Source organism: Saccharopolyspora sp. NPDC002578 (assembly GCF_053592695.1).
In genome coordinates, this window is record NZ_JBSFWJ010000034.1 from 1 (window position 1) to 57,289 (window position 57,289).

The window sequence follows — 57,289 nt, forward strand, 5'->3', positions numbered from 1 at the left end:
AGCGTTCTTCTCGCGAGGACAGCTTTTTCCCTCGTGGCGGAGCCACTCGGGAAAAAGATCCCGCAGCGAGAAGAACGCTGAGGTTCCGCCACCCGCCCCACTACGCAAGCCAAGGCCAAGACAGGGCTGTCAGCCCAGGTGGGAGATGTCGTTGACCAGGCGGACGGAGGCGTTGCCGTCCGGGTAGAACTCGACGATCGACAGCGACGCCAGGTCCAGGTGCAGCCGGTAGTACAGCGACGGTCCCACGTCGAGGCCGAGCCGCAGCAGCGCCTTGATCGGCGTGACGTGGCTGACGACGATCACGGTGCGTCCCTCGTACCGCGCCAGGATCTCGTCGCGGACGGACGTGACCCGGTCGAACACGGCCTCCAGGCTCTCGCCGCCGGGCGGTTCGACGGTGGAGTCGCCGAGCCACGACCCGTGCAGCTCGGGGTACTGCTCCGCCGCCTCCAGGAAGGTGAGGCCCTCCCAGGAGCCGAAGTCCGTCTCCAGCAGGCCGTCGTGGAACGTGAGCTCACCGCCGGTGGCGGCGGCGACGGCCTCGGCGGTCTGCCGGGTGCGCCCCAGCGGGGAGGCGAGCACCGGGGCCGCGCCGTCGGCGGTGACGACGCCGTCCATCTCCGCGAGCCGCGCCGCCGCCGCCCGCGCCTGGCGCTCGCCCAGGTCGGTCAGCGGGACGTCGCCGCGACCGGAGTAGCGGCGGTCCACCGACATCGCGGTCTGCCCGTGCCGCACCAGCAGCAACTTCGTCGGGGCGCCGAGGGCACCGTTCCAGCCGGTGGGGCGCACCCGGTCCGCCGTCGTCGCGGGGGCGGCCGTCGAACCGGCCTGCCCGGTGCGCTCGGCGTCCTCGCGGGTGTCCATCGCCTCGTTCGCCAACCGGTCCGCGTGCGCGTTGCTCGCCCGCGGGATCCACTCGAAGGTCACCGCCGAAAACCCGGCGACGAGTTCCTTCGCCTGCGCCGCGAGGGATCGCAGCGCCTCGTGCTTGATCTTCCACCGGCCGGAGAGCTGCTCGACGACGAGCTTGGAGTCCATCCGCGCGTCGACCTCGGTGGCACCGAGCTCCGCCGCCGCGCGCAGCCCGCACAGCAGGCCCTCGTACTCGGCGACGTTGTTCGTCGCGACGCCGAGCCAGCGCGAGCGCTCCGCGAGCACCGCGCCGTCCGCGCCCCGCACCACCGCGCCGCACCCGGCCGGTCCCGGGTTGCCGCGGGAACCGCCATCGGCTTCGACGACGACGCGCATCAGGAATCCTTGGTGCGAACCAGGATCGCGCCGCACTCCTCGCAGCGGACCACGTCGTCGGCGGCGGTGTCGCGCAGCTCGGCGAGCTTCGAGCGGTCCAGCTCGATGCGGCAGGCGCCGCAGCGGTTGCCCTGCAGCGGCCCCACGCCGACGCCCTTGGAGGCGCGGATCCGGTCGTAGAGCGCCAGCAGCGGCTCCGGCAGCGTGCCCGCCACCGACTCGCGCTCCACCGTGCGCTTGGCCTCGGCGCTGTCCAGGTCGGCCATCGCCTCGTCCCGGCTGTGCTGCACGTCGGCGAGCCGCTGCTCCGCCTCGGTGACCCCGGCGCGGGCGCGTTCGACGTCGGACTCCAGCGCCTCCCGCTGCTCCATGACCTCCAGCAGCTCGTCCTCCAGGTTGCCCTGGCGGCGGGCGAGGGTCTGCAGCTCGTGCTGCAGGTCCTCCAGCTGCTTGGCGGAACCGCCGGACTCCATCAGCTTGCGGTCGCGGTCCTCGCGCTTGCGGACCTGGTCGACCTCCGCTTCGAGCCGCTTCGCGTCCCGGTCGATGTCGCCGAACGAGGTCTGCGCGGCCACCAGCGAGTCCCGCTGTGCCTGCAGCTCACGCTCGCGGTGGCCGATCTCCTCCAGTTCGGGCAGCGTCCGGCGGCGGTGGTTGACGCGGTTGAGTTCGGCGTCCACCTCCGCCAGATCGAGCAACCGGCGCTGCACGGCGGGGTCGGCTTTCACGCGGGAGTCCTCCCAGAGTCGGGGGCCGCACCGGCGGCGTGAGCGGTCCACGGGTCGGTGCGGCGTGTGGAGACGAGAACTTCGACAGTATCCGGTAGCGCCGCGCCGACGACGTCGGCAGCCTGCTGGCACCACGGCCACTCGCTCGCCCAGTGCGCCACGTCCACCAGTGCGGGCACCTGCGCACCGCGAGCGAGGTGCTCCCCCGCCGGGTGATGCCGCAGGTCGGCGGTCACGTAGGCGTCGACGCCGGCGGCCTGCGCGGCGCTCAGCTGGGAGTCGCCCGCGCCGCCGCACACCGCCACGGTGCTGATCTCCCGGTCGAGATCGCCCGCGCCGCGCACGCCCCAGGCGGTGGTGGGCAGGTTCTCCGCGACCCGCTGCACGAACCGGCCGAACGGTTCGGGCGCCGGCAGCGAACCGATGCGCCCCAGCCCGGTGGCGGAGCCCGCGGAGTGCGGGGCGAGCGGCCGGGTGACGGTGAGCCCGATCGCCTCGGCCAACGCGTCGGACACGCCGACCGCGGCGGTGTCGGCGTTGGTGTGCGCGCAGTACAGACCGATGCCGGAACGGATCAGCCGGTGGATCAGCCGCCCCTTCGGGTCGTCGGCGGGCACCCCGTGCACGCCGCGCAGCAGCAGCGGGTGGTGCGAGACCAGCAGCTGGGCGCCGAAGCCCACCGCTTCGTCCACAGTGGCCTCGACGGGATCCACGCAGAACAGCACCCGCTGCACGGCGGCCTGCGGGTCCCCGCAGACGAGGCCGACCGCGTCCCAGCTCTCGGCCAGCTCCGGCGGGTAGGCCGCCTCCAGGGACTCCACGACGTCCTGAATCCGCACGGTCATCCGAATCGCACCCCTTGGTTCGGTCTTCGCACTATCCGAGAAGCTCGCGCAACGCCCGGAGCAGGGCCGCGTTGCGCGCCGCGTCCCGCACCGCCACCCGCAGGTGGTCCGGCCCGAGACCGGGGAAGGTGTCGCCGCGGCGGACCGCGATGCCGCGTTCCCGCAAGGCGTGGCGCACCTTCTCGCCATTGTGGACTTCGAGCAGCAGGAAGGAGGCGCGGGCGGGCCCGGCCACGGAGATCCCTGGTATGGCGGCCAGTTCCGCGGCGAACCGGTCCCGCTCCGCGGAGATCTCGACGGCGGCCCGTTCGGCCTCCGCGACGGCCTGCGGGGCGCAGCAGGCGGTGATCGCCGCCAGCGCGAGGGTGCCCAGCGGCCAGTGCGGGCGGGGCGCGCTCAACCGGCGCAGCAGGCCGGGTTCGCCGAGCGCGTACCCGGCGCGCAGCCCCGGCAACGCCCAGGTCTTGGTGAGGCTGCGCACGACCAGCACGCCCGGAATCCGTTGCGCCGCAAGCGATTCCGGTTCCCCGGGCACGGTGTCGGCGAACGCCTCGTCCACCACGACGACCCGGCCGGGCCGGACCAGGGCGCGGATCGCCTCGGCCGGGTGCAGCACCGAACTCGGGTTCGTCGGATTGCCCAGCACCACGAGGTCCGCGTCGTCCGGGACGAGCGCCGGATCCAGCCGGTGGTCGTCGAGCAGCACGCGGGTCACGGGCACGTCCGCGGCGCGCAGCGCGAACTCCGGTTCGGTGAACGAGGGGTGCACCACCGCGGCCAGCCGCGGGCGCAGCGCCGGCAGCAGCGAGAAGCACTCCGCGGCGCCCGCCAGCAGCAGCACGTCGTCGGAATCCCGGCCGTGCCGCTCGGCGACGGCGATGCGGGCCGCGAGGTCGTCCGCGGCGGACGGGTAGCGGCCCAGATCGTCCAGCGCGGCGGCGAGGTGATCGCGCAACCACCGCGGCGGGCGCTCCAACCGGACGTTCACGGCGAAGTCGAGCAGACCCGGCGCGGCGTCCACGTCGCCGTGGTGGCGCAGCAGCTCGTGCTCGTTTCCGCTCGTCATCCCGGGCAGTGTAACCACCGGAAGACGATCTTCGGCGGGCCCGGAGCGCCCCCGCCGGATCGCACCTCAGCGGCCCGTACCGTCGACACCCGACCGCCGCCCGAGAGACCTGGCGCCGGGGAGTCCACCACCGGCCCCGAGCAAGCGAAGGAACACAGCCACCATGCACGTTTCGTTCATCTGCACCGGGAACATCTGCCGCTCCCCGATGGCGGCGGTGGTGTTCCGGGAGCACGTCCGCCGCGCGGGGCTCGAGGACCAGGTGGAGGTCAGCAGCGCGGGCACCGGCCCGTGGCACATCGGCGAAGGCGCCGACCCCCGGACGCTGAAGGTGCTCGCCGATCACGGCTACCCCACCGAGCACGTGGCCGCGCAGCTCGGCGACGAGCACTTGGACGCCGACCTGCTGCTGGCGATGGACGCCGGGCACCTGCGCGTGGTGCGCGACGCGCTCGGCGAGCCGGAGCGGGTCCGGTTGCTGCGCTCGTTCGACCCGGTCGCCGCCGACGGGGCCGAGGTGCCCGACCCGTACTTCGGCGGGGACCGCGGCTTCGAGGACGTGCTGGCGATGATCGAGGCCGCGGTGCCCGGCCTGCTGGAGTGGACCCGCGAACGGCTCTGACCTGCCACGGCGGCGTCGCGCGGCGGCCGAGCGGCGGCGCATCGGAGACACTCGGCCGCGAACGCTCGGCGATCGGAGGGCGCGCGATGGGCGAGATCGAGGACGTGGTGCTGCGGTGCACCGGCTCGGAAGCAGTGCGGGTCCGGGAGCTCGGCGGCGGTGACGCGGGAACGTCCCGATCGGTGCTGCTGGCCGATGGCAGGCAGGTGTTCGTGAAGGCGAATCCGCCCGGCATGCCCGGTGCCGTCGCCGCCGAGGCGGCCTCGCTGAAGTGGCTCGCGGAACCCGGCGCGCTGCCGGTGCCCGAGGTGCTCGGCGACGACGACCGGCACCTCGTGACCGAACACCTCGACTCCGGTTCGCCGAGCCCGGTGGCAGCCGAGGAGTTCGGGCGCGGCCTGGCCCGGTTGCACGCCGCGGGCGCGCCCGCGCACGGGAGCCCGCCGCCGGGCGGGCCCGCCGACGCGTGGATCGGGCTGGCGCCGATGCGCAACGAACCCGCACCGGACTGGCCGGCCTTCTACCCGGAGCACCGGGTGCGGCCCTACCTGCGCCGTGCCGTGGACACCGGGTTGCTCGGCGCCGAGGACTCCGCGCTCGTCGAGCGGGTCTGCGACCGGCTGCCCTCGCTGACCGGCTCCGACGAGCCCGCCGCCCGGCTGCACGGCGACCTGTGGACCGGCAACGTGCACTGGAGCGGCGGGGCCGCGTGGCTGATCGACCCGGCCGGGCACGGCGGGCACCGGGAGACGGACCTGGCGATGCTCGCGCTGTTCGGCTGCCCCCACCTGGACCGGGTGCTGGCCGCCTACGACGAGGTGCACCCGCTCGCCGACGGCTGGCGGGACCGCGTCGGCGTGCACCAGCTGTTCCCGCTGCTCGTGCACACCGTGCTGTTCGGCGGCGGCTACGCCCGCCAAGCCGTCGCCGCCGCCCGCACCGCACCCGCCTGACCCCGGCCGCGCGCCTTCGGACGGTCCGGGCGTGTGCTGGGCCGCAGTGCGCCGGGGGCGGGCGGGACCGCCGCCGCGCGGCCGCCTACCGTGGAGGCGTGCGCCTGAAGTTCCTGCTCCGACCTGGGTGGATCGGTCTGATCCTGCTGGTCGTGCTGTTCGCCACGATGTGCTTCACGCTGCTCGCGCCGTGGCAGTTCGGCCGCGACGACGAGACGCAGGCGCGCAACGACGCCATCTCGCAGTCCTTCACGGCGGAACCGAAACCCCTCGGCGAGGTGCTGCCCGCGAACCGGGCGCCCGACTCCACCACCGAGTGGACCAAGATCGCGGTCACCGGCGAGTACCTGCCGGAGCACGAGACGCTGGCCTGGCTGCGCTCCGTGCAGGGCGAACCGGCGATCGAGGTGCTCACCCCGTTCCGCGCCACCACCGGCGAGACGCTGCTGGTCGACCGGGGCTTCGTGCGGCCGGTGGGCACCGACGCACCCGAGTTCGCCGCCGCCCCCGGCGGGCAGGTCACGATCACCGCGCGGGTGCGGATGGACGAGAAGGACCAGGAGCACCGCCCCGTGTTCGAGCGCCAGGGGCACCGCTGGACGTACTCGGTGGATTCGCGGGTGATCACCGACGGCACCGGCGTCGCGCTGCGGCCCGGCTACTTCGCGCTGGTCGACGGCCAGCCGGGCGGTCTCGCCGCGCTGCCGCTGCCGCAGCTGTCCTCCGGGCCGTACTTCTCGTACGCGCTGCAGTGGATCGCGTTCGGCGTGATGGCGATCGCGGCGATCGGATACCTGATCTACGCGGAGCTGCGGCCCCCGGAGCAGACCGCCGGCGCAGTGCGGAAGCCGCGCAAGATGTCCGTCGCGGAGGCCGTCGCCGAGGACGAGCGCCGGGAACGCGAGGAAGCAGCGTCCTCCGGCCGCGAGTGAGCCGTGCCCGCGCGGCGGGCGACCCGGTGGCGGAGTCAGTACCGCCACGCTCGCCGCGGATCCGCCACGGGAGCGGAGTCGGACGCACCCGCCTCAGCGGTGCTTGCCGCCGGGTGGCTGGCGGTACGCGAACGTGATCACGCCGACGACGGCGATGATGGCGAGCGGCAGCAGCAGTCCCGGCAGCGCGGTGGCCAGATCGCTCATGCGACCTCCTTCGGTCCTCTCCACCACTACCGGAGCGAATCCCAGATCACCTGCTCAGGAGCCTCGAACCCCACGATCGGTGGACACACCGGCCACGCCCCGTCAGCACGGCACCGGCCCGGCGCGGCGAGCCGGCGAAGCCATGCGCACGAACGGGCGAGTCACCGGCGGCGAGCGCCCCGGGCCACGACCGCTGCGGCGGCGAGCACGCCGGTGACCGAACCGATGACCCGCGACAGCTCCACGCCGCGCGTCACGTCGCCGGCGTCGGCGGTGCGGCCCTCCCCCATGATCGGCCGCTGCTCGGTGGTGTGGCCGTAGACGGTGCGACCGCCGAGGCGGATCTGCAGCGCCCCGGCGAACGCGGCCTCGATCTGCCCCGCGTTCGGGCTCGGGTGGGCTGCGGCGTCGCGCCGCCAGGTCCGCCAGGCGCCGCTCGCGGAGCCGCCGACGACCGGCGCGCACGCGGCGGTGAGCATCGCCGACAACCGGGCCGGGGCCAGGTTCAGCGCGTCGTCGAGCCGGGCCGCCGCCCAGCCGAACCGCAGGTAGTGCGGGCTGCGGTGCCCGACCATCGCGTCCAGGGTGTTCGCCGCCCGGTAGCCGAGCAGGCCCGGTACGCCCGCGATCGCGCCCCACACCAGCGGGGCGACCACGGCGTCGGAGGTGTTCTCCGCGATGGATTCGACGGTGGCCCGCGCGAGGCCCTGCTCGTCGAGGTGCGCGGCTTCCCGGCCGCACAGGTGGGCGAGCCTGCCGCGGGCCCCGTCGAGGTCCCCCGCGTCGAGCAGCCGGCCCATCGCGGTGCCCTCGTCGGCCAGCGACGCGCCGCCGAGCACGACCCAGGTGGTCAGCGCGGTGGTGACGGCGTCGAGGACGGGACTGCGGCGGGCGACGCGTTCGGCGACCACGCCCAGCGCCGCGGTGCCGCCGACGAGCAGCCCGGTGTAGAGCACCCCGGCGCTCCGGCTGTCGCGGTGCAGCACCCGCTCGGCGGTCTGCGCGACGCGCCCGAAGGCGGCGACGGGATGCCCCCGACGTGGGTCACCCAGTGCGGCATCGGCCGCCACTCCGAGTACCAATCCGACCGCTCGTCCCGCTCTCACCGGCGATTCTCCCCCTTCATCCACCCGACCAGGCAGCACAGAACGCTACCGCCGCCACAACCCCACCCCACGAGCACCCACCAAGATCCCGCAAAGATTTTTCCCCGCAGCCCCACCGACAACGACCACCGAGCACCAACCAACTCGACCACGCCGACCACCCCGCGAGTTCCCACCGACACCCGCACGAGGACAGCGATGCCGCCGCGCAATCGCGCAAACGATGAACCCCCGACCACCTGTTCTTGATCTCGTGCCCCTGCTCGTCGTCCTGTCAGCGGCGAAGCCGCTGAGCAGCGACCAGCCAGAACAAAACGACCACCGGCGGGTTCTCAGCCGCTTCCTCGCGAGGACAGCGATTTCGTGGTGTACGGACGTGCACCAGAGATCAATCCCGCAGCGAGAAAGCCACCGACCGCCGGTCTTGACCTCGCCCGTCCAGGTGAAAGGTGCCCCTGCTCGTCGTCCTGTCAGCGGCGAAGCCGCTGAGCAGCGACCAGCTTGAGCAAAACGACCACCGGCGGGTTCTCAGCGGTTTCCTCGCGAGGACGGCTTTTTCCCTCGTGGCGGAGCCACTCGGGTAAAAGATCCCGCAGCGAGGAAACCGCTGAGGTTCCGCCACCCGACCCGCTACGCAGGTCACCCAAGAGAAATCCTTAGCTGGGCTCTTGACGGGGAGTGGTGGTGGGTGGGGTTATCGTGGCCGACCGTGACGGCCCCGGATCACGAAGCTGATGTGCTGCGCGCGGGGGTGGCGGGCACCGAAGCCGAGTCCGCCTCCTCCGCGCAGGCACTTGATGACGTTCGGGCGGACCAGCAGCGGTTGCGGCTGTTCGCCTACTTGAGCGCGCGCGAGCACCGCACCTATTTGGCGATCATGCGGTTGTTCACGTCGACGCTGCTCGCGGACCTGTCGATCGGCGAGGTGACCGCGGCGCTGGCCGCCGCCGAGCGGGAAGGCCGCATCGATCCCGGCGAGTCGGAGCTGGACACCGTGGTGGAGCGGCTCAAGCAGCTGCGGCTCTGGGGGAACCTGGTGCTGGGCCGCCGCGAGACGATCGCCGCCAGCATCGCCGAGTTCCAGCACGGCAGCGTGCGCTACCAGGTCAGCAAGCTCGCCGTCCGGGTGCAGCGCGACGTGGACGCGCTGCTGCGGGTCCCGGAGGGCGCCCGCGAGGTGTCCCGCGAGCTGCTGCCCGCGATCGAGCGCGGGCTCGGCGAGATCGGCTCGGCGTTGTCGGCGGCGGTGGCCGCGGAGAGCGCGGAACCGGGTTCGAAGCGGGCCCGGCGCACCCGGGAGCGGTTGGCCGAGCACGTCACGACGGTGTTCCTGCAGCACGCCGAGCTCGCCGCGACGGTGCGGGACTTCTACGCCTACCTGGGCGAGGTCGTCACGCGGCACCACTTGGCGCCGGACGAGATCTCCGGGTTCCGGAACCTGCTGGTCGAGTACATCCAGATGGTCGTGGAGGACGTGCTGCGGCACACCGAGACGATCGCGGGTTCGCTGGCAGGCCTGGCCGGGGTGCGCGGCGAGCTGATCCGGCTGCTGGGGCCCGCGGATCAGCTGGGCACCGAGGTGGAGCGGGCGCGCGGGCGGACCGCCGCGGACTGGCAGGAGCTCACCGATTGGTTCGTGGACGCGCCGGGGCGCCCGAGCCAGGTGGCGGCGCTGCGGGAGGCGACCGCGCGGGCCATCGGTTCGCTGCTGGCGAGCGTGAAGCGCGCGACGTCCGGCGGCGGTCTGCTGCCGGGCCGCCGGGGCGAGCTGTTGAAGCTGGCGCGCTGGTTCGACGAGGCGGAGCCACCGGAGGCGCACCGGATCTACGCCGCCGCTTTCGGGTTGTACTCGGCGCGGCACCTGCTGCCCGCGCCGGATTACGACAGCGACAACCACGACGTGCCGTGGCGCGACGGCCCGGTGCAGGACGTGACGGTGAGCGTGCGCAGCCGCGGTGATCGCGGGGCGCGCGGGCGCACGTCGCGGGTGCTCGACGACCCGATGACGGAGGAGTCGCTGCTGGCCGAGGCGCGTGAGGAGGACGCCCGGCGCGGCGCGGCGGTGGCGGAGCTCGCCTCGGCGGGTGACCGGCTGGCCGACACCCGGCTGTCCGGGGAGGCGCTGAGCGTGCTGTGCGAGCTGCTGACGCTGGCGATGGCGCAGCGCGACAGCTCCGACGATCCGGGTTCGGCGTTGGACCCGGTGCACCGGCTGCGGGTGACGATCCGCCCGGAGGCGGGCACGCACACCCGGATCAGCAGCAGCGCGGGCACTCTCACGCTGACCGACGCGGTGCTCGACGTGCACGGCGACGGCGCGATCCCCGCGGAGGCGACCCGATGAGCGCGACGAAGGCCTTCGACGAGCTGTCCTCGATCGACGCTTCGAACGTGGTGCGGTGCGCGCGGGCGCTGCTGCGCCGCCCGCTGCTGCGGGAGGGTGCGCCGGACGGGGACCTGCTGCCGATGATCTACCGGCAGCGGGCGGCGCTGCACGAGGTGTTCTCCTCGCTGCTGGGCTACCGGCTGGTGGTGGAACGCCGGTTCGCCCGGCTCTACAAGGCCGGTCCGGGTGCGGACGCCACGCGCGGCGAGCCCGGCCTGACGCCGCGCGGCTACGCGTACTTGGCGTTGACGCTGGCGACGTTGACCGGCATCGGCAGGCAGGTGCTGCTGTCGCGGCTGGTGATCGACGTCCGCGCCGCGGCCGTGGAGGCGGGCGTGCCGGTGGTGGACGATCCGGCGGATCGGCGCGCGCTGACCGCCGCGCTGCGGCATCTGGTCGCGCTCGGGGTGATCAGCGAGACCGAGGGCACCGTGACGGCGACGGATTCCACCGCGGAAGCGCTGATCACCATCGACACCGACCTGCTGGGCCAGTTGCCCGCCGGGCCGATCGGCACTTCGGCCGGGCCCGCCGAACTGGTGGAGTCAGCGGCGCAGGCCGGGCCGCGCAGCGTGGAGCACGTGGTGCGGCGGCGGCTGGTGGAGGACCCGGTGGTGCTCTACGCGGACCTGCCCGCCGAGCAGCGGGAGTGGCTGCTGAAGAACTTCGGGGTGGAGTCCCGCTTGCTGGAGCGGTTCTTCGGCCTGGTGACCGAGGTCCGCTCCGAGGGGGTCGTGGTCAGCGATCCGGAGGACTACCTGACGGACACGTTGTTCCCCGGCACCGGCACGGTCGCGCGCGTCGCGCTGCTGGCGCTGCCGCGGCTGCTGGAATGCGGCGAACCCCGCGAGTCCGACGGCAGGCACCCGGTGACCTGGGACGATCTCACCGAGGTGTGCGGTGAGCTGATCGAGTCGTACCCGGCGGCGTGGTCGCGGCAGGCCACCGAGGAGCCGGCGGAACTGGTGCGGTCCGTCGCGGACCTGCTGCGGCGGCTCGGCGTGCTGCGCGGCGAGGCCGCCGACGGCACCGCCACCACCGGGGAGGATCATGGCGAGCTCACCTGGTGGTTGAGCCCGGCCGCGCACCGGTGGCTGCCGGAACCGGACGCCACGCCCGTTCCCGGGCGGGAGCCCGAGCCCGCGCCGGCACCGGAGCCGCCGGGCCTGTCCCTGTTCGACGATCTGGAAGAGGACGGTTCACGGTGAGCCCCGACGACGCGACCGCAGCGGTGCAGCCGGTGCCTTCGGAGACCTCGGCGACCCCGGAGCAGCCGGGCGACGCGACGCTGTCCGCGGGGCCGGTGCACCGCTGGCGGCTGCACCGCGGCGGGATCGTGAACATCTGGCAGTACGCGGAGAACACCTTCGACCTCTCCGGCGGGCGCGCGATCTTCCAGGGCACGAACGGTTCCGGGAAGTCCCGGACGTTGGAGCTGCTGCTGCCGCTGTGCTTGGACGGCGATCTGCGCCAGCTGGGTTCGAAGGGCTTCGACACGGTCAGCATCCGGCGCCTGATGCTCGACGAGTACCCCGGCGGCCCGAACCGCATCGGCTACGCCTGGGTGGAGCTGCGCCGCGAATCCCCCGACGGCGGCGAGGAATTCCTCACCTGCGGTGTCGGTGTGAAGGCGTCGAAGACCTCGCAGGCGATCAGCGACTCGTGGCGGTTCATCACGGGCCGCCGGGTGGGCCACAACCTGCACCTGGTGGGTCCGGAGCGGGTGCCGCTGGGTCCGGCTCAGCTGCGGGAGCTGCTGGGCGCGGACTGCGTGCTCGACGACCAGGGCTTCCGCGCGAAGATCGCCGCGCAGGTCTACGGCGTGCCTGCGGCCCGCTACGGGGACCTGCTGCACCTGCAGCGGACGCTGCGCAACCCGGACGTCGGGTTGAAGGTGCTGGAGGGGCAGCTGGAGCAGATCCTCTCGGACGCGCTGCCGCCGCTGGAGCCGGCGCTGATCGAGCGGCTCGCCAGTTCCTTCGACGACCTGGAGTCGATCCGGGAGAACATCGTCCGGCTCACCGGCGCGGACAAGGCGCTGAGCGCGTTCCTGTCGACGTACTCCGGTTACGCGCTGGGGGCGTTGCGGGAGCGCGCGGAGTCGATGCGCACGGCGCAGGACCGGCTCGCGGCGCTGCGCAAGGAACTGGCGAAGCTGGACAAGCAGGTCACCGGGCACCGCGAGGAGCGCGATTCCGCGCAGCGCACCGTCTCCGAGCTGGAGCAGCGCGAGGGCACGCTGGAGTCGAGCATCGAGGCGCTGCGCTCGCACCCGGCGTACGCGGAGCTGCAGAACCTGCGCGACCGGGAGCGGGTCGTGGAGGGCTCGCGTTCGGCGGCGGTGGCGGCGCTGGAGACCGCGGCGCGGCATCGCGCGCAGGAGGAGCGCTCGGCGGAGTCGGTGCTGGGCACGCTGCGCAGGCTGGTGGGCGACGCGGAGTCCGCGGAGCAGGCGGCGCAGCGGGCGAACCGGCAGCTGGCGGCGGCGGGCTTGGACGGCGATCTGGTGCCGCGCCCGCCGGAGGTGCCGAAGGCGGAGGCGATCAGCACCCCGGACCGGGTGCGGACCGCGCCCGAACCGGACGCCGAACCGGTGGACGTGGACCGGCTCAGCGCACCCGAGGTCGACACCGATGAGCTGGCGCAGCGCTTCCGCGCCGCGGCGGACCGGGCGGGGCAGGCGAGCACGGTGGCGCAGCGCCGGGGCGCGTTGACGTTGACGCTGCACCAGCAGGCCGTGGAGTTGGACCGGCAGCGGGAGCAGGTCACGAAGCTCCAGCAGCAGGCCCGCCAGGCGCAGTTGATCTCGACGGAGGCCGTGGGCAGGCGCAACGTGGCTCAGCAGCGCCTCTCGGAGGCCGCCGCCGAATGGCGGCGGCGGGCGCAGCACTGGGGCTCGGACCACCCGGAGTCCACTGTGGACGACACGGTGCCGGAGGTGCCGTCGGCGGACCGGCTGCTGGCCGAGCGGTCCGCGGCGCGGGAAGCGCTGGAGCAGGCGCGGCGCTGGGCTCGGCCGCGGCTGCAGGAGGCGCGGCAGCGGATTTCGGCGGTGGAGCGGGAACTCGGCGAGTTCCGCGACCGGGTGCGCACCGGCGAGCAGGAGCTCGCGCAGCTGCGCGCCGGGGTCGAGCGCACCCCGCGGCGCCCGGAGTGGGCGGCGGCGGAGCGGCCCGAGGAGACGGGCCGCGCGTTCTACCGGCTGGTGGATTTCCAGCCGTCGCTCGACGACGCGCAGCGGGCCGGGCTGGAGGCGGCACTGCAGGCGAGCGGGCTGCTCAACGCGTGGGTCTCGGAGAAGGGCACCGTCGCCGAGCTGGCGGACGTGCTGGCCGTTCCGGGCGCGGAGGGCGCGGCGGGCACGCTCGCGGAGCTGCTGGTGCCCGCGCCGGAGCCGGACGGGCCCGTTCCCGCCGAGCACATCGGTTCCCTGCTCGCCTCCGTGTCCGTTGTGGACGGTCCGGGGCTGGTGGTGGGCACCGACGGCCGCTGGCAGGCCGGGGTGCTGTCGGGTTCGTGGCAGAAGGAATCCGCCGAGTACGTCGGCGCGGGCGCCCGCGAAGCGTCCCGAGCCCGGCGCATCGCGGAGCTGGAGGAGGAGCTCGCCGCGCTGCGCGAGCGGATCGGCGAAGTCGAACGGCGCCACCGCGACGCCACCGAGCACGGTGAATCCCTGGAACGGCACCTGGAATCGTTCCCCGACGACTCCGACCTCGTCACCGCGCACGCCCAGGTCGCCACGGCCACCGACGCCGCCGAGGACGCCGACCGCCACGCCAAGCAGGCCCGCGGCGAGCTCGACCAGACCGATCAGCGCTGGCAGGCGACGCGCTCCGAACTGGTGCGCGCCGCCGGGGAAGCGGACCTGCCGCCGGAGACGCAGGCGCTGGAACACGCCAACCGGGCCGCGACCGAGGCCCGCGCGGCGATCGACGCGCTGCACGAAGTGGTCGAATCGCGCTGCCTGGCCACGCTGGCCGACCTGCGCGACATCGCGCTGCACCACGACGCCGCGGTGGCCGACCGGATGGAGGCGGAGTCGCAGGCCGAGCAGCGCTGCGCCGAGCACACCGAGCAGGCCACCGGCCTCGCCGAGCTCAGCGACTCCGTGGGCGGCGCCGCGCAGGAGATCTCCGGCAAGGTCGGCGAACTGGAACGCGAACGGGCGCAGCTGCGCAAGGACCTGCCCGCCGCGCGGGAGCGGATCAGCACCGCGCGCGAACAGGTGGTGCGGCTGGAAACCCAGTGGGAGACCAAGCACTCCCAGCTCGCCGGGCGGGAATCCGACGCCGAGACCGCGGCGTCCGCGTTCACCGCCGCGCTGCGGGTGCCGGGCGTGTGGGCCGCGGCCGACGTGCTCCCCGCCGAGGACGGCGCCGAACCCGATCCGCGCGCCGTGGAACCGCCCGAACCGGCGGAGGCCGCGGAACTGCTCGCGGGCGCCGCGGACCGCAAGACGGCGGGTGAGACCGCGGTGCTCAACCGGTTCCAGACGCTGCAGCAGTCGCTCAGCGGCGGCTACGACATCGCCGCGGGCGACCAGCAGGGCCTGCTCACCGTCACCGTCACCGGCGAGGAAGGCCCGCAGCCGGTGGCCGACGCGGCCCGCCGGGTCGCCGAACGCCTCGCCGAACAGCGCGGCTTCCTCAACGAGCGGTACCGGTCGATCTTCGCCGACTACCTGATCCGCGACCTCGCGGAACGGCTGCGCGGGCAGGTGACGGTGGCGGAGAACCTGTGCAAGCGGATGAACGAGGTGCTCGACGGCGCCCGTTCCAGCCAGGGCGTGCACGTGCAGCTGGAGTGGGAGCCCTCGCCGTCGCTCGGCGACGACATCAAGCAGGCCATCGACCTGGTGCGCACCCCGTTCGCCGACCGCAGCGACGACCAGGACTCGTTGCTGCGCAAGGTGTTCACCGACCTCATCGAGGCCGAACGCGACAGCGCCTCCGGTGGCTACGCGGAGATCCTGTCGCGGGCGCTGGACTACCGCTCGTGGTTCGCGTTCACCGTGCGGGTGCGCGACACCGGCCCGGAGGGCAAGCCCCGCGTGCGGCGGCTGCGGCAGCTCTCGTCCGGTGAGACGCGGCTGATCTCCTACGTGACGCTGTTCGCGGCGGCGGCGGCGTTCTACGACGCGGTGAGCGTGTCCTCCGGCGGGCGCGGGCCGCTGCGGCTGGTGCTGCTGGACGAGGCGTTCGAGCGGCTCGACGATCCGACGATCGCGCGGATGCTGGGACTGCTGGTGGACCTGGACATGGACTGGCTGATCACCTGGCCCAGCGGCTGGGGCGTGTCGCCGAAGATCCCGAAGATGCACATCTACGACGTGCTGCGCCCGCGCAGCGGCCACGGCATCGCCTGCACGCACACCACGTGGGACGGTCGGGGCATGGAGCGCTCCGATGGCTGACGGCGACCTCACCGAAGTGTCCGACCAGACCCGCGCGGACGTCCGCGAGACGTGGGGCGGTGCCGCGCTGCGCGGGTTGTGGGAGCAGGCCCGCGAGGCGCTGGAATCGCCGAAGCGGCCGGACCGGTTCAGCGTCGCGCTGCCCGACGAGCCGACGCGCGCCGCCGTCAGCGCGGTGTACGGCCGCGAGCTGTACCTGGGGCATTCCCGGATCATGCTGGTGAAGCTGGACAAGGTGCTGCGCGCGGACGCCCGCTTCGGACTGCCCCTGCCGCTGGTGCTGGAGATCCTGCACGGCAGGCCCATCGCCTCCCCCGAGGCCGCCCCGGCACGAGCGGAGCGGTCCGATCCGGCGCTGGACGCGCTGACCGCGCACGGCTTGGGCGCGGCGGCGTGGGCCGAGCCGTGGGTGCGCTGGCTGCACCAGTACGGCCGCGTCGCCGAAACCGAGCTGGAGCACGTCACCGGACGTGCTGCGACGGTGCTCGCCGCGCTGGCGCTGGACCCGGCGACGCCCCCGGCGGTGTGGGTGTCGCGCGCCGAGCTCACCGCCGCCGACGACCCGCACGAGCTCGACAGCGGGAGCACGCTGAGCCGGATCGTGCTGCGCGCGGCGGCGCTGGCGCACGACATCGAACCGCCGAACGGCGAACGGGACCGCCGCGCGCTGTGGGAGCGCTGCGGGGTCGCCCCGGACGACGTGGCGGGCACGGTGCTGAGCTGGGCGCTGCCGCTGACCGGCGACGACTCCTGGTCGCGTTCGGTCGCGGACCGCACCGGCCTGGGCCTGCCGACGCACCTCACCCTCCGGGACCTGTCCGCGGCCCCGCACCGGCTCGTCGACTCGGGAACGGTCATCGCGGTGTGCGAGAACGCTCGGGTCCTCGAAGCCGCCGCCCGCGCCGACATCCGGCATCCGCTGGTGTGCCTCGGCGGGCACCCGTCACCGGTGGCGTCGTCGCTGCTGGCCCGGTTGCGCGCGGACGGGGCGCTGCTGCGCTACCACGGCGACTTCGACTGGACGGGCGTCGCGATCGCCCGCTCGCTGTGGTCGGAGCACGAGGCGCAGCTGTGGCGCATGTCCGCGGCGGACTACCGGGAAGCCGTCGACCACGCGGCCCACCGGCGCCTGGACCTCCCGAACCTCGTCGGCGCTCCCGTGGACACCCCGTGGGACCCGCAGCTGTCGGAGCTGATGTCCACGGCTTCCCGCGCGGTCGAAGAGGAAACGGTGCTCCCGACGCTGCTGGCCGACCTCCGCGACGCCGCGCTGAGCTGAGCACGACCTGGTTCGCGGGAACGCTCGGCCAGCTCAGGCGTCACCGCTCAAGCTCTCGATGTCGAGCCGGGTGGCCCGGATGTGGTCGGGACCGAGCACGCGCAACTGTCGGACAGCGGCTTCTCCAACTCGGCCACAACCGTCCGGCAATCTCCCGCTCTCGCCCACCAGAACGCCACGGTCGGCGTCCCGCAGGCTGCGGGTTCACCCGGCCTGCCTGCTGAGGTGTTCCCACTTCGGGAGTTCCGCGGAGCGGGCGCGTTCCAGGTCCCGGACCAGGTCGTAGGCGAGGCCGCCGAGGACGATTCGCTTGGGCGGCTCCTCCAGATCGGCCAGCTGCAGCAGCACTTTCGCCGCCAGGGACGGGTCGAAGTCCTGTGAGTCGGTGAACATCTCGAACAGTTCCGCGCGCAGCGGCGCGTAGGCGGGATCTTCCTCGGTGGCGGTGAGCCCCTGGGTGAACAGGCCGGTTTCGTACCCGCCGGGCTGCACGACCGTGACCTTGACACCGAACGGCTCGACCTCCATGGCCAGCGACCCGCTCATCGCGTCCAAGGCCGCTTTGGCGGCGCCGTACATGCCGGTCATGGCGTAGCCGCCGCCGGAGCCCATCGAGGAGATCTGCAGCAGCCTTCCGCCGCTCGCCCGCAGGTGCGGCACGACGGCTTGGCTCACCCACAGGGCGCCGAAGAAGTTCGTGTCGAAGTGCTCGCGGGCCTGCTGCTCGGCGCATTCCTCGACCATGCCGAGCAAGGCGATCCCGGCGTTGTTGACCACCACGTCGAGACCGCCGAACGCCTCGGCGGCGCGGTCCGCCCCGGCGAAGACGGCGGCGCGGTCGCGCACGTCCAGCGGGAAGGTGACGAGCCGGCCGCCGGAACGTTCCACCGAGTCGTCGAGCGGCGTGATGTCGCGACTGACCGCGACGACCCGGTCACCTGCGGCCAGCGCCGCCTCGGTGAAGGCGCGGCCGAGGCCCCGAGAGGCTCCGGTGATCAGCCAGGTGCGTGGTCCGGTTCGGGTCATGCTTCCCCCTCAGATGAGACGAGACGTTGCGTCTCGTTCAACTGTAGCGCCGATCCGCACCGAGTCAAGACGATCCGTCTCGTCTCGCGCTAATCTGGTTCGCATGGCCGTCAACAGCCCGGACCGCACCCGCCGCAGCGAGCGCTCGCGCACCGCGATCCTCACCGCCACCCGCGAGCTCATCGCCGAAGTCGGCTACGCGAAGCTGACCATCGAGGCGATCGCCGCCCGCGCCGGAGTCGGCAAGCAGACGATCTACCGCTGGTGGTCGTCGAAAGGCGCCGTCGTCTTCGACTCGATCCTCGCGTTGAGCGAACAGACCGACGGCGAGGTCGCACTGCCCGACACCGGCGACCTCGCGGCCGACCTGAAGACCGTGCTGCGCGCCACCGCGGCCGAGTTCGCGGACCCCGCCTTCGAGGCGCCGATCCGGGCGCTGAACATGGAGCTCATCGCCGACCCCGAACTGGCCGAGCTCTACCGCGAGAAACTCGAAAAACCCGTCACCGAAGCCAAAAAACGCCGACTCCGCGCCGCCCGGGAAGCCGGTCAACTCGCCGCGGACACCGACCTCGACCTGTTCCTGGAATTCCTGTACGCCCCGCTGACCCAACGCTGGCTGCTGCGCAGCGGCCCGCTCGACGACGCCTTCGCCGACGCCCTCGTCGACGCCACCCTCCGCGCCTTCCCCTGACCGCCCACCACCCCAACAGGCGCCCCCGAACACGTCCCGAACCGCGCCCACCCCGTTTCAACCCCGCGCAACCAACCGAGGAATCGACGAGCCCCACCTCTGCGACCTCAGAGCTTTTCCAGGCCACAGCGGCCTTTCGGGCGCCCGATCAGGGTGCCTCAGTCCCCCGCGAAACGACGGAGATCGTCCGCAGCGGATGGTCGTCACGGGTCGGGGCCGATGAGGGTGCGGTGGTGCGTGATGACCTTGCGGAAGGCGCGGACATAGCCCTCCACCAACTCCGGATCGTCGTGCGGGACGGTGATGGTGAGCGTGTTGCGGTGCCTGCGCTCCGACCTCGGGTACTGCCCGGCGCGATAGCGCGGCCACCCCTCCGGCAGGTTCGGGAACAACCGGTTCGGCGCGTCGAACAGCGGGTGCTCGTTGAGCGGCCGGGGCGCCCGCGGGTGGTCGACCTCCAAGCACCCCTCCGCTCGCAACGCCGCGATCAGCGCGTCCACCGGCAACCCGCCCAAGTCCTCCGGCCGGTGCAGCAGCGCCAGTGCGTACCAGGCCGGCGCCGAACGCGCGGGCACCTCCGGCACGCTGATGCCGGGCAACCCGCGCAGCTCCGCGATCATGTGCGCGGCCAGCTGCCGTCGCCCGCCCAGCCGCCGGTCCAGCTCGTTGAGCTGCCCCAGCGCCAGCGCCGCCGCCAGCGGATGCATCCGGTGTGCCAACCCGGTGCCGGTGACGACGTAGCGCCGCAGCGGGTGGTCGATCGGGATCTCGCTGCGGCACCGGCCGCCGTCCTGGCTGTGCAGCAGCACCCGGTAGTACAAGTCGTCGTCATCGGTGAGCACGAATCCGCCCTCGCCCGCCGACAACGGCTTCGCCCCGCCCATGCTGAACGCGGCGATGTGCCCGAACGTGCCGACCCGGCGCCCGCCCACCGCCGCGCCGTGCGCGTGCGAACCGTCCTCCACCAAGCGGATCCCGTGCCGCTCGGCGATGTCCGCGAGCGCCTCCACCCGCGCGGGCACACCCCACAGGTGCGTGATCACGATGGCCTTGGTGAACGGCGTGATCGCCGCCTCCACCTGCAGCGGATCGATGTTGCCGAGCTCGTCGCAGTCCACCAGCACCGGCTTCGCCCGCAGGTGGAACAGCGGCGTCGCGGTCGGATGCGCGGTGTAGGCGGGCACGATCACCTCGTCCCCGTCGGTGAGCCCGAGCGCGGAGTACGCCGAATGCAGCGCCGCCGTGCCCGAAGACGTGACCACCGCGCGGCGCACGCCGAAGAACTCCGCGAGCCGGCTCTCCAGCTCCGCGACGATGCCGGTGCGCCCCGGCACGGACACCGCGCTGTAGAGCTGCGCGGTGACCGCGACCGCGGTGTTGATGTCGACCGGCGGCCAGGGGACCTGCGGGGCGGCGGAGCGCACCACAGGTGGGCCGCCGTGAATCGCCAAGGGGCTGCTCACGTGATCAGATCCTTCGGTTCCGCACCGCGCGAACGCGGCCGGAGGACGTGAGATTGTTGTGCGCGCGAAGACTTCGGAGGACATTTTTCGCTCAGCTACCCGCCATCTGTGTGAAACGTGTTGTCGGCGTCCGGGAACCTCCGTTCAAGGGGACCGCGGCGAGGGGGTGTGTGCGTAGGCTGAGCGCCTGCTCACGGTGAGCTCACGCACACGCACGCCGGACGCGATGGGGATGGTGGCCATGACCGGCCAGGCGAAGGCCGACCTGGACGCGACACCGGAACAGGACGTGTTCGTCGCCGAATTCCGGCGATGGCGCGACGTTCGCGGCCTGTCCAGATCAGCGCTGGCCCGCGGCATGGGCTACAGCCGGTCGTACGTGTCGAAGGTCGAAAGCGGCGGTGAGCACGCGTCACGCGAATTCGCCCAAGCCGCCGACAGCGCCCTCAACGCCGGTGGATCGCTGCGCCGGGCCTGGCGGGAGCAGAACACCGTTCCCGCGCCGCGCAAACCCAGCCCACCGCAGCACGCCGCGCCGGCCACCGAACCCGCGGGCGGGCTCGTCGTCGAGCACGATCACGCGGAACTGTTCTACGTCAACGGTTCCTACCGCGCCACCATGCGGCGACATCTGGTCAACAACGGCACCGAGCCGATCACCCGCTACCTGATCCGCATCTCGGTGGACCGCTTCCCCGGCGACCCCGAACGTTCCAACCGGCTCTACCGGGACAACCCGTTGACCTGGGAGGAGATCGACCTCCAAGCGTGGCACGGGGAGAAGCGCGAAGAACCGATGCGCTGGAGCGTGCAGCACGACCGGGACGCCTTCAAGGAAGTGTGGCTGCTGTTCGCCAACGACTCCGGCCGATTCCCGCTGTACCCGGGCGAAAGCGCCTGGATCGAATACACCTACACCGTCAGCGACGACAAGTGGGGCCACTGGTTCCGCCGCGCGGTGCGGCTGCCCACGCAGCGGTTATCGGTCACGTTGAACTTCCCGACGGAACTGGACCCGGCGGTGTGGGGACTGCACACCTCGATGACCGCCGAATCGATGCCGTTCCACACCGCCATCGAAACCCGGCACGAACAGGACCGCACGATCTACGCGTGGTCGACCGAAGACCCACCGCTGCACGCCCGGTACCGGCTGGAATGGCACTTCCGCAACGACTCGCCGACCGCTCCGTCCGGGCCGCCGAAGCCGAGCGAGACCATGACGGCGCTGGGCATCGTGCAGGACGGCGACCCGATGCTGCGGCGCTCGGCCCGCCCGTTCACGCTGCCCGACGAAGCCGAAGACGCCCGGCGCGTGATCAACGAGCTGCACTCGGCGACGCAGCGCATCTCGAAAGCGCACACCTTCGGCAAGGGCATGGGCATCGCAGCGCCGCAGATCGGCATCGAACGGGCCGCCGCCATCGTGCGCCCACCCGGCAGCGACGACCTGATCACGCTGCTGAACCCGCGGATCATCGAAGCGGGCGAACAGGGCGACGAGCAGTACGAAGGCTGCCTGAGCTTCTTCGACGTGCGCTGCCTCGTGCCGCGCCCCGTGGTGGTGCACGTGGAACACCAGGACATCACCGGGGAACGGCGCATCACCATCTTCGAACGCGGCGTCGCGCGGCTCGTGGCGCACGAAGTCGACCACCTCTACGGCGTGCTGTGCCGCGACCACCTGGCGCCGGACGTCACCCCGATCCCAGTGGAACAGTACAGAGGCACCGGCTCTGGTTGGCATTATCCTTCGGAGTCCTGAGCCGGTCGTTTTGCTTGGGGGGCGGGTGGCGGAACCTCAGCCGGTCTGTCGCTGCGGGATCTTTTCCCCGAGTGGCTCCGCGAGGGAAAAAGCCGTCCTCGCGACAGACCGGCTGAGAACCCGCGGGTGGTCACCTTTCTGACGTGGGCTATGTGCTTCGCACATACAGGCACGGCTACGCCGCAAGGCGGGCTTGCTTCGCAGCCCACGGCACGGCTTCGCCGCGAGGCACGGCCTTCGGCCGCAGGAGTTGGCGTGTGGGGCATGAGGGCGCGAGCAATCCGATGGCTACTCTCCGTAGTTTTTTGTCGCTCGAAATGGGGCTTTATCAAGATCAACGCACGTTTCCGCACGTATATTCGGGTAGTGTGCGGGTCCGTCGCTTGGTCCATCTCACCTGGTGCGAGACCATCGGCGCACAGGCTCAGGAAACCGGATTTCCCCTGCCATACCGGAAAGAGACCCTGAGTCGACGGAGGCGGCCATGTTCACCTTTCCCGTGCATCCCGCGGAACTGTTCACCGAGCGCGCCCGGCAGTTCCAGAGCTGGGGAGTGTCACCGAGCGTGATCGCCCGCATCCGCGATCGGATCGACGACATGTGGGGCCACGGCCGCACCGGCTGGGTCCCGGTGTGGGCGGAAGAGGCCCGGCGCGCGGAATCCGAGCACGACTGGGCGCACGCCGCCGCGTGCTGGGGCGCCGCCCGGTTCCCGTGCCTGGCCACCGCGGATCGCCGGGAGGCCTACGCCCGCCAGCTGGAATGCTTCGGCCACGCCTCGGCTGGCCTGCCCGTCACGTTCCGCCGCTACGCCCTCGACGTCCCGTACCGCCGGCACAGCACCCGCGTCACCGCGCACGTCTACCGCCGCCCCCGAGCCGTCAGCGACCAGTTGCTGCTGCTGTGCGGCGGAGTGGACACCTGGAAGGTGGAGCTGCACCGGATGGCGCTGCTGATCTCCCTGATCAGCGGGCTCACCGTCGCCGCCGTCGACATGCCCGGCACCGGCGAATCACGAGTCCCGCTGGCCGCGGACTCGGACCTGCTGCTGGCCGCGACCGCCCGGCAGCTCGCCGACCGGACGCGGTGTTCGAAGACCGCGCTGCTCGGCCTGAGCTTCGGCGGGCACTGGGCCGCGAAGCTAGCGCTCACCGGCCGGGTCGACGCCGCCATCGACTTCGGCGGCCCCATCGGGGCGAACGGCACGGCGGTCGACGTGCTGGGCCTGCCGCACGGGATGGCCGGGGTCATCGGCAACGCGCTCGACCTGCCCGCGCTGCCGGACCGGGCCGACGCCGACCGGTTCTCGCTGGAGTTCTCGCTGCGCAGGCAAGGACTGCTGAGCTCGACCTCGGCGGCACCGCTGCTGGCGATCAACGGCACCGGCGATCCGTACGTGCCGCTGCGGGACACCATCGCGCTGGCCGACCGCCCCGCCGCCGAGGTGTGGCTGGTGCCGGGCACCGGGCACTGCGCGCGGGAACGGCTGCCGCGCGTGCTGCCGCCCGCGATCGGCTGGCTGCTCGCGGAGCTCTCGCCCAGGTCCGTCCGCCGCCAGCTGATCTCCCGCGCGCTGCGCGCCTCGCTCGGCGAGACCGTCACCGGGCCCCGCCACGTCGCCGGGGAGCACGAGCACACCGAGGCGCCCGGCGCACGGATGCTGACCGCCCGCCCCTGAGCCGCCCGGGGCATCGCGGGGCAGCTCCGGTGCTCGCGGCATGGAGTGCGCGAACGCGGATGCGGCCCGTTCGGCGGCGGCCTAACCTCCGAGCTCATGACCGGAACGGGGTTCACCGTCGAATTCGCCACCGCACGCCCCCTGCTGCTGGCGCGGTGGTGGGCGCAGGTGCTCGACTGGACCGTCGACACCAGCGCCGCCGATCCGGTGGTGCGGCCCGCAGGACCCGGAATTCCGCTGCTGTTCGCCGGTGCCGCGCGGGAGAAGTCCGGGAAGAACGGCGTCCACCTCGACCTGCGCAGCGAATCGCACGACCACGAGCGGACCATGCTGCTGCGGCTGTTCAACGCGGGCGCGCGCTTCGCCGACATCGGGCAGGGCGAGGACGTGCCGTGGGTCGTGATGACCGACCCCGACGGCAACGAGCTCTGTCTGCTGGAACCCCGGAAGTCCGATGTGGACACCGGAGCGGTGCATTCGGTGGTGATCGACTCCGCCGACCCCGAGCGCGACGCGCGGCGGTGGACCGGGACCACGTCGCTGATCGTCGTGCACCGCGAACCGCACCTGGTCGCGCTGCACTCGCCCGACCGCAGCGGCCCCTACCTGGAATTCCTCAGCGCCACCGGCCCCGGCACCACCCTCCGCGTCCTCCCCCACCCATGACGACTGCAAGCGGGAAGCGATCGGAGTGAACGGACCGTTCACCCAACCGCATTGGACGAACGAGCCGTTCACCCACAACCCGGCCCCGCCCGCGATTCACGAGTGAACGGACCGCTTGCCCAACGGGATTGGACGAACAGGCCGTTCACTCCGGCCCGAGGCACCTCATCAGGAGTGAACGGACCGCTTGCCCAACGGAATTGGACGAACGGGCCGTTCGCTCAACCGCTGATCCGGCCCGGTTCGATGAGGCGGACTCCGTGCAGGCGGCGGACGAAGTCGGCGCCGAAGGCGGTGGACGGGGTGTGCGCGCCCGGGCGGGTGCCGCCCGTCAGCAGGCCGCCGACGGAGCGCAGCACCGCGTCCACCGTGAACTCGTAGGTGTCGGGCCCGATCAGCGCCGCCGTCACCGAGCGGCCGGCGTCGTCGGTCGCCTCCGCGAAGACCTCCACCCAACTCCGCGCCCGCTGCGCCGATCCGGGCCCGCCGACCAGCGAACCGATCACGGCCTTGCCGACGCGCTGCGCGACGGGCCGCCCCAGCACCGCCCTGCCGAGCGCGGTCGCCGTCGGCCCCAAGCGGTGCAGTCCCGGCAGCCGGGTGAAGGTGGTGATGTTCGGGATGCCGGTGCTGCGGTAGGCCGTGCTGACATCGCCCCACGGCAACGAGGACACCCGGTGGTGCCCGGACGGGAACGGCACGTCCCGGTGCCGCCAGCCCATCGGAACCGTGCGCAGCACTCCGTCGACGCGAGCCCGCCCGCCGAGCGCGGCGCCCTCCAGCGCGCTCTTCACCGTGCCGCCGCTGATCCCGCCGCTGGCCTGGAACGCCAGATCGAGGTTCGTGGCGCCCGGCAAGGCGGTGGCGACCATCGCGGCCAGGCAGTCGGTCGGCACCACGTCGAATCCCGCGCCGGGCAGCAGCACCACCCCCGCGTCGACGGCGTCCCCGTGCCGGGCGAACACGGACTCGAACACGTCGATCTCGCCGGTGATGTCCACGTAGTGCGTTCCCGACGCCAGGCAGGCCGCCACCATCGGCGTCGAAGTCGCCGAAAACGGTCCGGCGCAGTGCGCCACCAGGTCGACGTCCGCCAGCGCCGCCGCGGCGGCGGCCTCCGCGCGCACGTCGAACACCCGGTACGGCAGGCCCAGCGGAGTCGCGACGCGCGCGAGCTTCGCGGGGTCGCGCCCGGCGAGCACCGGCCGCTGCCCCCGGTCGAGGGCGCGTTCCGCGATGAGCCGCCCCGTGTACCCGGTGGCGCCGTAGATCATCCAGGTCACGAGAACCTCCGAACCGTCATTGCCCGTACAACGAGAACCCGCCACCCCCGTCACGGGTTGCCTTGCGGCCCCGATCCGTCCGCAACCCACACCCACCGAAGCGGGTGAACGGACCGTTCGCCCAACGGCGTTGGACGAACGGTCCGCTCACTACCGCCACGCGCAGCCGCCGCGCAGGGCGAGTTCGGAGTGAACGGACCGTTCGTCCAACGGGATTGGACAAGCGGTCCGTTCACTTCGTCCCGTCGTGCGAAATGCGGACGGCCCGCTCGGTCCGGCGGGGAGCCGGTGGAGCGGGCCGTCACGTCAGGTGCGGTCAGAGGAGGCCGAGGGTCGATTCGACGATCAGCCAGCCGCCGAAGACGGCGAACAGCGCGGCGGCGCCGTAGCGGATGAAGCGCTCCGGCAGGTGCTTGCCCAGCAGCAGGCCGACGCCGATGGCGAGCGCGTCCGCGAGCACCATGCCGACGGTCGACCCGATCCAGGTGCCCAGCCAGTCGTGCTGCGAGGCGAGGGTGACCGTGGCGAGCATCGTCTTGTCGCCGAGCTCGGCGAGGAAGAACGCGAGCGTCACCGCGATCACGGCGGAGCGGGCGGTGCGACCGGCCTTGCTCTTCTCGGCGTCGGTGAGGTGGTCACCGCGCAGCGTCCACGCGGCGAAGCCGAGGAAGGCGATCCCGGCGACCAGGCCGATCCACTCGGTGGGCAGCAGCGCGCCCATGCCGAATCCGAGGGCGACCGAGGCGGCGTGCACGACGGTGGTGGCGAGCGTGATGCCCAGCAGCACCTGCCAGGCGCGGTAGCGGGTGGCGAAGGTCATCGCCATCAACTGGGACTTGTCGCCGAGTTCGGCCACGAAGATCGCCGCGGAACTGACGGCGAAACCGGTCAACACGGTACGAACACCTCTTCCCTGCTTGGACCAGGGCGCGTCACGCCTCCGATCCGACGTGTCTCGGATCGAAGGTCTCGCCCGCCTGCGCATCGAGAGGCTCCGCGACCGGGCGTGCGTCATTGCCGCCAGTATGTCGATCGCGAATTGAGGGCTACTCCCCTTCTGCCGAATAGATTACCCGCCGCACCGGAACAATCAACCCGTCAACTCGAAATCGAGAACACGAATTCGACCGAACCACTCGGCCAAACAATTTTTTCGGCGGGCCGCAAATTATTTTTCCGAATTCCTGGTTCGACGTTTCCCAGCGGGACGATCAGCACCCCCACCAGGCATTTCACCGCTCGGGAAGGGCCGTCTCCGGCGTCCGGAACCGCGTCAACGGCGGACGAGGTGCAATGCGGTCGGGACAGGCCGGGACACCAGCATTCCCACCGCCGAGCAGGTGTCCACCTCGAGCGGATCGTGCGCGCCGACGGTCGGCTCACCCAGTTCCGGGCGCCACAGCGCCGTGCGCAGCAGCCCCGGTTCGGCCAGTTCGTAACCGTTGAACACGGTGTGGAAGTCGTCGGGCGAACGCCAGATCGGCCGCCGCCCGATCCGCTCCGCCACGTCACCGAACCCGCGGACCTGCTCGGCCGTGGCGGTGACCACCGACAGGTGCGAGCAGACCAGGGCGCTGCCCACCGAGCACGCGTCCCGGTACGCCGCGACCACCCCGGAGAGCTCGTCGTCCTCGGTGATGAACGGCAGCGCCGCCATCGCCAGCACCGCAACCGGGCGGGTGAAGTCCAGCAGCCCCGTCACGCCCGGCGCGGTCAGCACGCTGGCCGGTTCGCACAGGTCGGCCTCGGTGACCGTCACCCCGCGCACCCCGTGCAGCTGCGCCTCGGCCAGCCGCACCGTGAACGGGTCGGCGTCGACGTAGGCGATCTTCGCCGTCGGATCCACCCGCTGGGCGGTGCCGTGCACGTCGCCGACCGTGGGCAGTCCCGTTCCCAGGTCGAGGAACTGGTCGATGCCGCGTTCGGCGAGGTAGCGCACCGCGCGGCTCAGGAAGGCGTGGATGACCTGGATGTGCTCGGCGATGTTCGGCAGCACCGGCTTCATGTCCTCGGCGAGCCTGCGGTCGAGCTCGAAATGGCTCGTCCCGCCCAGCAGGTAGTCGAAGACGCGCGCCATCGAGGGCTGCTCCGGCTGCCCCAGGCCCGCCAGCCGTCGTCGCCCGTCCGTGTCGGACGAAGTTCCCATCGCACACCCCCAGGTTCGCGAATTCCCCCAGCCTAGATCGTCGGGGCTCGCCTCGACAGGTGATCGGCCCAGGTGCGGGAGGTCACTCCGCGCAGCGGGAACAGGAGGCGCGGTCGGGCCCGTTGCACGGTCCGGTGCTCCCCCGCTCCTCTCCTCGGGCGGGGGTCACGGCACCAGGTGGTCGCTGTCGCGCGCGTCGGTGACGGCCATGTGGCCGGGGGCGTGCCCGATCGCGAGCGCCGGCCGGGACCGCATCACCGCCGCCTGCGGAGTCACCCCGCACGCCCAGAACACCGGGACCTCCCCCGGCCGGATCGACACCGGTTCCCCGAAGTCCGGTGCATCCAGGTCCCGGATCCCGAGTTCGGCCGGCGACCCGATGTGCACCGGCGCGCCGTGCACCGCGGGGTAGCGGGAGGTCACCCGCACCGCGGTGGCCACCTGGTCGGCGGGCATCGGGCGCATCGACACCACCAGCGGCCCGGCCAGCGCGCCCGCCGGGCGGCACTCGCGGTTCGTCCGGTACATGGGCACGTTGCGGCCCTGCTCGACGTGCCGCACCGGGACGCCCGCTTCGAGCAGCGCGGCCTCGAAGGTGAAGCTGCACCCGATGAGGAACGACACCAGGTCGTCGCGCCACAGGTCGGTGACCTCGCCGCGCTCCTCGACGAGCTCGCCGTGCCGGTAGATCCGGTAGGCGGGCAGGTCGGTGCGCAGGTCCCCGGCGAAGATCGACGCCGCCGTCTCGCCCGGTTCGGTCACGTCCAGCACCGGGCAGGACCGCGGGTTGCGCTGCGCGAACAGCAGGAAGTCGTAGGCGTCCGCGCGCGGCAACGTCAACAGGTTCGCCTGCGTCCACCCCGAGCTGTAGCCCGCCGTCGGCGTCCGGAGACCCGCGCGGAACGCGGCCCTGGCCTGCTCGGGTGTCATCGTCGCGGGCTGCATCTCGCGCTCACCTCTTCGCTGGGGTCACTTGACGGAATCGCACGCGCTGCCCCGGCCGGGCCTGCGCGGCCCGGTCCACGTCGGCGGCGAGCACCACCGCGATCACCGGGTACCCGCCGGTGACGGGGTGGTCGGCGAGGAACAGCGTCGGCCGCCCCGACGGCGGCACCTGCAGGGAACCGAGCGCCATGCCTTCGCTGGGCAGTTCCTCGGTGCGCGCCCTCGGCAGTGCGGGCCCGTCCAGGCGCACGCCCACCCGGTTGAGGTCGGCGCTGGCCGCGAACGCCTCCCCCAGCAGCGCGCTGACGGCCTGCTCGGTGAACCAGTCCGCGCGCGGCCCCAGCACGACCGAGAGCTCCAGGTCTCCGTCGCGCACGGGACGGACCGGGGCCTGGTCGACGACCGGGAACTCCGCGGGCGGCGGCCCGACCGGCAGCCGGGTGCCCGCGGTGAGCTGCGGCGGACCGAGCCCGGAGAGCACGTCGGTGGCGCGGGAACCGAGCACCGGCTCCACGTCGATCCCGCCGCGCACCGCCACGTACCCGCGCAGGCCGCGCGCCGGGGCACCGAGCCGCAGCGACGCTCCGGCGCGGACCCGCAGCACGGTGTTCACCGGTTCCGCTCGGCCGTCCACCGTCAGCGGGGAGTCGGCACCGGTCACCGCCACCGTCACGTCCCGGTCGGGACGCAGCAGCAGTCCACCGAAGGTGGTCTCGATCGCGGCCGCGCCCTCCGCGTTGCCGACGAGGCGGTTCGCCAGCCGCAGCGAGCTCCGATCGGCCGCGCCGGAGACGCCGACCCCGATGCCCGCGTGCCCGCTGCGGCCCAGGTCCTGCACGGTCGCCAGCGGACCGGGCTGCACGATCTCGATCATGAGACTTCCTCGAACCGGACGCGCACGCCGGGCCGCAGCAGCGCGGGCGGCTCCCGGTCGGTGCGCCAGATCTCCAAGTGGGTGCGGCCGATGAGCTGCCAGCCGCCCGGCGACTCCCGCGGGTAGACGCCGCTGAACTCCCCGGCCAGCCCCACCGCGCCCGCGGGCACTCGGGTCCGCGACTCGCCGCGCCGCGGCACGGCCAGCTTCGGCGAGCCACCGGTGAGGTAGCCGAAACCGGGGGCGAACCCGCCGAAGGCGACCGTCCACGGGTGCTCGGTGTGCTCGTGCACGACCTCCCGCTCCGTGAGCCCCGTCAGCTTCGCGACCTCGGCGAGGTCCGCGCCGTCGTAGACCACGGGTACCCGCAGCAGCCCGCCGTCGTCACCGCGCCGCTCGCCGACGCGGACTTCGCGCACCGCCCGTTCGACGGCCGCCGGATCCGCGCGGTCCGGGTCCAGCCGCAGCAGCAGCGTGCGGGCCGCGGGCACCAGGTCGAGCACGCCGTCCGGGGTGGAATCCCGCAGCTCGCCGTGCAGCGCCTGCACCGCGGGCAGGTCGGCCAGCTCCACGAGCAGCGCCGAATCGGCGCAGCGCAGCACCCGCACCTCGCTCACCTCGACCGGTCCGGTGCGAACGGGGCGAGCTCGACGCCGTCGGCCCGCAGCCGGTCCCGCACGGTCTCGGCGATCCGCACCGCTCCGGGGCTGTCGCCGTGCACGCAGATCGACTCGGCCGACACCGCGATCTCGGTGCCGTCGACGGCGTCGATCGGCTCGCCGCGCGCGATGCGCAGGCACCGCCGCGCGATCAGCTCCGGGTCGTGCAGCACGGCACCGGGTTCGCGGCGGGACACCAGGGTCGCCTCCGGGGTGTAGGCGCGGTCTGCGAACGCCTCCCGGAACACCCGCAGGCCCGCGTCGGCGGCCTGCGCGAGCCACGTCGAACCGGGCAGGCCGAGCACCGCGAGCGCCGGGTCGTAGGCGCGCACCGCTTCGACCACCGCCGCGGCCTGCGCCTCGTCGCGCACGATCGCGTTGTAGAGCGCGCCGTGCGGTTTCACGTAGGTCACCGCGGTGCCCTCCACGCGGGCGATGCCGTCGAGCGCGGCCAGCTGGTACAGCACCTCGTCGGTGAGTTCGCGCGGCGGCACGTCGATGAACCTGCGGCCGAACCCGGCGAGGTCCCGGTAGCCGACCTGGGCACCCACCGCGACCGTCCGCGCCGCCGCCTCCGCGCAGGCCCGGCGGATCACGCCGGGGTCTCCGGCGTGGAAACCGCACGCCACGTTCGCACTGGTCACCACGCCCAGCAGCGCGCTGTCGTCGCCGAGTTCCCACCGGCCGAAGCCCTCGGCGAGATCCGAGTTCAGGTCGATCCGCACGTCCCCTCCATTCCTGCCGATCACTGCCACAGCTGCGCGATGGCGCTCAGCGAGTTCACCCCGAAGTACAGCGACAGCAGCCAGGCGAGCACGCCGATCACCAGCAGCCAGCGCGGGTAGCGGTACCCGCCCAGCAGATCACTGCGCCGCGCCGCCACCCACAGCAGCACGCCGAACCCGACGGGCAGGATCAGCCCGTTGAGCGCTCCCGCCATCACCAGCAGCGTCGTCGGCGCCTGGTCCAGCACGAGGAACACGGCGGTGGACACCGCGATGAAGCCGACGACCAGCCAGGTCCGGGCCCGCTCCAGGCCTGCGGAGAAGGTCACCAGGAACGACACCGAGGTGTAGGCGGCACCGACGACCGAGGTGATCGCCGCCGCCCACATGATCAGCCCGAAGGCACGGACGCCGATCTCCCCGGCCGCGTGCCCGAACGCCTCGGCGGTCGGGTTGGCGGAGGTGAGCGTCGCGCCACCGGCCACCACACCGAGCACCGCGAGGAACAGCACGGCCCGCATCACGCCGGTGACCAGCAGCGACAGCACCGAGCTGCGGCTGACGTCGACGATCCGCTCCGGTCCGGTCACGCCGGCGTCGACCAGCCGGTGCGCGCCCGCGTAGGTGATGTAGCCACCGACGGTGCCGCCGATGAGCGTGGTGACGGCGAGGAAGTCGACCTGATCGGGCAGCACGGCCTGGCGCATCGCCTCCCCGACGGGCGGGTCGGACACGATGGCGACGTAGGTGGTGAGCCCGATCATGAGCACGCCCAGCACCACCACGATGCGGTCCATCGCCACACCGGCGCGCTTGCTCAGGAAGATCCCGATGGCCAGCAGCGCGGACAGCGTCCCGCCGATCTTGGCGTCCAGCCCGAACAGGGCGTCGAGCCCGAGCGAGGTGCCGGACACGTTGGCGATGTTGAACACGAGCCCGCCGAACACGACGAGCACGGCCATCGCGTAGCCCAGGCCGGGCAGCACCTTGTTCCCGAGGTCCTGGGCGCGCATGCCGGAGACGCCGATGACGCGCCACACGTTGAGCTGCACGGCGATGTCGATCAGCACGGACAGCACGATGACGAAGGCGAACGCCGCGCCGAGCCGCATGGTGAAGTCGGTGGTCTGGGTGATGAAGCCGGGCCCGATGGCGCTGGTGGCCATCAGGAAGACGGCTCCGATCAGCGCGCCGCGGTGGGCGCCGGTCTTCGTGCTGGTGCCGCTCATGCGTGTCCTTCCGGCCTCCGGTGCGAGCCTCGGGCGCGACTCGCACCCGCGGGCGTGCGCTGGGGTTTCCCCGTGGTCGCCCCCGCCGTGCTCGGCGGTGTCGTCACGATAGGGGTCGTTCAGCGAGGGTTCAATAGTCTGTTCCGACATATCAACGATCCCCATGTAGGACGTTCGATCGTTCAACAATCCCTCGATGCACTCCGCATGGTCTCCCAACTGCGAAAACCGGCGGATTGTCGGACACGCCTACAATCCCGGAGGGCTGGTTACACTTTGGTTTCCGATCACTCCAGTCCTTGGGAGAGGCATGACCAGCGCGCAGTGGGTCGACCGGTTGGCAGCGGACCGGTCCCTGCTCGAACGGACCAGCACCGTCGAGCGGGTCACCGACCTGCTGCGGCAGCGCATCATCCAGGGCGAACTGCCACCCGGCACCCAGCTCTCCGAGGTCAGCGCGAAGGACGCGCTCGGCGTCTCCCGCAACACCCTGCGCGAGGCGTTCCGGCTGCTCGGGCACGAGCGCCTGCTGGTGCACGAGATGCACAAGGGCGTCTCGGTGCGCAAACCCACCAGCGCCGACGTGACCGACCTCTACCGGCTGCGGCGGATCATCGAGGTGGGCGCCGTGCGCAACGCCGCCACCACGAAGACCGACCTGGTGCAGGCCGTGGCCCGCGCGGTCCGCGCGGGCGAGCAGGCGAGCGAGGACGGCGACTGGGGCGAGGTCGGCACCGCCAACATGCGCTTCCACGAAGCGCTGGTCGGCCTCGCCGACAGCCCGCGCATCAACGACGCGATGGCCGGTCTGCTGGCCGAACTGCGCCTGGCGTTCCACGTGATGTCCACCGACGACCAGGGCGAACTCGACCCGCGCCGCACCCGCGGCTTCTACGAGTCCTACGTGGAGCGCAACCGCGCCATCGCCGACAAGGTCGCCGAGGGCGAGCTGGAATCGGCCGCCGCCGACCTGGAGGGCTACCTCGCCGACGCGGAGTCCCACCTCATCGAGGCCTACACCGCCCGGGGCTGATCGCCCGACCGGAAGGCCCCCTTCCGCCGGGCAAGATCATCGTCACCGTGCCGACCGTGGCGAGGCGCTACGACTTCGCACTCAGCGGCAAGGACGACTTCATCCCTGTCTTGTCAGCGGCGAAGCCGCTGAGCAGTGACCACCAAAGCAGGCCGACCACCGGCGGGTTCTCAGCGTTCTTCTCGCGAGGACGGCTTTTCCCTCGTGGCGGAGCCACTAGGGAAAAAGATCCCGCAGCGAGAAGAACGCTGAGGTTCCGCCACCCGACCCCGGAGCAAAACGACCACCACCGGCAGTCAGTCGATCAGGCGGCGGCGCATTGTTGTGTAGGCGAGCACCCACATCAGTCCGGCGAACAGCGCCAGCGCGCCCACGTGCAGCAGGTCGATGCCGGGGCGCAGGCCGAACGCGGCGTGCCGGACGAGCTCCACGCAGTGGTAGAGCGGGTTGAACGCCGCCACCGCGCTCGCCCAGCCGGGCAGCTGGTCGATGGGGAAGAACGTGCCGGCCACCAGGAACAGCGGCGTGATCACGGCGCTCACGATGTAGTTGAACGAGTCGATCGAGGGCACCACCGCCGAACACCAGATGCCGAACAGCGCGAACCCGAGCCCCGTGATCAATCCGATCAGCGGCACCAGCAGCATGCCCGGCGCCGGGTCCAGCCCGAACACCATCGCCACGAACAGCGGAGCGCAGCCGTACACGCCCGACTTGGTGGCGATCCACAGCGCTTCGGCGGCGACGAGTTCGTGCACGTCCACGGGCGCGGCGAGCATCGCGTCGTAGGAGTGCTGGAACTTGCGCCGCACGAACGTGGTGAACATCCCGGCGAACGCGCTGGTGAACAGCACCGAGGTCGCCACCACGCCGGTGCCGAGGAACTCGATGTACGGCAGCCCGCGGATGGTGGCGATCAGCGATCCGAGCCCGAAGCCGAACGCCAGCAGGTAGATCGTCGGTTCCACCACCGAGGAGAACGTGCTCGACAGCCAGTACCGCCGGAACAGGGTCAGTTCCCGCCGCCACACCCCGGCGAACGCGGCCAGTTCGAACCGCCGCAGCCGTTCGGGCGCGTGGCCCGCGATCCGCGCGTCCGTCATTCCACGGCCTCCCCGGTGAGCGAGACGAACACGTCTTCCAGGTTGCTGACCCGGTGGTGCCCGGTGCCGAGCCGCCGGGCCGTCACCTCGGGCATGCCTTCGGCTCGCAGCACCGACACGGCCGGACCGGTGCGGCGCGTCGTCAGGCCCGCTTCGAGGGCGATCGCTTCGACTTCGGCGAGCCTGCCCGGCGGGCCGTAGTACTCGACGACGTCCTGCCCGGCGTGCTCGGCGCGCAGGTCGTCGGGGGTGCCGCTGGCGATGACCCGGCCGCCGGACATCACCGCGACGGCGTCGGCGAGCCGCTCCGCCTCCTCGATGTAGTGCGTGGACATCAGCACGGTGACGCCGTCGGCGCGCAACGCGTCGATCAGCGCCCACAGCTCCTGGCGGACCTGCGGGTCGAGGCCGACGGTGGGTTCGTCGAGCAGCACGATCCGCGGCGAGTGCACCAGGCCGCGGGCGATCAGCAGCCGGCGCCGCATGCCGCCGGAGAGCTCATCGGTCTTCGTATCGGCCCGCTTGCGCAGCTGCGCGAGGTCCAGCGCCCGCTCCACCGCTTCGGCCCGACCGGCCCGCGGCACCCGGTACAGGTGGGCGAAGACCTCCAGGTTCTGCCGGGCGGTGAGCTCCTCGTCGAGGTTGTCCAGCTGCGGCACCACGCCCATCGCGGTGCGCGCCCGCTTCGATTCGCGCGGCACGCGGAAGCCGAGCACTTCGATCTCACCGGCATCGGCCCGCGTCTGCGCGGTGATCAGGCGCATCGTGGTGGACTTGCCCGCGCCGTTCGGTCCCAGCAGCCCCAGGCACGTCCCGGCGGTCACGGTGAGGTCGAGCCCGTCGACGGCGGCGATCTCGCCGTAGCGCTTCACCACACCGCGCAGCGACAGCGCGGACGCCGTCACGGTCTCGACCCGCTCCCGTGTCGTCATGCACCTACCCCCAGGTGGTCGACAGGACTCCGCCAACCGTACTTGCTGACCGGCCTGATCAGGCCGGACGAGACAACGGCCCGTTCCCCGGTACGGGCCCGCCCCGGCCCTCAGCCGAGTCCGGCGAAGAGGTCCTCCTCCGCTCCGTTCGGCCCGCCGCCGGGGCCGCGCACGCCGCGCACGAGCAGGTAGTGCTCGGTCGCGAACTCGGGGCGCCGCACCAGCTGGGCGAAGAAGCCGTCGTCGTCCACGTCGACCTGGCTGCGGTAGTGGCGCAGCGCCGCGATCTTCGCCTCGTGGTGGGCGGCGCCGTCGAGCACCGCCGTGATGTCGGCGTCCGGGACGGTGTTCGGCTTGAAGTCGTCGAACCCGGCCTCCTGCATCCGCATGATGAAGGATTCGGGCAGCACGGTCCAGTAGGTCTTCGGCACGTCCCAGGCCGCGCCGAGCTCCGGGGCGAACTCCGGGTCGGCCGCCGGTTCGAGCGCGTCCATCAGCGCCCGGTGCGCGGCGATGTGGTCGGGGTGGCCGTAGCCGCCGAAGTCGTCGTAGGTGATCACGACGTGCGGCCGTTCGGCGCGCAGCAGCTCCACCATCTCGCGGGTGACCTCGGCCGGGTCGGCCGCGGCGAACACGCCTGCCGAGGAGTTGCTCTCCAACCCCGCCATGCCGCTGTCGCGCCACCGGCCGGGGCCGCCCAGCCAGTGGTGGCGGACGTCGCCGAACTCGCCGAGCGCGGCTTTGATCTCCCCCCGGCGGTGCTCCCCGAGCGCGTCCGGGGAGCCGCGCAGGTGCGCGAGCTCCTCGGAGACGACCTCACCGAGCTCTCCGCTGGTGCACGTCACCAGGCTCACGGTGGCGCCTTCGGCGGTGTACCGGGCCATGGTGGCGCCGGTGGCGGTGGCTTCGTCGTCGGGGTGGGCATGCACGAGTAGCAAGCGGCGGTCGCTCATGCTTTCGAGCCTAGCCAACGCCCCCGACAACGCGGCGGGCTTCCCTGATCGGCGCGAGCAGTTGCGCCGTGCGCAGGACGTCGAGCCGCCACTCGGCCCTGGCGGTCACCTCACAACCGGTCGTTCAGCGCGACCCACACCGGTCCCGGCGCGAACGGCAGCGGTGCACCGGAGGGCGTCGTGTAGCTGGTGCCGACGTCCGGGCCGGGCCGGGACCAGCGGGCCTCGAACGCCTTCCCGTCGCGCAGCACCACGGCCCGGCCGGACCCCACCGTCTCCGCGTGCGGCGAGACGCTGCCCGCGCTGTCGCTCAGCGCGGAGTCGCGGACGCGCACCTCCTGCAGCACCACGGTCCCCGCACCGAGCCGTCCGCTGTCGGTGGCCGCCGCCGGCTCGCCGTCCATCGACACCAGCCACCGCTGCTGCTCCGGCGACCAGGTGAAACCGGTGGAGGCCGCCAGGTAGTCGACCTGCGCGGACTCCCGCGGCACGCCGCCCGCCGGGGCCGGGCCGAACACCAGCGGCGCTTTCGGCGACCAGGCCGCTCCCGCCGGGACCTCGTCGGGACGGACGAACAGGTTGTGCGGGACCGGGCGGTCACCACCGCGGAAGAACGCGCCGGGCAGCTGCTCGGGGCGCACCGGATCCACGGCAGCCGAGTCGAGCTTCGGCAGCAGTTCCGGGGCCGCACCGGAGAACACCAGCGTGGGCCTGCCGAACTGGGACAGCAGTTCCAGGTCCGTCTCCCGCGCGCTGCGCACCGGCCCCACCACCGGCGGGCGCTTCGCGCCGAACACCGCGACGAGCCTGCTCAGCCCGCCTTCCACGGGTTCCACGACGACCACGTCCGCCGAGCCGATGCCGGTCGGCGGTCGCGCCTCCGGCACGTTGTCGATCTTCACCGCGAGCACCGGCGGGGCGCTGCTCGGCGCTCCGGCGGCGGGTGCCTCCGCGGTCGGTTCCGGGGGTGGCGCGGCGCCCTGGGGTTCGTCCGGGGCTCGCTGGGTCCGGGCCGGTTGGCAGGCGAGACCCCCTGCCAGCACGGTCGCCAACACCGCGAGCAGCACCGCCGCCCGCACCAGAACTCCTCGGAATCGCACCATGGCCCACCCCTCACTCGGAGCCCCAGAGTGCCCCCTCTTTCGGGTGACAGGCAAGGCCCGCAAGCCCCTGACCAGGTGTTGTTCTTGGGCGAGCCTCTCCGAGGGTCACGACCAACCCCCACGACCAGACCAGTAGCGAGACCAGCACTCCCCCACCCCGGACAGCAGTGAACGGACCGTTCGACCAACGAGATCGGGCCAACGGTCCGTTCACCACGACACAGGCAGCCGCACCGTCGGCCCGGGAATGAGTGAACGGACCGTTCGTCCAAGCAGATTGGACGAACGGTCCGTTCACTCGATCCCCTCAGCCCGCGGCGGGGGCGCTGCGGTCAGCCGGGGAGGAGCTTGTCCGGTGTGATCGGCAGGTCCCGCACCCGGATGCCCGTGGCGTGGTGCACCGCGTTCGCGATCGCCGCGGGCGAACCCACGATCCCGATCTCCCCGACGCCGCGGCTGCCCATCGGGTTCGAGTGCGGATCCTGCTCGTCGAGCCAGATCGCCTCGATGTCGGCGACGTCCGCGTGCGCCGCGATGTGGTACTGCGCGAAGTCGTGGTTGATCACGTGCCCGAACTGCGGGTCGAGCACGCTGTGCTCGTGCAGCGCCATGGACAGGCCCATGGTCATGCCGCCGATCAGCTGCGAGCGCGCCAGCCGCGGGTTGACGATCCGCCCCGCCGAGAACACCCCGAGCATCCGCGGCACCCGCACCTCGCCGGTGTCGGCGTTGACCCGCACCTCGGCGAAGTGCGCGCCGAACGAGTGCATCGAGTACCGCTGCGCGTCGGGGTTGTCGGGCATCGCTGCGTCGGCTTCGTCGCCGTCGTCCGGGTCGGTTCCGAACTTCTCCCGGAACCGCCGCGCCGCCTCGACCACCGTCGCGCCCCACGACCCCAGCCCCGACGAGCCGCCCGCGACGGTGGCGTAGGGCAGGTCGGTGTCGCCGATCTCCAACCGCACGTCGTCCACGGGGCAGTCCAGGGCGTCGGCCGCGATCTGGCTCAGCGCCGTCCAGGTGCCGGTGCCGATGTCGGCGGCCCCGATGCGCACCTCGTACCGCCCGTCGTGGCGGCGGATCGCGGCGGTCGAGCCGGGCATCGCGTGGCGCGGGTAGGTGGCGCTGGCGACTCCCGTCCCGACCAGCCAGTCCCCGTCGCGCCGGGACCTCGGGGCGGGGTCGCGCTCGGCCCACCCGAACCGCTCGGCGCCTTCCCGCAGGCATTCCGCGAGGTGGCGGCCCGAGAACGGCAGACCGGTCGCCTGATCGACGGCCGGTTCGTTGCGGGAGCGCAGGTCGATGGGGTCGAGTCCGCACGCTTCGGCGAGTTCGTCAATGGCGACCTCGGTGGCGAACATGCCGGGCGCCTCCCCGGGTGCGCGCATCCAGAACGGGACCGGCACGTCCAACGCGGCGAGCCGGTGGGTGGTGCGCCGGTTCGGCGCCGCGTACATCGTTCGGGTGCCGACCGCGGTCTGCTCGGCGAATTCCTGCACCGTCGAGGTCTGCTCGATCACGTCGTGGGTCACCACCGACAACGTGCCGCCGCGGTCCGCGCCGAGCCGCACCCGCTGGATGGTGGGCGTGCGGTAGCCGACGAGCGCGAACATCTGCTGCCGCGTCAACGCCAGCTTCACCGGCCGCCCTCCCGCGACCTGGGCCGCGAGCGCGGCGAGGATGTTGTGCGCGTGCGCGGTGCCCTTCGACCCGAAGCCGCCGCCGACGTGCGGGGCGACCACGCGGATCCGCTTCGGCTCCAACCCGAGCACCGGCGCGATCCGCGACCGCATCACGTGCACCCCTTGCGTCGAGTCGTGCAACGTGAGGACGCCGTTGCTCCACGTCGCCATGGTCGCGTGCGGTTCCATCGGGTTGTTGTGCTCCATCGGGGTCGTGTAGGTCTGCTCGACCACGACCTCCGGCCGGGCGGCGTCGACGTCGCCATCGACGGTCTCCGCCGGGAAGGACGGGTTCACCACGTCCGGCGCGTAGAGCGCCTCGTGGTTCTCCCGCAACACCACGTCGTGCCGTTCCTGCTGGTACTCGACGCGGACCAGTCCCGCGGCGTGCCGCGCGATCTCCGGTGTCTCCGCGAGCACCGCGCCGATCAGCTGACCGCGGAACGCGATCTCCGGCGACTGCAGCACCCACAGCTCCGGGTCCGAATCGGTCGCCAGCCGAGGCGCGTTCTCATGCGTGAGCACCGCCGCGACCCCGTCGAGGTCCTCCGCCGCGTGAGCGTCGATGTACTTCACCCGGCCACGTGCGATCTCCGACTGCAACGGGTGCACGTACAGCGGCGCGCTCGCCGGATGCTCGAACGCGTACGGCGCGGTCCCGGTGACCTTCGCCCACCCGTCCCGCCGTTCCAGCGGCGTCCCCATGGCCCGAGGTCGCAGCAAGCCGGTCATCGCGTGCCTCCCGTCAGCTGCCGCAGCACCGCGACCAGCGCATTGCGCGCCATCGGCACTTTGAACGCGTTGCCGGTCAACGGGGACGCGGTCGCCAGCTCGGCCTCCGCCGCCTCCCGGAACGCGTCGTCGCCGGCGACCGCTCCGCGCAGCGCCTCCTCGGCCCGAACGGCCCGCCACGGCTTGTGCGCGACGCCGCCAAGCGCGATCCGCGCCTCCCGCACCGCACCGCCGTCGAGGCCGACGACGGCGGCCACCGACACCAGCGCGAACGCGTACGTCGCCCGCTCCCGCACCTTCCGGTAAGCCGACCGCGGCGCCGCTCCCGGCAGGTCCACCGCCGTGATCAACTCGCCGTGCCGCAGCACCGTGTCCCGCTCCGGTTCTTCGCCCGGCAACCGGTGGAACTCCGCGACGGGGATGGTGCGCTCACCGTCCTCGCCCTGCACCCGCACCACCGCGTCCAGCGCGACCATCGCCACCGCCATGTCGGAGGGATGCGTGGCCACGCACTGCTGCGAAGCCCCCAGGATCGCGGCGTCCCGATGGTGCCCGCCGATCGCCGAGCACCCCGCCCCCGGCAGCCGCTTGTTGCACGGCGTCGTCACGTCCTGGAAGTACGGGCACCGGGTGCGCTGCAGCAGGTTCCCGCCGGTCGTCGCGACGTTGCGCAACTGTCCCGACGCACCCGCCAGCAACGCCTGCGCCAGCACCGGGAACCGCTCGCGGACCAGCGGATGCGCCGCGAGGTCGCTGTTGCGCACCGCCGCACCCACCCGAATCCCGCCGTCCGGCAGCTCCCGCACCTCGTCCAGCGGCAACCGGGACACGTCCACCAGCAGCTCCGGCGCGCTCACCCCCAGCTTCAGGTGATCCACCAGGTTCGTCCCCCCGGCGAGGAACATCGCGCGCGGATTGCCCGCCACCGCCGCCACGGCTCCCGCCGCGTCGGTGGCCCGCTCGTAGTCGAAGGGGTTCATCGCGCTCCCTCCCCGGTTCGACGCGCCGCGTGCGCGGGCCGCTGCTCGGCGACCTCCCGGATCGCGGCCACGATGTTCACGTAGGCCCCGCACCGGCACAGGTTCCCGCCCATCCGCTCCCGGATCTCGTCGTCGCCGAGCCCGTCGACGTCCGCCGCGACGTCCTCGGTCACGTGGCTCGGCCATCCCTGAGCGGCTTCGTCGAGCATCCCCACCGCGGAGCAGACCTGCCCCGGCGTGCAATACCCGCACTGGAACCCGTCGTGCTCCACGAACGCCCGCGCGATCGGGTGCTCCCCCAACCCCTCGGCCGTCGTGATCTCGGCCCCGTCGCACTGCACGGCGAGCGACAGGCACGTCAGGACCCGCCGCCCGTCCACCAGCGCGGTGCACGCCCCGCACTGGCCGTGGTCGCACCCCTTCTTGACCGAGACGACCCCCAGGTACTCCCGCAACGCGTCCAGCACCGTCACCCGAGGCTCCACCGCCAGCACGAACAGCTCCCCGTCCACCGTCCACGTGATCTCCATGCCTGGTGCTCCCCTCTTGGACCAGTACTCGACAGGGTGAGCGCCAACCGAGTGGCCCGCTCGCCGCAGCGGTGACTACGCAAGCACTTGCCCGCGTCGGCGATCCCGCAAACGACCGCCGCGAGTTTCAATACATGCACGTGGAGTTACCTTGTACCGCGTGCCTGAAGACTTCTCGCTGTTCGATCCGGACCCGACCAGCTCTCCAGCAATGGTCAACGGACCTGCACCCGGCCATGACTCGGAGCTGAACGAAGTCGTGGAGTGGTTCCGCGCCCACGTAGACCTCGAGGCCAAATTCGGTTCGGTGTTCCGGCAGTCCATCGACGAAGTCCTGGACGGGCAGCGGACCGGCCGCTACGACATCGACTGCCTGACCAAGACCGAGAAGACCTACCTGGGTACGAAGGTGGAAATCGTCACCAAGGCGACCTTCGAGCTCGAGCCGGGCGCGGAAATGGACTACCGGATCGAAGGGCACGAGGTCGACGCCAAGTTCTCGCTGACTTCGCAGTGGCAAATACCCAGCGAAGCGATGGGGCAACTGTGCCTGCTGATGTCGGCCAACGAGCGTCAGCAGACCTTTGAAGCCGGCGTACTACGCATCACCGACGACGTGCTCAACAATGGCCGCAACAAGGACCAGAAGGCGACGATCTCAAGCGCTGCCAAGAAGAAGATCGTCTGGCTGTGCCACGGCAGCCCTCTGCCACCCAACATCCTCCTGCTGCTCCCAACGGACCTGACAGCACGGATCGTCAAGCAAACGTCCGGGCAGCGACGGATCAACGAGCTTTTCCGCGTGGAGCAGGGACGCGTGATCGACAGGAACACGGCGTTGACCGTCACGATGCAAGCCGACGGTCTCAAGCGCTGCCGGGACGCTCGTTCCCAGCTCCGGGATGAGGGCATCGTGGTGCTAGGACATCAGAATGAATCCCCCAAGATTGCCCGAGACCTCGGACTTCCGGTGCCGGAAAAAGGAACCTTCGTTTCCGCACGCTTGGTCCCCGTGCCCGCCGATACCATCGGCCGCAAGACGACCTGCATCAACGGTGTGCACTACGCATTCGCTCAACCTCACGAGCCGGCCTCACCGGCTCCGGCCATCGCATATTGAACGCACATGCGCATCAGGTACCGGCAGCTCTCGCGAGGCTGGCCCGCGCCGCGCCGGCGAAGTCACCTGACCGAAGCGCGCATCGCCGCGCCGGCATCGGTGATGCGACCCGCTTCCTGCAGCTGTAACGCCAGTCTCATTACCTGACGTTCAGCCTGCTCCCTTCCGTAGAGCTGCAGGAGCGTGTCGGCAAGGCAGTGCGCTGCCCGGCCTCGGAACGCGACGACGCAAGCCGCTACATCCTGAACGTCCAGCCGCTCCACGATCTCGCCGATCAGCAGAAGCGTGTCCTCGTGCCTGCCGTCCGCGAGGGCTCCGGCGGCCAGTTCCGTCAGCGCATCAACGACGGGGGCGAATTCACTCGGTTGCCGGTCCCCCGCCGACACGGGGACCGGCAACTGCACGAAGGCCTCGCGTGCCGACTGGGCAGAACCAACGTCGACGTGGAACTCGCGGCAGAACTTGGCCTGTTCCTCAAGCTCACGGACCCGGCGCAGATGTCCGGCACAAACGCGACAACGCGAGTCTTCCGCCCGCGAGTACAACCTCCCAAGCCCCTCTGCCGTGATGCCGACGGCGCCAGGGCTTGCATCCTCGCAGGCTAGGGCATGCAGCGCCTTCACCAGCGCATATTCCGGAAACAGGCGACCGTTCAACATCTTGGACAACTTGGTGTCATCCGTAGGATAACCGTGCTGCCGCGCCAGCCGAGCGACGATTTCGCGTTGAGTCTGCTTCCGCCCTGCACCCAGGTGACCACAGAGGCGTTTGAGCAGGTCAACTAACTCGCGCCGCTCATCCGAGATGTCTTTCGCAACGTTTCGCCCAACGTCTCCAGCTTCTGGCATATTCCAAATCCTTTCATTCCCAAACGCTTTCCATCATTCGGCTTCAGGCGGACCATCTTGCCATTAGAGCCGCAAAATGATCAGGTGACTTGAGAAATTTCGACAGTCGATGTAGACCTGATGCCAACGCAACTCCCGCCATGGCATGACTACCTGCCTCCGCAAATCATCTTTGCCAGCGCAATGAGGGGGAACACTTGATGGAACGTCCTTTGTGGACCGATAGAACTCTGGGCAGCATGGTTCGCGCAGCACTGTGGCTCGAATCCGAAGTGGGCGAGGGCAACATTTTCAGCAAGAAGCAGCTCAGAGACGCCTTCCCGGAGGTGTCGCAAATCGACCGCCGCGTGCGGGATCTTCGCGACCGGGGCTGGCGAATCGACACGAGCCGCGAAGACCCTTCGTTGCGCCTAGAGGAACAGCGCTATGTGAAGATGGGCGAAGCGGTCTGGAGCACCCGTCGAAGGACCACGCACAAAGGAAGCCTGACCGCCGCCCAGCGAACTAAAGTCATGGCCGCCGACAACCACCTGTGCCGCTCCTGCGGCATGGCGGCCGGTGACCTCTACGACGGCGGCGTCATGAGTGCGCAGCTCGACGTGGCACGTCGCCGCATCACCCTTCCGGACGGAACGACGGAGATCCAGCTGATCACCGAGTGCAATCGCTGCCGAGTGGGAGGACGTGGCAAGGAGGCCGATCCCTCGAAGGTGCTCGATGCTCTCGGCTTCCTCGCCCCCCTCGAACGTCAGATCTTCGCTGGCTGGGTCAAAGCCGACAGCCGCAAGTTCAACGGGATCGAGAAGCTGTGGGGCCTCTACCGGGCGCTCCCCGAAGAATCGCGCACAGCCGTGAAGCTCGCGGTGGACTCCGACGACCAGAACGTTGGGAAGTGACCCGATGCTGCGCGAGTTCCCCCCACCTCCTGGCGCGGACGAGATCAGCGGTCTGATCAAAAAACGCCTGGCTGAAGCACGTGCATCCGGCAGCGTGCGCGAGACCGTGACCGTCGACTGGAACCAGCAACCGCTGCACGTCGAGGTGCTCGAACTACCGCTGGGCGACCTATACTTCAATCCCGCCACGCACCGCATCCGCGCGCAGCGCAGCCACGACCCGCAGCGAAATCAGGCGCTCGACGACGATCCGTTCAGCGAGAGCAGCCAGGAGTACTTGAAGTTCCTGCTCCAAGCCGAGCCGGCGAATCCCGGCGTCCGCGACCCAGCTTTCGACAACCTCAAGGAGAGCCTGCGGGAGTTCGGGCAGAACGATGCCGGCTTGATCACCCACCACGGCATCGTCGTCAACGGCAACACCCGTGCAGCCGCGCTGCGCGAGATCGGCGCGCAGTCCATGCGCGTCGGCATCCTCCCTGAATCGTTCACCTGGGCCGACATCAACGCGGTCGAGCTGTCGCTCCAGCTGCGCCCTGACGAACGGCGCGAGTACTCGTACATCAACCGACTGCTCGCGATGGAAGAGCAGGCTGCATTGGGCAGGACTCCCGAAACCATCGCCAAGGAGTTCCGCATCCGCGTCAACACCCTGCAGCAAGAGAGGTGGATTCTCGGCGTCATCCGAGAGCTGATCGAGCGCAGCAAGACCGAGCACGGCGCATCGCTCGAGCTCATCGACTTCGAAGACCACCAAGAGAAGCTCAAGGAGCTGCACCGAGCCCATGCCAAGCTGGCGTCCTCCGACCCGGACCGCGCCGAGGTCTTCAAGGAGACTCGCCTGGCCTCGATCATGCTCGGTTTCGCCAAGACCGACGTGCGCCACATCGAGGATGGCGGTTTCCCGGACACCTACCTCCAAGAAGCGCTGCCCCCTGGAATGAACCTGCGCGATTCGGCTGAAGATTCCGTGTCGATCCCGGGGCTCGGCATGGCCATTCCTGGTGCCTCGGCAGCGGTCTCGTCAGCACGCGCGCTCAGCGACCGGGTGCTCCAGGTCAAGGCCACGGCCAAGGCCGCATCCGCAGCTGTCGGGGAGGACGAGAAGAAGGACGCGCAAGCCGCTTTCGACCAGTTGAAAGCTTCCTTCGACAACGCTATCGACAAAGCTGGACGGGACATGCGGGTTCGAAAGCGCAAGCAGCTGGCGCCCGCTCGGCTCGTGGACGCTTGTGCGGATATCGACCAATGCGTCGTGGACCTGGTCCAGGCGCGAGCCGCACGGGCGCTGGATGAGGAGGCCTTCGACGACGCAGTGGTGAAGCTCCGGGACAGCCTGCGCAAGCTCGCCCAGCAAGCCGGCCGGGGCATCTCCGATCCTGGTGATGGCGTCGTGTGGCTGCTCGAAGCGGCAACTCTCAAAGGTGTTTCATGACCGATGTCGTCGACGAAACATCTCTGCGGCTCGGGTTCGACGAAACGCGGACCAAAGTGGTGCTGGCAACGGTCGAGAACCACCGGAGCGACCTGGCACAGCTTTCCGCTCGATTCCGGTCCGGCGCTCAGATCAGTCCGCGCAGCGTGTCCGTCGATCTCGACGACTTCCTCACCAGGCTCGGCACGATCAGTGGCTGGCCGCACCCGGCCGGCGTGGAGTGGGCGGCCGACCTGCGGGAGCTGGTACGCAGCAACCTCCAGGACTCCGCCACTGTGCAGGCCAGGCTCAAAGCACCGGAGGCACCGGACGACATCACCGCGGCCGACGTACCTGGGCTCCTCGGGGCCGATTGGACCGCTGACCTCACGGAGTTCCAGCACAGGGACATCGCGAAGCTCCTCGTTCTCCAGCACGGGGCGAACTTCAGCGTTCCCGGGGCGGGCAAGACGCGTGTGGCGCTAGGCGTCTACGCAGCGGAGAAGGCCCGTGGCCGAGCGAAGCGGCTGCTAGTGGTGTGTCCGAAGTCGGCGTACGAGTCCTGGCAGTTCGAAACGGGGGCGTGCTTCCAGAACCCGCTGCGCACGTACGTCTTCGAGCGCTCGCTCGACCAGTGGGCCGAGGTGCTGATCATCAACTACGAGCGGCTGGAGCGTTCGCTCAGCACCCTCGCCAGCTGGCTCAAGGCCGTTCCGTCGATGGTCGTGCTCGACGAAGCGCACCGGATGAAGCTCGGCAACCGCGGCGCGTACGGGCTGGCCTGCATGACCCTCGGCCCGCTCGCGCGGCGACGCCTGATCCTCACCGGGACACCTGCTCCCAACGGCGCGAAGGACCTGGAGAACCTCATGGGGTTCGTGTGGCCAGGCCACGGACACCGGACGGTGTCCTCGGCGGTGTCGGACGGCGATCTCACCTACGCGAGCAGCGTCCTGCGTCCCCTGTTCACCCGGACGACCAAACCCGAGCTCGGCCTCCCCCCGATGAACCCGGTAGTCCGGTACGTGGACATGCCGCCGCTGCACAAGGAGATCTACGAGTCCCTGCTCGGCGACGTCGCTGGCAGCACAGCACGCGACGACCTGAGCGCGCTCGGCAAGACCGCGTTGCGCCTGCTGATGGCAGCGACGAGCCCTGCCCTCCTCATGGAAGGGATGAGCAAGCACGAGCCACTGGCTTATCGGCTCCCGCCGCTGGAAATCCCGCAGAGCGACTCGCTGCACACCCTCATCCGGGATCTTCCCAGCTACGAGATGTCGCCAAAGTACAAGGAGGCAGCTGCGATCGTGTCCGGTAACGCTGCCGAAGGGCGCAAGACCCTGGTCTGGACGACCTTCGTCCGGAGTCTGACGACGTTGGAGCAGCTGCTGGAGCAGTACAGGCCAGCAGTGGTCCACGGAGGGGTGCGGGACCGCGAGGAGCAGCTCCGGCGGTTCCGCGAAGACCCGGATTGCCAGGTACTCCTGTCCAACCCGGCAACTCTCGGCGAGGGGATCAGCCTCCACCAGGTGTGCCACGACGCCGTGTACGTGGATCGGGACTTCATGGCTGGCCGCTTCTTGCAGAGCCTGGACCGCATCCACCGGCTGGGGCTCGCACCTGGGACAGCAACCAGGGTCACCGTCCTCGCCGCGCGCGACACGGTCGACGAGGTGGTGCACGCCCGCTTGGACCAGAAGCTCGAGTTCATGGGCAAGGTACTCGACGACCCTTCCGTGCAGCAGCTCTCCGACCTGCAAGAAGAACCTTCGATCGCGGGTGGCTTGGACTCCAGCGACGTCCAGGCCTTGCTCCGTCACCTGGATGCCACCTGATCGAGCGGTGAGTGCCGGGTCGCAGCAGTCGTGACCCGGCACTCACCGCGAACTGCTACTTCCGCGCTCTGAGCCGGCGCTCCTGGCCGATCAGACCGAGGAATCACCGGATGGTGGACAGCCAGCCTGCGGGACGTCGTCAGCGATCACGACTACTATCGCTTTCATGTTCGATAGCCGTGATCGCGAGGTCAACCGCGGTTGCCAGCTGCTCGTGCTCCCAGATCCGGAGCACCTCCCAGCCAGCCCGTTCGAGCGCGGCTGTCACCGTCCGGTCGCGCTCCACGTTTCGCGCGAGCTTGGGAGTCCAGTACCACTCGTTCGACGTCGGCCTACGCCCGTGCTCCGGACAGGCGTGCCAGAAGCAGCCGTCGACGAAGATGGCGACTTTCCGCGCGGTGAAGACGATGTCCGGCTTGACCCGGACTCCTTCGTCCAGGGTCAGCCGGTAGTCCTTGCGGTAGCGGTAACCGAGCCGGTGGAGCGCGCTTCGGAGCGCGACTTCGGGCTTGGTGTCGCTGCGCCGGTTCGCCCGCATGTTGCGCGAACGACCTTCACTCGCAGGCGCGGGGTACGAGCCCTTCGCATGGGCAGTCTCGCGCGCCTTGCGACGATCATTCGCAGCCATGATCACCAGCCCGGTAATGCCGTTCAACGCGGACAAGAGGCCATGGGGCAAGATACCCGCTTAGCCAATCGCGTCGCGCGCACCCAGGAGGAGGAAACACCGTGAACGAGAGCTTCACCGCGGTGGAGATCTGCGCAGGCGCAGGCGGGCAGGTCCTGGGCCTGCACCAAGCTGGGTTCAAGCACGAGGTTGCAGTCGAGTTCGACAGCAACGCCTGCACCACGCTGCGCCACAACGACATCACTCCCGTAGCGGAGGGGGACGTCGCCGACAGCTCGGTGTGGAACCCGCGCGCATACGAAGGGGTGTCCTTGCTGGCCGGCGGGGTGCCGTGCCCACCGTTCACCATCGCTGGCAAGCAGCTCGGCGCGAATGACGAGCGAGATCTGTTCGCTTGGGCGGTCGAACAGGTCGACGCGGTGAAGCCGCGAGCGCTCTTGCTGGAGAACGTCCGCGGCCTGAGCATGCCGCGCTTCGCCGGCTATCGGCAGCACGTTCTGGACCGGCTGGCCGCCTCGGGTTACGTCGCCGAGTGGAAGCTCCTGCAAGCTTCGGACTTCTCAGTCCCGCAACTCCGGCCGCGGTTCGTGCTGGTAGCACTGAAGCCCGAAGACGCGGAGTTCTTCCACTGGCCCGATCCGGCCGACTTCGACCCCGCCCCCACCGTGGGACAAGCCCTCTTCGAGCACATGGGCGACTGGAAGGGTGCTGACGATTGGAAGGGGCACGCGGACAGAATCGCTCCCACGATCGTGGGTGGGTCCAAGAAACATGGTGGCGCTGATCTGGGGCCAACTCGGGCGAAGCGCGCCTGGGCCCAAATGCACGTGGATGCGATGGGCGTCGCCGACGCGCCGCCTGCTCGTGACGCTGAATTCGCAATCGGACCCAAACTCACGTGCGACATGGTGCAGGTCCTGCAGGGCTTCAGCGGCAGATTCTCCTGGTCTTTCACGGGCAAGAAGACATCTCGCTACCGGCAGATCGGCAATGCGTTTCCACCGCCGGTCGCCCATGCGGTGGGCAAGGCGATCTTGAAAGCCTTCCGCAGAGAAGGCTCGCGGCGAGAAATCACCCCAACCGCCGAGGATCCGGTGTACCGCGCGCTGAGCGATGCCGATGATTTCCTGTCGGCCGCCAAACTAAGCCGCATCGCAGGCACCGAGATGGAGACATCTCAACTCGAACGCCACATCAGCATGCTCAGCAAGGACTTCGACATCGAGGTCTCCACTCACGGCCAGACAACGAAGTACAAGCTCGGCAGCTTCAACGCGTTCATCGGCCAAGAAACCCACAGCCGGCACGAAGCCTTCTTGAAGAACCGTGCCAAGATCAGCTGAATCGTCGGCTCAGCACCCGTATCTCAAGCCGACCACAGCGGCGGAGAAACTGCTGCGGTTTGCAGATCTCTCCGGCCTAGGCACGTGCTGATATCCAGCTCGTGAAGCGCGATCACTAGGAGGTGATCACGCCGCGCGGGTTCGGGATTCTGCTCGGAGTTCGCGGCGTTCTGTTTCGTTGAGGCCGCCCCAGATCCCTGCGGTTTCGGCTCGTTCCAGGGCATAGCGCAGGCAGTCCTCGCGCACCTCGCAGGACGCGCAGATGCGTTTCGCCAGCCGGGCGGACTGCCCCTTCTCCGGGAAGAAGGCTTCGGGGTCCGTTTGGGCGCACAGCGCCGATCGGTGCCAGTCGGGCACTTCCACTCGCCCCGGAATCATCGCGTCGATGAGCCGCACGTTTCGGCCCTCCACTCTCCTCGTTCTTTCCACATCGGTGTTCAGGTGTCCTCGCGTTCGGCGAGTTCTTGCAGGCAGGTGACGCATCGCGGCCAGCCGGCGAGCCGGTTGCCGAATGCGGGCACGGTCACGCAGCCGCACACCGCGGCACGTCCTTCGACACCGCCGATGCGGACTCGCGGGGCATCGGAATCCACGCGGTGCAGCACTTTCCGCGCGAGACCGGGCCACCAGCGCACGGCATCGTTCATGGTCACTTCTTTCGAGCGGGATCGTCGAACCGCCGACGACGGCCGCGAAGAAATCCTCGCCGTCAGAGCGGGGAAACGCGCCATCGATTTTTCGCGCAGCAACGATCGACCGGCCGTCCGATCGAGGAACGGCGGTTCGGACGACGCGATCAGCGGTCGTCGGAATGCCCGGAGTTCACCGGGCTCACGTTCACGGCACCGCGACGACTCCGCGGATACCGCTTTCACCTGCTAGTACGATCTGATTCCGCGGTAGGCGCCGCATCTCGCGCCTCGCCGGGACGAGCTCTTTCGGCACGCGGCGGACCGGGGCGCAGCACTGCGGTGGATCAACATCACTCCTGTTCGACAAAGGTGTTACCCGTACGGGCGAGCCCCCGCTGCCGGTACGGGTCGAGGAAGAGCTCACGCGACGGTGCAACCACTCATCACGGAGCAGAAATAAATCTGAGGTGCTCGGATCCGAGCCGAGCAGTCAGCAGATCCGGCCGACGGGACAAGGCCACGCCAACCGACGTCGCCACTTTAACCACCACAACGATCATTGTCCAGCAGTTCATTCGAATCACGCGGGAGAACCGGAGGACTTTCGCCTCTTCTCCCACAGTGGACACCCGATGAACAGGACGGACTCCACCGAATTCCCGCTGAATCCATCCACCGGGCCCGATCGCCGTCGGCCGGGTGAACATTCGGTCGACGCCACTCCGGCGCACCTCACCAGAACCTCGATACGCTGCGGTTTCGTTGGCACGCCGCGCGGCGCGCCGGTACCGTGGCCAACGCCGACCGGACGTCGCCGGACGGGACGGGAGCAGGTTCCGGGTCACCTGCGGACCCCGAAGCGCGCGTCGCGCCCCATTCCTGTGCGCACCCCGTTCTCCCACCGCAGAAACGGAGATGTGGTGATCATGCGTGGGACGTCGAACATCCCGGATGAGCCCTTTCCGCGAACCGGGGCGCAAGTGGAGACCGAACGGCTGCTCGGCGCACTCGCCGCCGACATGCGCGAGTACGCGATATTCGCCTTGGACACCGAAGGCCGGGTCGCCAGTTGGAACTCGGGCGCCCAGCTGATCAAGCAGTACACCAGCCGGGAGATCATCGGACGGCACTTCTCGATCTTCTACCCCGCCGAGCTCGTCGAATCCGGTTACCCGGAGTGGGAATTGCGGCAGGCCACCGCGAACGGTTTCTTCATCGACCGCGGCTGGCGGCTGCGCAAGGACGGCAGCGCCTTCTGGGCGCACGTCGTGATCACGGCGCAGCGCGCCGACGACGGCCGGTTGGACGGTTTCATCAAGGTCACCCGCGACGAATCCGAGGCCTACGCGCAGCGGGAACGCTCGGACCGGCGGTTCACCGACCTGTTCCAGCTCGCCCCGGCGGGCATCGCGCTGCTGGACCGCCACGACCGGATCCTCGACGCCAACGCCGCGCTGTGCGACCTGCTCGGCTACCGGCCGCACGGGTTGCGCGCACCGGAGCTGATGCACGCCGACGACCCGCGGACCGGGCTGGTCCCGCACGCCGCACCGGACGATCCCGGCAGCGAACCCGTGTCGCACCGCAGGCTCAGCCGCTCCACCGGTGAACCGGTGTTCTGCGAAGTGCGGTGCGCCGCCTCCGTGGACTACGACGGCCGCCGCTTCTGGCTGGCCGTGTTCCAAGACCTCACCGAGCAGCAGCGCCGCACCGAGACCTTGCACTTCCAGGCCACCCACGACCACCCGACGGGCCTGCTGAACCGGCGCGGCGTGCACGAGCTGCTGGTGCCGCTGCTGTCCACGGCTTCCGACGACGTCGGAGTGCTGTTCTGCGACTTGGACAACTTCAAGCGGTTCAACGATTCGCTGGGTCACGACGCGGGCGATGAGCTGATCAACCTGCTCGCCGAGCGCCTCCTCACCGACCTGCCGAGCTCCTGCACGCCGGCCCGCCTCTACGGCGACGAGTTCCTGATCATCTGCTCGGACCTGACCGCCTGCGGCGGGCTCGACACGCTCATCACCCTCGTGTCGGACCTGCTGTGCGCCGAAATCCCGTTGCGGGACAGGCTGATCGGCATCACCGCGTCGATCGGCGCGGCGACCTCGCCGGCAGCGGGCACCACCGCCGACGAACTGATCCGCACCGCCGACGCGGCCATGTTCGCCGCCAAGGAGCAGGGCCACGGCCGCACCGCGCCGCCCGCTCCCGCCGGCGGGCTCGCGCTGGAGGAGGACCTCCGCGACGCGCTGCTGCACGACGGCCTCCGGATGCACTACCAGCCGATCCTGGACCGCGACGGGACGATCCTGCTGGCCGAGGCGCTGGTGCGCTGGCCGCACCCCACGCAGGGCCTGCTCGCCCCTGGCGTGATCCTGCCGGTCGCCTCCCAGGCGAAGCTGCTCGCCGAACTGGACCGGTGGGTGCTGCGCACCGCCCTGCGCGAGGCGAGCCGGTGGTACCGCCCGCACGGCCCGGCCCCGGGCGTCACGGTGAACCTCGCCGGGCTGCGCCCGGATTCGGCGCACTTCCACTCGGAGGTCAGCTCGGCCATCGACGACAGCGGCATCGATCCGGGGCGGGTGGTGCTGGAGGTCGTCGAGACGGTGCTGGTGGATCTGCCCGCGCAGCCCCGGAAGATGATGCGCCGGCTCAACGACCGGGGCGTGCGGTTCGCGATGGACGACTTCGGCACCGGCTATTCCTCGTTGGCACGACTCAAGGACCTGCCCACGCAATTGGTGAAGCTGGACCGGAGGTTCGTGGTCGGCATGGAATCGGACCCCACCGATCTCGGCATCGTGCGCGCCGTGATCGAACTCGCCAGGGGCATGGGGCGCACGTGCATCGCGGAGGGCGTGGAAACCCGGGTGCAGCGCGACCTGCTCAACGAACTCGGCGTCGACGCGCAGCAGGGATTCCTGTACTCCCGGCCCGTCCCGGACGCGCAATTCCGCGAACTGCTCGCCTCGCCGGAGTCGATGACCGCCGACTGAGGCCGAATTCGATCAGCGCGGTCGGCGCGGGGCCGCCGAATTGCTCCGATGGTGCGCGCCCGGCGGGCGGTCGGCGGCGAAAAGCGAGATCGGCATCAGCGCCCGAAGCGTGCGACGACGAGCATTCGAACGCGTCCCGCACGCACCCGGAAACGCACGAGGGCCGCACCGGGATTCCGGTGCGGCCCTCGTCGCGCGTGACGTCAGCGGCGCGGTGCCTCCATCGCCAGGCCTGAACCGATGCCGGTCAGCGAGCGGACCTCCATCTCGGCCTGCTTCACCGGGTCCTGGTCCTTCTTGCCGACCAGGGTGCCGATGAACCCGGCCAGGAAGCCCAGCGGGATCGACACGATCCCCGGGTTCGTGAGCGGGAAGACGTCGAAGTCCGCGCTCGGGAACATCGCCGACGGGCGGCCGGACACCGCGGGGGAGAACGCGATCAGCACGATGCACGAGACCAGGCCCGCGTACATCGACCACAGCGTCCCCGTGGTGTTGAACCGCCGCCAGAACAGCGAGTACAGCATCGTCGGCAGGTTCGCCGACGCCGCCAGCGCGAGCGCCAGCGAGACCATGAACGCCGCGTTCTGCCCGATGGCGGCGATCCCGCCGACCGTGGACAGCACGCCGACGATCAGCGCGGTGATCCGGGCGACCCTGATCTCCGAGCCCGTGTCGGCCTCACCGCGCTTGATGATGTTCGCGTACACGTCGTGCGCGAAGGACGCCGACGCGGTCAGGGTGAGGCCGGCGACCACCGCGAGGATCGTCGCGAAGGCGATCGCGGCGACCACGCCGAGCAGCGGCGAACCACCGATGCGGTACGCCAGCAGCAGCGCCGCGGAGTTCTCGCCGCCGGGCGCATTGGTGATGGCCTCGGAACCGACCAGCGCCGTCGCGCCGAACCCGAGCAGCATCGTGGCCAGGTAGAACACGATCATCGTCCAGGTGATCCAGACGACGGAGCGACGCGCTTCCCGAGCGCTCGGCACCGTGTAGAACCTCATCATGATGTGCGGCAGGCAGGAGATGCCGAGCACGATCGCCATGGCCAACGAGATGAAGTCGATCCGGGACAGCGAGGTCTGCCCGTACTGCGCGCCGGGCTCCAGCAGCGCCTGCCCGATCGGGCTGTTGTTCGTGGCCTGCTCCAGCAGCGCCGAGAAGTCGTAGGAGAACCGGCCGATGAGGAACACGGCCATCAAGGACACGCAGATCAGCAGCAGCGTCGCCTTGATGATCTGGACCCAGGTGGTCCCCTTCATGCCGCCGACCAGCACGTAGAAGATCATGATCAAGCCCACGGCCACGACGACCAGCGATTGGCCGAATTTGCTCTGCACGTCGAGCAACAATGCGACGAGACCACCGGCACTCGCCATCTGCGCAACCATGTAGAAGAAGGAAATGACCAGCGTGGTGTTCGCTGCGGCGGCCCGCACCGGGCGCTGCCGCATCCGATAGCCGATCACGTCGCCCATCGTGAAACGGCCGGTGTTCCGGACGAGCTCCGCGATGAGCATCAATTCGATGAGCCACGCGACGAGGAATCCGACCGAATAGAGGAATCCGTCGTACCCGTGCACCGCAATGGCGCCGGCGACTCCGAGGAATGACGCCGCCGAAAGCCAGTCACCGGCCAGCGCGACACCGTTCTGCGCGCCGGTGATGTTGCCGCCCGCCACGTAATAATCGGACGCGGTCGCGTTCCGGGTCGAAACCCGGTACACCACGAAGAGCGTCAGCAGCACGAATGCCACGAACACGCTGACGGTGGTCGTCGGGTCGCCGACGGCCCCCGCCGCGAAGTTGATCGCCATCAGCGGCCGGTCCCTTCCTGCTCCCGGAGGCGGTCGACGAGCGGGTCGATGCGCTTGCGCACGTACCGCCCGTACACCACGGTGACGATCGCCGTGGTCACGAACTGCAGCAAGCCCAGCACGATCCCCATGTTCACCACGCCGAACACCGGCCGGCTCATGAAGTCCTCGGCGTAGGCGCCCAACGCCACGTAGGTGAAGTACCACGCCAGGACGAGCAGCGTCACGGGGAACACGAACCATCGAAAACGACGCCGAAGAGCGACGAAATCGTCACTCTCCTGAATTGCGACGAAATCGGTTCCATTCGGGTTGGTGGGGCGCCGAAGGCTGTGCTTCGAGATGTTGCCGAATCTCGGCTCGGGAGGCTGACCTTCAAGCCGACCTCGGCTTCGGTTTTCCGACGTTCGGGTCATGCTGTGGATCCTTCGGGCTTGCTCACGCGTCAAGGAATCAGGAGTCTAGTCACACGGATGTGCGCGAAGCACACGCGGGGACTATCCGAAGGATCAGCTACATCGCCGCAAACAATTGGTCTCAATATGATCACAACAATGTGAGCGCGAACAGCGCCCCGGATCACTCCGCGTAACCCCCGAAGGGTCGCTTTCATATTGTTCAGCGCGTTTCGTCCGGCTCGCCGAGCCACTTTCCCGTGCGCAGTAAGGCCCTTCCGCCCCACCTGGGATGATCACTTTTGGTGACGCCTCGCCGAGACCACCAGGCAGTACTTGATGTTTCTTCGCTGATTTCCCGTTTGACCAGGCCGGTAGCATCTCGAATTCGTGCGCCCCGACGTGCCGGGGCGCGTTTCCGGTACCAGACACCGGAACCCCTTGCACCAAGGAGGTTTACTTGTGACAGTGCGTGACGGATTCTCGGTCGTTGCGCCACCGACCTGGAACCGTTGGCTAGTTCCACCCGCCGCGCTGGCCATCCATCTTTCCATCGGGCAGGCCTACGCGTGGAGCGTTTTCAAGAGCCCGCTGGAATCGAGCCTCCAGATCTCCGGAACCGGCAGCGCGCTGCCGTTCCAGGTGGCGATCTTCTTCCTCGGCCTGTCAGCGGCGTTCGGCGGCAAGTTCGTGGAGGCCCGCGGCCCGCGCTGGGCGATGCTGGTCTCCACCATCAGCTTCGCCGCGGGGTTCCTGATCTCCGCGTTGGGCATGTACGTGGGCCAGTACTGGCTCGTCGTCGTCGGGTACGGCGTGGTCGGTGGCATCGGTCTCGGCATCGGGTACATCGCGCCCGTGTCCACGCTGATGAAGTGGTTCCCGGACCGTCCCGGTCTGGCCACCGGCATCGCCATCATGGGCTTCGGCGGCGGCGCGATCATCGCCTCGCCGTGGTCGACGGCGATGCTCAGCGCCTTCGGCAAGACCGCGGAGGGCATCGGCACCACGTTCTTCGTGCACGGCATCGTCTACGCCGTGTTCATGACGCTCGGCATCCTGCTGGTCCGGGTTCCCCCGCCCGGCTGGACCCCGCCCGGCTGGGACCCCGCCACGGCGGCGAAGAGCGTCAGCACCATCCGCGTTTCGGCCAACAGCGCGATCAAGACGCCGCAGTTCTGGCTGCTCTGGATCGTGCTCTGCTTGAACGTCACTGCGGGCATCGGGATCCTGCAGAAGGCGTCGCCGATGATCCAGGACTTCTTCGCGGGCACCAGCACTCCGGTTGCCGTCGCCGCGGCGACCGGCTTCGTGTCCCTGCTGTCGCTGGCCAACATGGGCGGGCGCTTCGCGTGGTCGGCGCTGTCCGACCGCACCGGCCGCAAGAACATCTACCGGGTCTACCTCGGGGTGGGTGCGCTGGCGTACCTGCTGCTGCTGTTCGCGGGCGACACCAGCGTCGCCCTGTTCGTCGTCGCCGCGATGCTGATCATGTCCTTCTACGGGGCGGGCTTCGCGACGATCCCCGCTTACCTGAAGGACCTGTTCGGGACCTTCGAGGTCGGCGCGATCCACGGGCGGCTGCTGACGGCGTGGTCGGTCGCGGGCGTGCTCGGACCGGCCATCGTGGACGCGCTGGCGGACTCCGGTGAGGCCGCGGGCAAGTCCGGTGCCGATCTGTACGTGGTGTCGTTCTACTTGATGACCGGATTCCTGGTGATCGGGTTCGTGGCCAACGAGCTGATCCGCCCGGTGAAGGCCAAGTTCCACGAACCGGCCCCCGAAGCGGCGACCACGTCCGACGACGCGGCCGACGCGAAGGCCGACTCCGCGGAGCAGGCCGACTCGAAGGACGAGAAGTCCTCCGATGACGAGGTCGCCTCGAAGGACGAGGGGTCGAAGGACGAGGTCGCTTCGAAGGCCGACTCCGAGGACGAGGTCTCCGACAAGGCCGAATCGGCCGACGACGAGGCCGGTACCACCGGTTCCGAGGGCGAGAAGGCCGACGACGCCGACAAGTCCGACGCGGACACCGGTGAGACCGCGGGCGAGAAGGCGGGCGCCGCGGAGGACGAGCAGGCCGAGGCCGGCGAGTCCGATGCGAAGGCCGACGACGACGCCCCGAGCACCGAGAAGGCCACCAGCTCTTCCGGCAAGCAGAGCAGCTGAGGGAACAGGCGAGACATGACCGAGCAGAAGACCGCGCCTGAGGGCGGAGTCAAAGTCCGAGCCCTTCTCACCGTGTCCTGGCTGTGGGTGGGCGTCCCGTTCGCCATCGGCGTCTACCAGCTCGTGATCAAGGCGTCGCAGCTGTTCATGTAGTTGCACGCCGCCGCGAGCAGCGGGAAAGCACAATGAGGCCGACCGTCCATTCGGACG

At 70.5% G+C, this 57,289-nt stretch carries 47 protein-coding genes and 1 pseudogene; 20 read left to right on the forward strand and 28 right to left on the reverse strand.

What is annotated here, in order from left to right; genetic code table 11:
• Positions 1 to 129 precede the first annotated feature (129 nt).
• The 4 genes from ACWD38_RS17345 to cobC are packed head-to-tail and all read right to left on the reverse strand — an operon-like array spanning position 130 to position 3,890.
• Entirely contained in the window at positions 130 to 1,251 is a 1,122-nt protein-coding gene (locus tag ACWD38_RS17345) for a bifunctional RNase H/acid phosphatase (protein ID WP_184477835.1), read from the reverse strand.
• Positions 1,251 to 1,979 (reverse strand): CT398-like coiled coil hairpin domain-containing protein, encoded by a 729-nt coding sequence (locus tag ACWD38_RS17350; protein WP_184477834.1) that lies wholly within the window; start codon positions 1,977 to 1,979, stop codon positions 1,251 to 1,253. The genes ACWD38_RS17345 and ACWD38_RS17350 overlap by 1 nt, the downstream gene beginning before the upstream one ends.
• Positions 1,976 to 2,824, reverse strand: a complete 849-nt coding sequence (locus ACWD38_RS17355) for a Nif3-like dinuclear metal center hexameric protein (RefSeq protein ID WP_184477833.1) — start codon at positions 2,822 to 2,824, stop codon at positions 1,976 to 1,978. Before ACWD38_RS17355 ends, ACWD38_RS17350 begins: the two co-directional genes overlap by 4 nt.
• A gap of 31 nt (positions 2,825 to 2,855) precedes the next feature.
• Positions 2,856 to 3,890, reverse strand: a complete 1,035-nt coding sequence (gene cobC, locus ACWD38_RS17360; protein ID WP_184477832.1) for an Rv2231c family pyridoxal phosphate-dependent protein CobC — start codon at positions 3,888 to 3,890, stop codon at positions 2,856 to 2,858.
• Between the two features lie 163 nt (positions 3,891 to 4,053).
• Between cobC and ACWD38_RS17365 the strand changes: the two genes are divergently transcribed.
• From ACWD38_RS17365 to ACWD38_RS17375, 3 genes are all read left to right on the forward strand, one after another.
• The gene (locus ACWD38_RS17365) at positions 4,054 to 4,512 is read left to right on the forward strand and encodes a low molecular weight protein-tyrosine-phosphatase (RefSeq protein ID WP_184477831.1); all 459 of its coding nucleotides are present in this window, start codon (positions 4,054 to 4,056) and stop codon (positions 4,510 to 4,512) included.
• 86 nt (positions 4,513 to 4,598) lie between these two features.
• Positions 4,599 to 5,465, forward strand: coding sequence for a fructosamine kinase family protein (locus tag ACWD38_RS17370; RefSeq protein ID WP_184477830.1), 867 nt, complete (start codon positions 4,599 to 4,601; stop codon positions 5,463 to 5,465).
• A gap of 98 nt (positions 5,466 to 5,563) precedes the next feature.
• Entirely contained in the window at positions 5,564 to 6,397 is an 834-nt protein-coding gene (locus ACWD38_RS17375; protein WP_450124434.1) for an SURF1 family cytochrome oxidase biogenesis protein, read from the forward strand.
• Positions 6,398 to 6,765: 368 nt separating this feature from the next.
• Here the strand turns inward: ACWD38_RS17375 and ACWD38_RS17380 are convergent, their stop codons facing one another.
• Positions 6,766 to 7,710 (reverse strand): cobalamin biosynthesis protein, encoded by a 945-nt coding sequence (locus tag ACWD38_RS17380; RefSeq protein ID WP_450124435.1) that lies wholly within the window; start codon positions 7,708 to 7,710, stop codon positions 6,766 to 6,768.
• 709 nt (positions 7,711 to 8,419) lie between these two features.
• Here ACWD38_RS17380 and ACWD38_RS17385 point away from each other — a divergent pair.
• The 4 genes from ACWD38_RS17385 (at position 8,420) to ACWD38_RS17400 (ending at position 16,788) form a co-directional block, all read left to right on the forward strand.
• Positions 8,420 to 10,054, forward strand: coding sequence for a TIGR02677 family protein (locus ACWD38_RS17385; RefSeq protein ID WP_450124436.1), 1,635 nt, complete (start codon positions 8,420 to 8,422; stop codon positions 10,052 to 10,054).
• A complete protein-coding gene (locus ACWD38_RS17390; RefSeq protein ID WP_184477826.1) occupies positions 10,051 to 11,304 on the forward strand; it encodes a TIGR02678 family protein in 1,254 nt (417 codons plus the stop codon). Before ACWD38_RS17385 ends, ACWD38_RS17390 begins: the two co-directional genes overlap by 4 nt.
• 95 nt (positions 11,305 to 11,399) lie before the next feature.
• Complete coding sequence (locus ACWD38_RS17395; protein ID WP_450124460.1) at positions 11,400 to 15,509, forward strand: TIGR02680 family protein; 4,110 nt, start codon at positions 11,400 to 11,402, stop codon at positions 15,507 to 15,509.
• Complete coding sequence (locus ACWD38_RS17400; RefSeq protein WP_184477825.1) at positions 15,502 to 16,788, forward strand: TIGR02679 family protein; 1,287 nt, start codon at positions 15,502 to 15,504, stop codon at positions 16,786 to 16,788. The genes ACWD38_RS17395 and ACWD38_RS17400 overlap by 8 nt, the downstream gene beginning before the upstream one ends.
• Positions 16,789 to 16,992: 204 nt before the next feature.
• On the opposite strand, the gene ACWD38_RS17405 is transcribed toward ACWD38_RS17400, so the two are convergent.
• A complete protein-coding gene (locus tag ACWD38_RS17405) occupies positions 16,993 to 17,814 on the reverse strand; it encodes an SDR family NAD(P)-dependent oxidoreductase (protein WP_184477824.1) in 822 nt (273 codons plus the stop codon).
• Between the two features lie 103 nt (positions 17,815 to 17,917).
• On the opposite strand from ACWD38_RS17405, the gene ACWD38_RS17410 reads away from it, so the two are divergent.
• On the forward strand, positions 17,918 to 18,508 hold the full coding sequence (locus ACWD38_RS17410) for a TetR/AcrR family transcriptional regulator (protein ID WP_184477823.1): 591 nt from the start codon (positions 17,918 to 17,920) through the stop codon (positions 18,506 to 18,508).
• 203 nt (positions 18,509 to 18,711) lie between these two features.
• Here the strand turns inward: ACWD38_RS17410 and ACWD38_RS17415 are convergent, their stop codons facing one another.
• Positions 18,712 to 19,971 carry a DegT/DnrJ/EryC1/StrS family aminotransferase gene (locus ACWD38_RS17415; RefSeq protein WP_450124437.1) on the reverse strand — a complete coding sequence of 420 codons (1,260 nt, stop codon included), beginning with the start codon at positions 19,969 to 19,971 and terminating at the stop codon, positions 18,712 to 18,714.
• A gap of 196 nt (positions 19,972 to 20,167) precedes the next feature.
• Here ACWD38_RS17415 and ACWD38_RS17420 point away from each other — a divergent pair, with 196 nt between their 5' ends.
• The 3 genes from ACWD38_RS17420 (at position 20,168) to ACWD38_RS17430 (ending at position 24,080) form a co-directional block, all read left to right on the forward strand.
• On the forward strand, positions 20,168 to 21,736 hold the full coding sequence (locus ACWD38_RS17420) for a peptide deformylase (protein WP_343071247.1): 1,569 nt from the start codon (positions 20,168 to 20,170) through the stop codon (positions 21,734 to 21,736).
• Positions 21,737 to 22,220: 484 nt separating this feature from the next.
• Positions 22,221 to 23,414: an alpha/beta hydrolase gene (locus ACWD38_RS17425; RefSeq protein WP_450124438.1), complete on the forward strand. Its 1,194-nt coding sequence runs from the start codon at positions 22,221 to 22,223 to the stop codon at positions 23,412 to 23,414.
• Between the two features lie 96 nt (positions 23,415 to 23,510).
• Complete coding sequence (locus ACWD38_RS17430) at positions 23,511 to 24,080, forward strand: VOC family protein (protein ID WP_184477820.1); 570 nt, start codon at positions 23,511 to 23,513, stop codon at positions 24,078 to 24,080.
• Between the two features lie 221 nt (positions 24,081 to 24,301).
• On the opposite strand, the gene ACWD38_RS17435 is transcribed toward ACWD38_RS17430, so the two are convergent.
• The 8 genes from ACWD38_RS17435 to ACWD38_RS17470 form a co-directional block, all read right to left on the reverse strand.
• Complete coding sequence (locus ACWD38_RS17435) at positions 24,302 to 25,354, reverse strand: saccharopine dehydrogenase family protein (RefSeq protein ID WP_221316195.1); 1,053 nt, start codon at positions 25,352 to 25,354, stop codon at positions 24,302 to 24,304.
• A gap of 325 nt (positions 25,355 to 25,679) precedes the next feature.
• A complete protein-coding gene (locus ACWD38_RS17440; protein ID WP_343071246.1) occupies positions 25,680 to 26,258 on the reverse strand; it encodes a TMEM165/GDT1 family protein in 579 nt (192 codons plus the stop codon).
• 378 nt (positions 26,259 to 26,636) lie between these two features.
• Positions 26,637 to 27,509, reverse strand: coding sequence for an SAM-dependent methyltransferase (locus ACWD38_RS17445; RefSeq protein ID WP_184477818.1), 873 nt, complete (start codon positions 27,507 to 27,509; stop codon positions 26,637 to 26,639).
• 165 nt (positions 27,510 to 27,674) lie between these two features.
• Complete coding sequence (locus ACWD38_RS17450) at positions 27,675 to 28,454, reverse strand: putative hydro-lyase (RefSeq protein WP_281398294.1); 780 nt, start codon at positions 28,452 to 28,454, stop codon at positions 27,675 to 27,677.
• A 7-nt stretch (positions 28,455 to 28,461) separates the two neighbouring features.
• Positions 28,462 to 29,328 (reverse strand): 5-oxoprolinase subunit C family protein, encoded by an 867-nt coding sequence (locus tag ACWD38_RS17455; RefSeq protein ID WP_184477817.1) that lies wholly within the window; start codon positions 29,326 to 29,328, stop codon positions 28,462 to 28,464.
• A complete protein-coding gene (locus tag ACWD38_RS17460; RefSeq protein WP_184484854.1) occupies positions 29,325 to 29,936 on the reverse strand; it encodes a carboxyltransferase domain-containing protein in 612 nt (203 codons plus the stop codon). The genes ACWD38_RS17455 and ACWD38_RS17460 overlap by 4 nt, the downstream gene beginning before the upstream one ends.
• A 5-nt stretch (positions 29,937 to 29,941) precedes the next feature.
• Positions 29,942 to 30,706 carry a LamB/YcsF family protein gene (locus ACWD38_RS17465; protein WP_343071689.1) on the reverse strand — a complete coding sequence of 255 codons (765 nt, stop codon included), beginning with the start codon at positions 30,704 to 30,706 and terminating at the stop codon, positions 29,942 to 29,944.
• A 26-nt stretch (positions 30,707 to 30,732) separates the two neighbouring features.
• A complete protein-coding gene (locus tag ACWD38_RS17470) occupies positions 30,733 to 31,941 on the reverse strand; it encodes an NRAMP family divalent metal transporter (RefSeq protein ID WP_184477815.1) in 1,209 nt (402 codons plus the stop codon).
• 310 nt (positions 31,942 to 32,251) lie between these two features.
• Here ACWD38_RS17470 and ACWD38_RS17475 point away from each other — a divergent pair, with 310 nt between their 5' ends.
• Complete coding sequence (locus ACWD38_RS17475) at positions 32,252 to 32,974, forward strand: GntR family transcriptional regulator (RefSeq protein ID WP_184477814.1); 723 nt, start codon at positions 32,252 to 32,254, stop codon at positions 32,972 to 32,974.
• 296 nt (positions 32,975 to 33,270) lie between these two features.
• On the opposite strand, the gene ACWD38_RS17480 is transcribed toward ACWD38_RS17475, so the two are convergent.
• The 7 genes from ACWD38_RS17480 to ACWD38_RS17510 all read right to left on the reverse strand — a co-directional run bounded on the left by ACWD38_RS17480 (position 33,271) and on the right by ACWD38_RS17510 (position 40,986).
• Positions 33,271 to 34,077 (reverse strand): ABC transporter permease, encoded by an 807-nt coding sequence (locus tag ACWD38_RS17480; protein ID WP_184477813.1) that lies wholly within the window; start codon positions 34,075 to 34,077, stop codon positions 33,271 to 33,273.
• Positions 34,074 to 35,009, reverse strand: a complete 936-nt coding sequence (locus tag ACWD38_RS17485) for an ABC transporter ATP-binding protein (RefSeq protein WP_450124439.1) — start codon at positions 35,007 to 35,009, stop codon at positions 34,074 to 34,076. Before ACWD38_RS17485 ends, ACWD38_RS17480 begins: the two co-directional genes overlap by 4 nt.
• 110 nt (positions 35,010 to 35,119) lie before the next feature.
• Complete coding sequence (mshB, locus tag ACWD38_RS17490) at positions 35,120 to 35,962, reverse strand: N-acetyl-1-D-myo-inositol-2-amino-2-deoxy-alpha-D-glucopyranoside deacetylase (RefSeq protein ID WP_450124440.1); 843 nt, start codon at positions 35,960 to 35,962, stop codon at positions 35,120 to 35,122.
• 110 nt (positions 35,963 to 36,072) lie between these two features.
• Positions 36,073 to 37,065: a DUF3048 domain-containing protein gene (locus tag ACWD38_RS17495; protein WP_450124441.1), complete on the reverse strand. Its 993-nt coding sequence runs from the start codon at positions 37,063 to 37,065 to the stop codon at positions 36,073 to 36,075.
• 332 nt (positions 37,066 to 37,397) lie between these two features.
• Positions 37,398 to 39,476, reverse strand: a complete 2,079-nt coding sequence (locus ACWD38_RS17500) for a xanthine dehydrogenase family protein molybdopterin-binding subunit (RefSeq protein WP_450124442.1) — start codon at positions 39,474 to 39,476, stop codon at positions 37,398 to 37,400.
• A complete protein-coding gene (locus ACWD38_RS17505; RefSeq protein WP_184477808.1) occupies positions 39,473 to 40,456 on the reverse strand; it encodes an FAD binding domain-containing protein in 984 nt (327 codons plus the stop codon). Before ACWD38_RS17505 ends, ACWD38_RS17500 begins: the two co-directional genes overlap by 4 nt.
• The gene (locus ACWD38_RS17510) at positions 40,453 to 40,986 is read right to left on the reverse strand and encodes a 2Fe-2S iron-sulfur cluster-binding protein (protein WP_184477807.1); all 534 of its coding nucleotides are present in this window, start codon (positions 40,984 to 40,986) and stop codon (positions 40,453 to 40,455) included. Before ACWD38_RS17510 ends, ACWD38_RS17505 begins: the two co-directional genes overlap by 4 nt.
• A 160-nt stretch (positions 40,987 to 41,146) precedes the next feature.
• Here ACWD38_RS17510 and ACWD38_RS17515 point away from each other — a divergent pair, with 160 nt between their 5' ends.
• Positions 41,147 to 42,106 (forward strand): NaeI family type II restriction endonuclease, encoded by a 960-nt coding sequence (locus ACWD38_RS17515; RefSeq protein WP_450124443.1) that lies wholly within the window; start codon positions 41,147 to 41,149, stop codon positions 42,104 to 42,106.
• Positions 42,107 to 42,168: 62 nt separating this feature from the next.
• On the opposite strand, the gene ACWD38_RS17520 is transcribed toward ACWD38_RS17515, so the two are convergent.
• The gene (locus ACWD38_RS17520; protein WP_450124444.1) at positions 42,169 to 42,954 is read right to left on the reverse strand and encodes a hypothetical protein; all 786 of its coding nucleotides are present in this window, start codon (positions 42,952 to 42,954) and stop codon (positions 42,169 to 42,171) included.
• 239 nt (positions 42,955 to 43,193) lie between these two features.
• Between ACWD38_RS17520 and ACWD38_RS17525 the strand changes: the two genes are divergently transcribed.
• Genes ACWD38_RS17525 through ACWD38_RS17535 form a run of 3 tightly spaced genes read left to right on the forward strand, consistent with a single transcriptional unit; the run spans position 43,194 to position 47,096 of the window.
• Complete coding sequence (locus ACWD38_RS17525) at positions 43,194 to 43,850, forward strand: hypothetical protein (RefSeq protein ID WP_450124445.1); 657 nt, start codon at positions 43,194 to 43,196, stop codon at positions 43,848 to 43,850.
• A 4-nt stretch (positions 43,851 to 43,854) separates the two neighbouring features.
• A complete protein-coding gene (locus tag ACWD38_RS17530) occupies positions 43,855 to 45,282 on the forward strand; it encodes a transcriptional regulator (RefSeq protein WP_450124446.1) in 1,428 nt (475 codons plus the stop codon).
• On the forward strand, positions 45,279 to 47,096 hold the full coding sequence (locus ACWD38_RS17535; RefSeq protein ID WP_450124447.1) for a DEAD/DEAH box helicase: 1,818 nt from the start codon (positions 45,279 to 45,281) through the stop codon (positions 47,094 to 47,096). The genes ACWD38_RS17530 and ACWD38_RS17535 overlap by 4 nt, the downstream gene beginning before the upstream one ends.
• A 139-nt stretch (positions 47,097 to 47,235) precedes the next feature.
• Here the strand turns inward: ACWD38_RS17535 and ACWD38_RS17540 are convergent, their stop codons facing one another.
• Complete coding sequence (locus tag ACWD38_RS17540; RefSeq protein WP_450124448.1) at positions 47,236 to 47,760, reverse strand: very short patch repair endonuclease; 525 nt, start codon at positions 47,758 to 47,760, stop codon at positions 47,236 to 47,238.
• Between the two features lie 65 nt (positions 47,761 to 47,825).
• Here ACWD38_RS17540 and ACWD38_RS17545 point away from each other — a divergent pair, with 65 nt between their 5' ends.
• A complete protein-coding gene (locus tag ACWD38_RS17545; protein WP_450124449.1) occupies positions 47,826 to 49,067 on the forward strand; it encodes a DNA cytosine methyltransferase in 1,242 nt (413 codons plus the stop codon).
• 126 nt (positions 49,068 to 49,193) lie between these two features.
• Here the strand turns inward: ACWD38_RS17545 and ACWD38_RS17550 are convergent, their stop codons facing one another.
• Both ACWD38_RS17550 and ACWD38_RS17555 read right to left on the reverse strand, forming a co-directional pair.
• On the reverse strand, positions 49,194 to 49,445 hold the full coding sequence (locus ACWD38_RS17550) for a WhiB family transcriptional regulator (protein WP_184484850.1): 252 nt from the start codon (positions 49,443 to 49,445) through the stop codon (positions 49,194 to 49,196).
• A 59-nt stretch (positions 49,446 to 49,504) separates the two neighbouring features.
• Positions 49,505 to 49,714 carry a hypothetical protein gene (locus ACWD38_RS17555; RefSeq protein ID WP_450124450.1) on the reverse strand — a complete coding sequence of 70 codons (210 nt, stop codon included), beginning with the start codon at positions 49,712 to 49,714 and terminating at the stop codon, positions 49,505 to 49,507.
• A 911-nt stretch (positions 49,715 to 50,625) separates the two neighbouring features.
• Between ACWD38_RS17555 and ACWD38_RS17560 the strand changes: the two genes are divergently transcribed.
• Positions 50,626 to 52,698: a putative bifunctional diguanylate cyclase/phosphodiesterase gene (locus ACWD38_RS17560; RefSeq protein ID WP_450124451.1), complete on the forward strand. Its 2,073-nt coding sequence runs from the start codon at positions 50,626 to 50,628 to the stop codon at positions 52,696 to 52,698.
• Between the two features lie 203 nt (positions 52,699 to 52,901).
• Here ACWD38_RS17560 and ACWD38_RS17565 read toward each other — a convergent pair whose 3' ends face one another.
• Both ACWD38_RS17565 and ACWD38_RS17570 read right to left on the reverse strand, forming a co-directional pair.
• The gene (locus tag ACWD38_RS17565; RefSeq protein WP_184477804.1) at positions 52,902 to 54,518 is read right to left on the reverse strand and encodes a solute symporter family protein; all 1,617 of its coding nucleotides are present in this window, start codon (positions 54,516 to 54,518) and stop codon (positions 52,902 to 52,904) included.
• Positions 54,518 to 54,934 (reverse strand): DUF485 domain-containing protein, encoded by a 417-nt coding sequence (locus ACWD38_RS17570; RefSeq protein ID WP_184477803.1) that lies wholly within the window; start codon positions 54,932 to 54,934, stop codon positions 54,518 to 54,520. Before ACWD38_RS17570 ends, ACWD38_RS17565 begins: the two co-directional genes overlap by 1 nt.
• A gap of 441 nt (positions 54,935 to 55,375) precedes the next feature.
• Here ACWD38_RS17570 and ACWD38_RS17575 point away from each other — a divergent pair.
• Positions 55,376 to 56,707 (forward strand): annotated as a pseudogene (locus ACWD38_RS17575) (L-lactate MFS transporter); the annotation flags it as partial.
• A 387-nt stretch (positions 56,708 to 57,094) separates the two neighbouring features.
• Complete coding sequence (locus ACWD38_RS17580; protein ID WP_184477801.1) at positions 57,095 to 57,232, forward strand: MFS transporter small subunit; 138 nt, start codon at positions 57,095 to 57,097, stop codon at positions 57,230 to 57,232.
• Positions 57,233 to 57,289 lie beyond the last annotated feature (57 nt).

Coding starts and splice junctions, on each gene's coding strand:
- ACWD38_RS17345 (WP_184477835.1), bottom strand. CDS start 1,251: ATGCGCGTCGTCGTCGAAGCCGATGGCGGTTCCCGCGGCAACCCGGGA.
- ACWD38_RS17355 (WP_184477833.1), bottom strand. CDS start 2,824: ATGACCGTGCGGATTCAGGACGTCGTGGAGTCCCTGGAGGCGGCCTAC.
- cobC (WP_184477832.1), bottom strand. CDS start 3,890: ATGACGAGCGGAAACGAGCACGAGCTGCTGCGCCACCACGGCGACGTG.
- ACWD38_RS17365 (WP_184477831.1), top strand. CDS start 4,054: ATGCACGTTTCGTTCATCTGCACCGGGAACATCTGCCGCTCCCCGATG.
- ACWD38_RS17370 (WP_184477830.1), top strand. CDS start 4,599: ATGGGCGAGATCGAGGACGTGGTGCTGCGGTGCACCGGCTCGGAAGCA.
- ACWD38_RS17390 (WP_184477826.1), top strand. CDS start 10,051: ATGAGCGCGACGAAGGCCTTCGACGAGCTGTCCTCGATCGACGCTTCG.
- ACWD38_RS17400 (WP_184477825.1), top strand. CDS start 15,502: ATGGCTGACGGCGACCTCACCGAAGTGTCCGACCAGACCCGCGCGGAC.
- ACWD38_RS17405 (WP_184477824.1), bottom strand. CDS start 17,814: ATGACCCGAACCGGACCACGCACCTGGCTGATCACCGGAGCCTCTCGG.
- ACWD38_RS17410 (WP_184477823.1), top strand. CDS start 17,918: ATGGCCGTCAACAGCCCGGACCGCACCCGCCGCAGCGAGCGCTCGCGC.
- ACWD38_RS17425 (WP_450124438.1), top strand. CDS start 22,221: ATGTTCACCTTTCCCGTGCATCCCGCGGAACTGTTCACCGAGCGCGCC.
- ACWD38_RS17430 (WP_184477820.1), top strand. CDS start 23,511: ATGACCGGAACGGGGTTCACCGTCGAATTCGCCACCGCACGCCCCCTG.
- ACWD38_RS17435 (WP_221316195.1), bottom strand. CDS start 25,354: ATGATCTACGGCGCCACCGGGTACACGGGGCGGCTCATCGCGGAACGC.
- ACWD38_RS17445 (WP_184477818.1), bottom strand. CDS start 27,509: ATGGGAACTTCGTCCGACACGGACGGGCGACGACGGCTGGCGGGCCTG.
- ACWD38_RS17450 (WP_281398294.1), bottom strand. CDS start 28,454: ATGCAGCCCGCGACGATGACACCCGAGCAGGCCAGGGCCGCGTTCCGC.
- ACWD38_RS17455 (WP_184477817.1), bottom strand. CDS start 29,328: ATGATCGAGATCGTGCAGCCCGGTCCGCTGGCGACCGTGCAGGACCTG.
- ACWD38_RS17470 (WP_184477815.1), bottom strand. CDS start 31,941: ATGAGCGGCACCAGCACGAAGACCGGCGCCCACCGCGGCGCGCTGATC.
- ACWD38_RS17475 (WP_184477814.1), top strand. CDS start 32,252: ATGACCAGCGCGCAGTGGGTCGACCGGTTGGCAGCGGACCGGTCCCTG.
- ACWD38_RS17480 (WP_184477813.1), bottom strand. CDS start 34,077: ATGACGGACGCGCGGATCGCGGGCCACGCGCCCGAACGGCTGCGGCGG.
- ACWD38_RS17485 (WP_450124439.1), bottom strand. CDS start 35,009: ATGACGACACGGGAGCGGGTCGAGACCGTGACGGCGTCCGCGCTGTCG.
- mshB (WP_450124440.1), bottom strand. CDS start 35,962: ATGAGCGACCGCCGCTTGCTACTCGTGCATGCCCACCCCGACGACGAA.
- ACWD38_RS17495 (WP_450124441.1), bottom strand. CDS start 37,065: ATGGTGCGATTCCGAGGAGTTCTGGTGCGGGCGGCGGTGCTGCTCGCG.
- ACWD38_RS17500 (WP_450124442.1), bottom strand. CDS start 39,476: ATGACCGGCTTGCTGCGACCTCGGGCCATGGGGACGCCGCTGGAACGG.
- ACWD38_RS17505 (WP_184477808.1), bottom strand. CDS start 40,456: ATGAACCCCTTCGACTACGAGCGGGCCACCGACGCGGCGGGAGCCGTG.
- ACWD38_RS17510 (WP_184477807.1), bottom strand. CDS start 40,986: ATGGAGATCACGTGGACGGTGGACGGGGAGCTGTTCGTGCTGGCGGTG.
- ACWD38_RS17520 (WP_450124444.1), bottom strand. CDS start 42,954: ATGCCAGAAGCTGGAGACGTTGGGCGAAACGTTGCGAAAGACATCTCG.
- ACWD38_RS17525 (WP_450124445.1), top strand. CDS start 43,194: ATGGTTCGCGCAGCACTGTGGCTCGAATCCGAAGTGGGCGAGGGCAAC.
- ACWD38_RS17530 (WP_450124446.1), top strand. CDS start 43,855: ATGCTGCGCGAGTTCCCCCCACCTCCTGGCGCGGACGAGATCAGCGGT.
- ACWD38_RS17535 (WP_450124447.1), top strand. CDS start 45,279: ATGACCGATGTCGTCGACGAAACATCTCTGCGGCTCGGGTTCGACGAA.
- ACWD38_RS17550 (WP_184484850.1), bottom strand. CDS start 49,445: ATGATTCCGGGGCGAGTGGAAGTGCCCGACTGGCACCGATCGGCGCTG.
- ACWD38_RS17555 (WP_450124450.1), bottom strand. CDS start 49,714: ATGAACGATGCCGTGCGCTGGTGGCCCGGTCTCGCGCGGAAAGTGCTG.
- ACWD38_RS17560 (WP_450124451.1), top strand. CDS start 50,626: ATGCGTGGGACGTCGAACATCCCGGATGAGCCCTTTCCGCGAACCGGG.
- ACWD38_RS17565 (WP_184477804.1), bottom strand. CDS start 54,518: ATGGCGATCAACTTCGCGGCGGGGGCCGTCGGCGACCCGACGACCACC.
- ACWD38_RS17570 (WP_184477803.1), bottom strand. CDS start 54,934: ATGACCCGAACGTCGGAAAACCGAAGCCGAGGTCGGCTTGAAGGTCAG.
- ACWD38_RS17580 (WP_184477801.1), top strand. CDS start 57,095: ATGACCGAGCAGAAGACCGCGCCTGAGGGCGGAGTCAAAGTCCGAGCC.